Origin of the sequence: Chitinophaga sp. (assembly GCF_035538455.1) — a bacterium.
Taxonomy (GTDB): domain Bacteria; phylum Bacteroidota; class Bacteroidia; order Chitinophagales; family Chitinophagaceae; genus Chitinophaga.
Genome location: NZ_DATLKJ010000176.1, coordinates 1 through 56,178 on the forward strand (window position 1 = coordinate 1; position 56,178 = coordinate 56,178).

At 44.7% G+C, this 56,178-nt stretch carries 51 protein-coding genes; 21 read left to right on the forward strand and 30 right to left on the reverse strand.

From position 1 onward, the window contains the following. From VM802_RS20870 to VM802_RS20895, 6 genes are all read left to right on the forward strand, one after another. Positions 1–1,548: OstA-like protein (locus tag VM802_RS20870; protein WP_325534164.1), on the forward strand; the 1,548-nt coding region annotated here is incomplete at its 5' end. A 117-nt stretch (positions 1,549–1,665) separates the two neighbouring features. Further along, positions 1,666–2,880 carry a Na+/H+ antiporter NhaA gene (gene nhaA / locus VM802_RS20875; protein ID WP_325534166.1) on the forward strand — a complete coding sequence of 405 codons (1,215 nt, stop codon included), beginning with the start codon at positions 1,666–1,668 and terminating at the stop codon, positions 2,878–2,880. 145 nt (positions 2,881–3,025) lie between these two features. After that, positions 3,026–3,553, forward strand: a complete 528-nt coding sequence (locus VM802_RS20880; RefSeq protein ID WP_325534168.1) for a hypothetical protein — start codon at positions 3,026–3,028, stop codon at positions 3,551–3,553. A gap of 101 nt (positions 3,554–3,654) precedes the next feature. Continuing rightward, entirely contained in the window at positions 3,655–5,175 is a 1,521-nt protein-coding gene (locus VM802_RS20885) for an NAD(P)H-hydrate dehydratase (RefSeq protein ID WP_325534170.1), read from the forward strand. A gap of 169 nt (positions 5,176–5,344) precedes the next feature. Continuing rightward, on the forward strand, positions 5,345–7,564 hold the full coding sequence (locus VM802_RS20890; protein ID WP_325534172.1) for a sodium-translocating pyrophosphatase: 2,220 nt from the start codon (positions 5,345–5,347) through the stop codon (positions 7,562–7,564). Positions 7,565–7,873: 309 nt separating this feature from the next. Continuing rightward, positions 7,874–8,503: an NAD(P)-dependent oxidoreductase gene (locus VM802_RS20895; RefSeq protein ID WP_325534174.1), complete on the forward strand. Its 630-nt coding sequence runs from the start codon at positions 7,874–7,876 to the stop codon at positions 8,501–8,503. Here the strand turns inward: VM802_RS20895 and VM802_RS20900 are convergent. Beyond that, positions 8,487–9,503 (reverse strand): helix-turn-helix transcriptional regulator, encoded by a 1,017-nt coding sequence (locus VM802_RS20900; protein ID WP_325534177.1) that lies wholly within the window; start codon positions 9,501–9,503, stop codon positions 8,487–8,489. The genes VM802_RS20895 and VM802_RS20900 overlap by 17 nt on opposite strands. A gap of 109 nt (positions 9,504–9,612) precedes the next feature. Between VM802_RS20900 and VM802_RS20905 the strand changes: the two genes are divergently transcribed. From VM802_RS20905 to VM802_RS20935, 7 genes are all read left to right on the forward strand, one after another. Then, the gene (locus VM802_RS20905) at positions 9,613–9,825 is read left to right on the forward strand and encodes a hypothetical protein (protein WP_325534179.1); all 213 of its coding nucleotides are present in this window, start codon (positions 9,613–9,615) and stop codon (positions 9,823–9,825) included. A 243-nt stretch (positions 9,826–10,068) separates the two neighbouring features. Continuing rightward, a complete protein-coding gene (locus tag VM802_RS20910; RefSeq protein ID WP_325534181.1) occupies positions 10,069–12,447 on the forward strand; it encodes a TonB-dependent receptor in 2,379 nt (792 codons plus the stop codon). Positions 12,448–12,467: 20 nt separating this feature from the next. Then, positions 12,468–13,331 carry a DUF4249 domain-containing protein gene (locus VM802_RS20915; RefSeq protein WP_325534183.1) on the forward strand — a complete coding sequence of 288 codons (864 nt, stop codon included), beginning with the start codon at positions 12,468–12,470 and terminating at the stop codon, positions 13,329–13,331. 173 nt (positions 13,332–13,504) lie between these two features. After that, positions 13,505–14,392 carry a sterol desaturase family protein gene (locus VM802_RS20920; RefSeq protein WP_325534185.1) on the forward strand — a complete coding sequence of 296 codons (888 nt, stop codon included), beginning with the start codon at positions 13,505–13,507 and terminating at the stop codon, positions 14,390–14,392. An 87-nt stretch (positions 14,393–14,479) separates the two neighbouring features. After that, entirely contained in the window at positions 14,480–14,863 is a 384-nt protein-coding gene (locus VM802_RS20925; protein ID WP_325534187.1) for a BlaI/MecI/CopY family transcriptional regulator, read from the forward strand. A 17-nt stretch (positions 14,864–14,880) separates the two neighbouring features. Further along, a complete protein-coding gene (locus VM802_RS20930; RefSeq protein ID WP_325534189.1) occupies positions 14,881–16,935 on the forward strand; it encodes a M56 family metallopeptidase in 2,055 nt (684 codons plus the stop codon). A gap of 300 nt (positions 16,936–17,235) precedes the next feature. Further along, complete coding sequence (locus tag VM802_RS20935) at positions 17,236–18,357, forward strand: C1 family peptidase (protein ID WP_325534191.1); 1,122 nt, start codon at positions 17,236–17,238, stop codon at positions 18,355–18,357. A gap of 346 nt (positions 18,358–18,703) precedes the next feature. Here VM802_RS20935 and VM802_RS20940 read toward each other — a convergent pair whose 3' ends face one another. From VM802_RS20940 to VM802_RS21005, 14 genes are all read right to left on the reverse strand, one after another. Further along, on the reverse strand, positions 18,704–18,991 hold the full coding sequence (locus VM802_RS20940) for an acylphosphatase (RefSeq protein ID WP_325534193.1): 288 nt from the start codon (positions 18,989–18,991) through the stop codon (positions 18,704–18,706). A gap of 932 nt (positions 18,992–19,923) precedes the next feature. Next, a complete protein-coding gene (locus VM802_RS20945; RefSeq protein WP_325534195.1) occupies positions 19,924–20,517 on the reverse strand; it encodes a 2'-5' RNA ligase family protein in 594 nt (197 codons plus the stop codon). A 136-nt stretch (positions 20,518–20,653) separates the two neighbouring features. Further along, positions 20,654–21,415: a triose-phosphate isomerase gene (gene tpiA / locus VM802_RS20950; protein WP_325534197.1), complete on the reverse strand. Its 762-nt coding sequence runs from the start codon at positions 21,413–21,415 to the stop codon at positions 20,654–20,656. Positions 21,416–21,435: 20 nt separating this feature from the next. Further along, positions 21,436–22,602, reverse strand: a complete 1,167-nt coding sequence (locus tag VM802_RS20955) for a putative sugar nucleotidyl transferase (protein ID WP_325534198.1) — start codon at positions 22,600–22,602, stop codon at positions 21,436–21,438. 67 nt (positions 22,603–22,669) lie between these two features. Further along, positions 22,670–22,921 carry a type B 50S ribosomal protein L31 gene (locus VM802_RS20960; RefSeq protein ID WP_168805214.1) on the reverse strand — a complete coding sequence of 84 codons (252 nt, stop codon included), beginning with the start codon at positions 22,919–22,921 and terminating at the stop codon, positions 22,670–22,672. 75 nt (positions 22,922–22,996) lie between these two features. Then, entirely contained in the window at positions 22,997–23,488 is a 492-nt protein-coding gene (locus VM802_RS20965) for a YajQ family cyclic di-GMP-binding protein (RefSeq protein ID WP_325534204.1), read from the reverse strand. 90 nt (positions 23,489–23,578) lie between these two features. Further along, complete coding sequence (locus VM802_RS20970; RefSeq protein ID WP_325534206.1) at positions 23,579–24,313, reverse strand: head GIN domain-containing protein; 735 nt, start codon at positions 24,311–24,313, stop codon at positions 23,579–23,581. Positions 24,314–24,366: 53 nt separating this feature from the next. Beyond that, positions 24,367–25,452, reverse strand: coding sequence for a hypothetical protein (locus tag VM802_RS20975; protein ID WP_325534208.1), 1,086 nt, complete (start codon positions 25,450–25,452; stop codon positions 24,367–24,369). Next, a complete protein-coding gene (locus tag VM802_RS20980; protein WP_325534210.1) occupies positions 25,436–25,990 on the reverse strand; it encodes a hypothetical protein in 555 nt (184 codons plus the stop codon). The genes VM802_RS20975 and VM802_RS20980 overlap by 17 nt, the downstream gene beginning before the upstream one ends. Then, on the reverse strand, positions 25,990–26,556 hold the full coding sequence (locus VM802_RS20985) for an RNA polymerase sigma factor (RefSeq protein ID WP_325534212.1): 567 nt from the start codon (positions 26,554–26,556) through the stop codon (positions 25,990–25,992). The genes VM802_RS20980 and VM802_RS20985 overlap by 1 nt, the downstream gene beginning before the upstream one ends. 321 nt (positions 26,557–26,877) lie before the next feature. Next, the gene (locus VM802_RS20990; protein WP_325534214.1) at positions 26,878–29,355 is read right to left on the reverse strand and encodes a TonB-dependent receptor domain-containing protein; all 2,478 of its coding nucleotides are present in this window, start codon (positions 29,353–29,355) and stop codon (positions 26,878–26,880) included. Between the two features lie 336 nt (positions 29,356–29,691). Then, entirely contained in the window at positions 29,692–30,120 is a 429-nt protein-coding gene (locus VM802_RS20995; RefSeq protein ID WP_325534216.1) for a hemerythrin domain-containing protein, read from the reverse strand. Positions 30,121–30,126: 6 nt separating this feature from the next. Next, positions 30,127–31,428: a prolipoprotein diacylglyceryl transferase gene (locus VM802_RS21000; RefSeq protein WP_325534218.1), complete on the reverse strand. Its 1,302-nt coding sequence runs from the start codon at positions 31,426–31,428 to the stop codon at positions 30,127–30,129. 125 nt (positions 31,429–31,553) lie between these two features. After that, positions 31,554–31,967 carry a BrxA/BrxB family bacilliredoxin gene (locus VM802_RS21005; protein ID WP_325534220.1) on the reverse strand — a complete coding sequence of 138 codons (414 nt, stop codon included), beginning with the start codon at positions 31,965–31,967 and terminating at the stop codon, positions 31,554–31,556. Positions 31,968–32,215: 248 nt separating this feature from the next. On the opposite strand from VM802_RS21005, the gene VM802_RS21010 reads away from it, so the two are divergent. After that, positions 32,216–32,659 carry an Hsp20/alpha crystallin family protein gene (locus tag VM802_RS21010; RefSeq protein ID WP_325534222.1) on the forward strand — a complete coding sequence of 148 codons (444 nt, stop codon included), beginning with the start codon at positions 32,216–32,218 and terminating at the stop codon, positions 32,657–32,659. Positions 32,660–32,816: 157 nt separating this feature from the next. After that, positions 32,817–33,656: a hypothetical protein gene (locus VM802_RS21015; protein WP_325534224.1), complete on the forward strand. Its 840-nt coding sequence runs from the start codon at positions 32,817–32,819 to the stop codon at positions 33,654–33,656. A gap of 392 nt (positions 33,657–34,048) precedes the next feature. Here VM802_RS21015 and VM802_RS21020 read toward each other — a convergent pair whose 3' ends face one another. Together VM802_RS21020 and VM802_RS21025 are read right to left on the reverse strand one after the other, a co-directional pair. Next, a complete protein-coding gene (locus tag VM802_RS21020) occupies positions 34,049–35,449 on the reverse strand; it encodes a type III PLP-dependent enzyme domain-containing protein (protein WP_325534226.1) in 1,401 nt (466 codons plus the stop codon). 244 nt (positions 35,450–35,693) lie between these two features. Then, the gene (locus VM802_RS21025) at positions 35,694–36,320 is read right to left on the reverse strand and encodes a WbqC family protein (RefSeq protein ID WP_325534228.1); all 627 of its coding nucleotides are present in this window, start codon (positions 36,318–36,320) and stop codon (positions 35,694–35,696) included. A 417-nt stretch (positions 36,321–36,737) separates the two neighbouring features. On the opposite strand from VM802_RS21025, the gene VM802_RS21030 reads away from it, so the two are divergent. Beyond that, complete coding sequence (locus tag VM802_RS21030; protein ID WP_325534230.1) at positions 36,738–37,193, forward strand: LEA/WHy family protein; 456 nt, start codon at positions 36,738–36,740, stop codon at positions 37,191–37,193. Positions 37,194–37,265: 72 nt separating this feature from the next. Here VM802_RS21030 and VM802_RS21035 read toward each other — a convergent pair whose 3' ends face one another. Continuing rightward, on the reverse strand, positions 37,266–37,640 hold the full coding sequence (locus VM802_RS21035; RefSeq protein WP_325534232.1) for a heavy-metal-associated domain-containing protein: 375 nt from the start codon (positions 37,638–37,640) through the stop codon (positions 37,266–37,268). A gap of 51 nt (positions 37,641–37,691) precedes the next feature. Next, positions 37,692–38,327: an orotate phosphoribosyltransferase gene (gene pyrE, locus VM802_RS21040; RefSeq protein ID WP_325534233.1), complete on the reverse strand. Its 636-nt coding sequence runs from the start codon at positions 38,325–38,327 to the stop codon at positions 37,692–37,694. 84 nt (positions 38,328–38,411) lie between these two features. Between pyrE and VM802_RS21045 the strand changes: the two genes are divergently transcribed. Continuing rightward, positions 38,412–39,038, forward strand: coding sequence for an NUDIX hydrolase (locus VM802_RS21045; RefSeq protein WP_325534235.1), 627 nt, complete (start codon positions 38,412–38,414; stop codon positions 39,036–39,038). Here the strand turns inward: VM802_RS21045 and VM802_RS21050 are convergent. Genes VM802_RS21050 through VM802_RS21065 form a run of 4 tightly spaced genes read right to left on the reverse strand, consistent with a single transcriptional unit; the run spans position 39,028 to position 41,387 of the window. Then, entirely contained in the window at positions 39,028–39,459 is a 432-nt protein-coding gene (locus tag VM802_RS21050; protein ID WP_325534237.1) for a hotdog fold thioesterase, read from the reverse strand. The two genes, VM802_RS21045 and VM802_RS21050, sit on opposite strands and share 11 nt — an antisense overlap. 19 nt (positions 39,460–39,478) lie before the next feature. Beyond that, positions 39,479–39,952, reverse strand: a complete 474-nt coding sequence (gene coaD, locus VM802_RS21055) for a pantetheine-phosphate adenylyltransferase (protein ID WP_325534239.1) — start codon at positions 39,950–39,952, stop codon at positions 39,479–39,481. Between the two features lie 20 nt (positions 39,953–39,972). Beyond that, positions 39,973–40,527 carry an RsmD family RNA methyltransferase gene (locus VM802_RS21060; RefSeq protein WP_325534241.1) on the reverse strand — a complete coding sequence of 185 codons (555 nt, stop codon included), beginning with the start codon at positions 40,525–40,527 and terminating at the stop codon, positions 39,973–39,975. Continuing rightward, positions 40,518–41,387, reverse strand: a complete 870-nt coding sequence (locus tag VM802_RS21065; RefSeq protein ID WP_325534243.1) for a DUF3822 family protein — start codon at positions 41,385–41,387, stop codon at positions 40,518–40,520. Before VM802_RS21065 ends, VM802_RS21060 begins: the two co-directional genes overlap by 10 nt. 143 nt (positions 41,388–41,530) lie before the next feature. Between VM802_RS21065 and VM802_RS21070 the strand changes: the two genes are divergently transcribed. Further along, positions 41,531–42,862: an MATE family efflux transporter gene (locus VM802_RS21070; protein WP_325534245.1), complete on the forward strand. Its 1,332-nt coding sequence runs from the start codon at positions 41,531–41,533 to the stop codon at positions 42,860–42,862. A 50-nt stretch (positions 42,863–42,912) separates the two neighbouring features. On the opposite strand, the gene VM802_RS21075 is transcribed toward VM802_RS21070, so the two are convergent. The 5 genes from VM802_RS21075 to VM802_RS21095 all read right to left on the reverse strand — a co-directional run bounded on the left by VM802_RS21075 (position 42,913) and on the right by VM802_RS21095 (position 47,043). Next, positions 42,913–43,668: a tetratricopeptide repeat protein gene (locus VM802_RS21075; protein ID WP_325534247.1), complete on the reverse strand. Its 756-nt coding sequence runs from the start codon at positions 43,666–43,668 to the stop codon at positions 42,913–42,915. Positions 43,669–43,769: 101 nt separating this feature from the next. Further along, positions 43,770–44,120 (reverse strand): dihydroneopterin aldolase, encoded by a 351-nt coding sequence (locus tag VM802_RS21080; RefSeq protein ID WP_325534249.1) that lies wholly within the window; start codon positions 44,118–44,120, stop codon positions 43,770–43,772. Positions 44,121–44,220: 100 nt separating this feature from the next. Next, complete coding sequence (trxB, locus tag VM802_RS21085; protein ID WP_325534251.1) at positions 44,221–45,168, reverse strand: thioredoxin-disulfide reductase; 948 nt, start codon at positions 45,166–45,168, stop codon at positions 44,221–44,223. 14 nt (positions 45,169–45,182) lie between these two features. Next, a complete protein-coding gene (locus tag VM802_RS21090; protein WP_325534254.1) occupies positions 45,183–46,058 on the reverse strand; it encodes a DUF4249 domain-containing protein in 876 nt (291 codons plus the stop codon). Between the two features lie 127 nt (positions 46,059–46,185). Continuing rightward, on the reverse strand, positions 46,186–47,043 hold the full coding sequence (locus VM802_RS21095; RefSeq protein ID WP_012793808.1) for a sigma-70 family RNA polymerase sigma factor: 858 nt from the start codon (positions 47,041–47,043) through the stop codon (positions 46,186–46,188). Positions 47,044–47,372: 329 nt separating this feature from the next. Between VM802_RS21095 and VM802_RS21100 the strand changes: the two genes are divergently transcribed. The 3 genes from VM802_RS21100 to VM802_RS21110 all read left to right on the forward strand — a co-directional run bounded on the left by VM802_RS21100 (position 47,373) and on the right by VM802_RS21110 (position 51,666). Then, positions 47,373–48,389 (forward strand): threonine aldolase family protein, encoded by a 1,017-nt coding sequence (locus tag VM802_RS21100; protein ID WP_325534274.1) that lies wholly within the window; start codon positions 47,373–47,375, stop codon positions 48,387–48,389. 87 nt (positions 48,390–48,476) lie between these two features. Beyond that, positions 48,477–51,125 (forward strand): valine--tRNA ligase, encoded by a 2,649-nt coding sequence (locus VM802_RS21105; RefSeq protein WP_325534276.1) that lies wholly within the window; start codon positions 48,477–48,479, stop codon positions 51,123–51,125. Between the two features lie 58 nt (positions 51,126–51,183). Continuing rightward, positions 51,184–51,666 carry a hypothetical protein gene (locus VM802_RS21110; protein WP_325534278.1) on the forward strand — a complete coding sequence of 161 codons (483 nt, stop codon included), beginning with the start codon at positions 51,184–51,186 and terminating at the stop codon, positions 51,664–51,666. A 7-nt stretch (positions 51,667–51,673) separates the two neighbouring features. Here VM802_RS21110 and VM802_RS21115 read toward each other — a convergent pair whose 3' ends face one another. Together VM802_RS21115 and VM802_RS21120 are read right to left on the reverse strand one after the other, a co-directional pair. Next, positions 51,674–54,481 (reverse strand): TolB-like translocation protein, encoded by a 2,808-nt coding sequence (locus VM802_RS21115; RefSeq protein WP_325534280.1) that lies wholly within the window; start codon positions 54,479–54,481, stop codon positions 51,674–51,676. A 106-nt stretch (positions 54,482–54,587) separates the two neighbouring features. Continuing rightward, the gene (locus VM802_RS21120) at positions 54,588–56,015 is read right to left on the reverse strand and encodes an L-serine ammonia-lyase (protein WP_325534282.1); all 1,428 of its coding nucleotides are present in this window, start codon (positions 56,013–56,015) and stop codon (positions 54,588–54,590) included. Positions 56,016–56,178: the final 163 nt, after the last annotated feature.

A 56,178-nucleotide genomic window follows, 5' to 3' on the forward strand; every position in this document is an offset into this window, starting at 1 on the left:
AATACACGCCTGGCCATACTGAAAGAAAATGCCAGCCTTACTGATGGTAAAGTAACCATCTCCGGCCCTGAACTGCAATACGATATGAATGCCAAGATAGGCAGCTACATGCATGGCGGTAAGCTCGTAAACGGCAAGAGCGTGCTTACCAGTGAAGAAGGTTTCTATTATGCAGAAACAAAGGAAATGCACTTTCAGCGCAATGTAGTACTCGTTGATCCTGACTACACGCTCAGTACAGATGCATTACTGTATAATACCGAAACCAAGATAGCCAACATCATTGCGCCCACCACCATCAATGAAGGCAAGCGCATTATGTATGTTACCAGCGGTTATTACGATACCGGAAAAGGTTATGGCAACTTTGGTAACCGTCCTACCATAGAAGACAGCACCGGCACGCTGACTGCGGACAATATTGAAATGGACAAGATCACTGGCCTGGCTTATGCAAACGGCAATATGGTGTACAAAGACACTGTGCGTAAAATGTCATTGCTTGCCAACCACGGCACTGTGAACCAAAAGGAGAAAACCATTCTGGCTACACAGAAGCCGCTGCTGATAATGGAAAGAAATAAGGACACCTTCTATCTGGCCGCTGATACACTCTTTTCCGGTGTGATCAGGCCAGACGACAGTCTTTCTATCCCGTCAGTAACAGGATTGAAAAAAACGCCGGTCAAAGAGCCACTCAAAGCTATTAAAACCATACGGCCTACCTATAATATACCTACGACCATCTCGCCGGCCAATAAAGGCGACTCACTTGCACGCAAGCAAAAAGATAGTTTACCCGGTACCGTTATGATGTTCATGGCCGACAGCGCCCTGGCTAAAACGCGGAGCAAGCTGGATACAGCGCGCGTGCCAACGGTGAAAGTAGCCCAGCCTCCGCAGATCGCCCCGCGCGATTCCCTGCCCGGCATCAAACATCATGCTGACAGTATCGCACTGAACACGCCAAAAGACACGGCAGACCAACGTTATATTCTTGCCTACCGTCACGTGAGAATGTTCTCTGATTCATTGCAGGGTGTGGCGGATAGCGTATTCTATTCCACCAAAGATTCAATATTCCGTTTCTTCCGCGACCCGGTAATGTGGTCCAGCAATACCACGCAGCTCAGCGCTGATACCATGCTGATGTATACCAGGAACCAGGCGGCCGACAGAATACTCATGATCAAAAATGCACTGATCATCAATGAAGCCGGCCCAGGTATGTATAACCAGGTAAAAGGAAACTTTATCACCGGCTATGTGGTAGGCGAAACGCTTGAATGGATGCATGTGGAAGGTAATGCCGAAACCATCAATTATATCAAGGACGCGGGCGGCGCATTTATGAGTGTGAACAAGGCCATGTGCGCCATTATCAATATCTTCTTCAAAGACGGAGATGTCAATAAAGTAGTACTGGTGAAAGACCCTGAAGGAACGGTGTATCCTTTCACCCAACGCCCTGTGGATCAGCTTAAGCTGGAAAATTTCCACTGGGACATTAACCGTAAACCCAAGTCGAAATACGCGTTAATGCAATAAGAGATTTATTCACCTTTTAAGTATCTGGTCCTGCAGATATTTTGCTTTACTGAAGAATTATCTTTCTTCCGGAACAAAATAAATGCAGGACTGGTTATTTATTTTAAATTATCTGCCGTGATAAAAGAATCAATTCGTAACATCCGGGAATCACTGCTGTCACCTATCTACCGGTTTATGAAAGACAGCCGTGCTGTCGGGATCGTGCTGCTGGCGTGTACGGTGGCCTCGATGATACTGGCTAATTCAGCATATCAGACAGAATATGTCAACTTCTGGAATACCTTATTCGACCCCGTCGGCGGACATCACTATCAATACCGCTCCCTGTTGCTGCCTAACTCCTATCTGTTATGGATAAACGATGGCGCTATGGTGTTGTTCTTTTTTATGGTGGGTATGGAGATTAAAAGAGAACTGACCGTTGGGGAGCTTTCTTCTTTCAGCAGATCCATATTACCCGCCCTGGCCGCTATTGGCGGGATGATATTTCCGGCGCTTATCTTTACCGCCTTCAATGGCGGCACACCAAACGCAGGAGGATGGGGTATTCCAATGGCTACCGATATTGCATTTTCTTTAGGCATACTATCATTGCTGGGTAAACGAGTGCCGGTAAGTCTTAAGATCTTCCTGATGGCGCTGGCTATTATTGATGACCTGGGTGCGATCCTCACTATCGCTATTTTTTATACCCCGCACCTGGAGATAAAATACCTGCTGGTGGGCGGTGCAGTATTCCTGATTCCATTACTACTCAATATGCTGAAGGTAAAGCGGCTACTCTTCTATTATATTCCCGGCGTAGTGCTATGGTATTGTCTTTTCAACTCAGGCGTACATGCAACCATAGCGGGGGTACTGCTGGCGTTCTGCATTCCGATGGAAAAAATATCTGACATTATTCATGACCTGCACGATCCTGTAAACTTTATCATTATGCCTGTATTTGCACTTGCCAATACGGCCATACAGCTACCCGGCGATATATTGCATGCGCTCAATAATACTATTAGTTATGGTGTCATTGCAGGGTTGGTGCTGGGCAAACCACTGGGTATTTTCCTTTTCTGCTTTGCCGCAGTAAAACTGAAACTCGCGAAACTGCCCGCCCGCACAGGTTGGCCGCAATTGCTGGGTATGGGCTTGATTGCAGGAATCGGGTTTACGATGTCTATTTTTATTTCTTCTCTAGCATATAATGAAAGAGAAAATCAGATTATCGCAATTATCTCTGTTATAGCAGCGTCGCTGCTGGCGGGTATTGCAGGGTTTATTTTCTTACGGCTGCTGAAACCATTGCCTGCATCGGTTAAAAAAGTATCGCATTAGTTTGTTGGCATTGTTATTGCGCACGGCATTATCGTTGTAAAACCTATCGTTATTTTAAAATTAAAGTCGTCGTATACTTTAAAGGCCAACATCAACGTTTTAGGACGCATACTAATTAAGCATCATACAAATAAGCAAAACAGCTATGAAAAAAGCCGTGTTATTATTCAGTCTGCTTGCCATACTGGCGATCCAGGCAAACGCGCAGAAAAAGAAAAGCTATCGCAGTTATGGTACCGACAACTACAACACCGCTCTCGGTGCCCGCGTGAATCCGTGGGTAGTTGGCTTTACCATAAAACATTTTATTCAGGGACCACATGCTATTGAAGGATTAGTAACTACTAACCATTCTCACAAGACCAACGTTACGTTCACTGCACTGTACGAATACCATTGGAATATTGGTGTACAGGGACTTAACATGTATGCGGGCGGTGGTGCGCATGTAGGCATCTACGATCGCCGTGATTATGACTGGGACCGTTATATAGACAAAGGAAAAGGTTCTTATGTATCTCCTGGTCTTGACGGCATTATCGGTGTTGAATACACTTTCAAAAAGATACCTCTGAACATCAGTGCTGATCTGAAGCCTTATGTACAGTTTGTTGGGCCAACCAACTACCTGGGTGAAGAAATCGGCGGATTATCTGCCCGATTTGCCTTCTAAAACAGCGGAAACGCTAACCCTGTAAACGGATCATGAGGCAAGCATGATCCGTTTTTTTATGTTCCTCATTTTGAAGTATTTTTATTATTCAACTACGGGATATGAAAATCTTCACTGCTGCACAGATCCGGGAGGCAGACGCGTTTACTATCCAGCATGAACCTATCAGCAGCACTGACCTTATGGAAAGAGCAGCCTGCAGATGTGCAGCGTGGATAGGAGAACATTATACGCCTGATCATTCATTTTATATTTTCTGTGGAAAAGGAAACAATGGCGGAGACGGACTCGTGATTACCCGGAAGCTCCTGGAAGACGGATACATTGCCACTGCCTGCCTCCTGCAATACGGTAGTAAAGCCAGCGAAGATTATCTGCATAACCTGCGCCTGTTGCAGGAAAAATTTCCTGGTAATATGCTGGAAATAGCCGCGCTGGCAGATTTCCCTGAAATACACACCCCCGCTGTAATTGTAGACGCTATCTTCGGCACAGGTCTGAACAAACCTATTGACGGCTGGCTGGCCGGTATTATTCATAAGATCAACGAACAACGCAACAGACTTACTATATTGGCTGTAGACATGCCTTCCGGGCTGATGGCCGACAACAGCTCCCGCGGTATGCCTGTGATACAGGCTCATCATACGCTAAGCTTTGAGTTTTACAAACTGGCATTCATGCTTCCTGAGAATGCCGCCAATGTCGGGCAGGCACATATTCTGCATATTGGGCTGCACCATGACTATATAACGCAGACGCCTGCACGCTACCATATTACAGACAGGGAGATGATGCGCACCATCTATCAACCCCGCGATCCTTTTGGCCATAAAGGTACTTACGGACATGCCCTGCTGGTTGCAGGCAGCTACGGTAAATTAGGCGCAGCCGTATTGAGTGCGCAGGCTTGTCTGCGGGCAGGTGCAGGCCTGCTCTCTTGTTACGTGCCTACGTGTGGGTATGATATTATGCAGATGAGCGAACCATGCGCCATGTGCATTACTGATCAGCAGGCAGACCATAGCACCCATTTCCATGAACAGGCTGACGCCCGCTACAAAACAATCGGTATAGGTCCGGGGCTGGGCACCGCTTCTGCCACCGCCCGCTCTCTCGAAAAACTGCTTGATGCCTACAAACGCCCGATGGTGATTGATGCGGATGCACTGAACCTGATGTCCGTATATCCGTTCCTGTTATATAAAATACCGGCAGGTTCTATCCTTACGCCACATCCCAAAGAGTTTGAGCGACTGTTCGGTCCCACTGAAAACGATGTGCAACGGCTTGAATTACTTTCGAAGCAGGCCGTTGCGCTACAGATCTATATATTGCTAAAGGGAAGGTATTCAGCCATTGCCTGTCCTGACGGCGCCGTGTACTTTAACCCCACGGGTAATCCCGGCATGGCCACAGGCGGCAGCGGCGATGTACTTGCAGGCATCCTCACCGGCCTGCTGGCACAGGATTATTCACCCAAAGCGGCAGCCATACTGGGTGCGTGGCTGCACGGTTATGCCGGCGACCTTGCAGCCGCTCAACTATCGCAGGAAGCCATGACAGCAGCCGATATTATACATTTTTTAGGGAAAGCTTTCCAGGAAGGAATTTACCGCTGACTTATTTTTCCGGAAACCCCCTACTGTAGCGGGGGTCTATAATTATGTACCTTATTGCACCTACAATTAATGATTTATGTTTTATATTTATTTGAAACAGTTTCGGAAAACTCTTATTTTTTAATGATTAAATCACTTTTGTCAACCTTGCAAATTTAAATACGCTTCTATGAGTATCGTCTATCTCGTTCCATGTTTTGGATTATTGGCTTTGTTATTTACCGCCGTCCGTAGTGCCTGGGTTACCCGCCAGGATGCAGGCAGCGACAAGATGAAAAATATAGCACAACACATTGCTGAAGGGGCTATGGCATTTCTGAAAGCAGAGTACAAAGTACTGATCTACTTTGTAATCATTGCAGCCCTGTTGTTGGGTTATATGGGAGCGACCAACGAAAACTCTCACTGGTCAATAGCCCTGGCATTTGTTATAGGAGCAGTATTTTCAGCTACGGCTGGATTCATTGGGATGAAAATAGCCACTAAAGCTAATGTGCGCACGGCGCAGGCAGCACGCAGCAGCCTGGCGCAAGCCCTGAAGGTATCTTTCACCGGAGGCTCTGTGATGGGCATGGGTGTGGCAGGCCTGGCAGTATTGGGTCTTGGCTCATTGTTTATCATCCTGAAAGCATATTTCGGTGCGGAGAGCATTGAGACGGCTGAAATGACAAGAACTATTGAAGTACTCACCGGCTTCTCACTGGGCGCGGAGAGCATTGCGCTGTTCGCCCGCGTAGGTGGTGGTATCTATACCAAAGCAGCTGACGTAGGCGCCGACCTGGTGGGTAAAGTAGAAGCAGGCATTCCTGAAGACGATCCCCGCAACCCCGCGACTATTGCGGATAACGTGGGCGACAACGTAGGTGACGTAGCTGGTATGGGCGCCGACCTGTTCGGTTCCTATGTAGCCACTGTACTGGCCACTATGGTACTGGGCTCTGAAACCCACTCTGATGATGCATTTGGCGGCCTTGCTCCGATTCTGTTGCCGATGATGATCGCCGGTATGGGTATTATATTCTCTATCATAGGTACTTTCTTTGTAAAGATCAGCGACAATGCCGGACTCAATACCAACGTGGTGCAGAAGGCCCTGAATATGGGTAACTGGGGCTCCATTGTTCTCACTGCCATTGCATCCTGGTTCCTCGTTAACTGGATGCTCCCCACCAGTGACATGCATCTGCGTGGCCATGCCTTCACACGCGACCAGGTTTTTGGCGCTATCGTAGTAGGCCTTGTAGTAGGAACACTCATGAGTATCATTACTGAATATTATACGGCTATGGGTAAACGCCCGGTGCGTTCTATCATCCGCCAGTCGGCTACAGGTGCTGCTACCAATATCATCGGTGGCCTCTCCGTAGGGATGGAATCCACTGCCCTGCCTATTCTCGTGCTGGCAGCCGGTATCTATGGCTCTTACGAAATGGCAGGCTTATACGGTGTGGCTATTGCCGCCGCCGGTATGATGGCCACCACTGCTATGCAACTGGCGATAGATGCCTTTGGTCCTATTGCTGATAATGCCGGCGGTATCGCCGAAATGAGCGAACTGCCCAAAGACGTACGTGAAAAAACAGACATACTCGACGCCGTAGGTAACACCACTGCCGCTACCGGTAAGGGATTTGCCATTGCCTCTGCAGCCCTCACTGCGCTGGCTTTGTTTGCAGCATTTGTGGGTGTGGCAGGTATCAAGGGCATCGACATCTACAAAGCAGATGTACTGGCTGGTTTGTTTGTGGGTGGTATGATCCCATTCATATTCTCATCACTGGCCATTGCAGCTGTTGGCCGTGCCGCTATGTCGATGGTGGAGGAAGTACGCCGGCAGTTCAGGGAAATCCCAGGCATTATGGAAGGTACCGGTACTCCTGAATACGATAAATGCGTGGCTATCTCCACAAAGGCATCCATCCGTGAAATGCTGGCGCCTGGAGCCATCGCTCTTATATCACCGCTACTGATAGGCTTCCTCCGCGGCCCTGAAGTACTGGGAGGCTTTCTCGCTGGGGCAACCGTGAGCGGCGTACTGATGGGTATTTTCCAGAACAATGCCGGTGGCGCCTGGGACAACGCTAAAAAATCCTTCGAAAAAGGTGTTGAGATCAATGGCGAAACCTATTACAAAAAATCTGAGCCACATAAAGCATCTGTAACCGGCGATACCGTTGGTGATCCGTTCAAAGACACTTCAGGTCCGTCCATGAATATCCTGATCAAACTGATGTCTATCGTATCACTGGTTATCGCTCCTACCCTCGCTAAAAAATTCCATACCCGGGAAAACAACAACCAGCACACAGTTGCTGTAGCAAAGCAAACCACACGGCATAACAATACTTTCGATTTTTCTGTTGCTGCAGATAAATCGAAAGTGAAATAAAGACCAGCACTCTTGTATTGTGATACTGACAAGTGAAGATTGACGTAGAGATTAGTGCTAATATTTTTAAGGCGATCCGTTTCCAGCGGATCGCTTTTTTTATGTCATCAGGAAACTCAAAAAAAATAAATTCAGGATCGTCAAAAAAAAACCAGAGAATCAAAGTTTTCCTTTACCTTCGTACTGTAATTATTTTAGTTACAGATTAACCAATCTGTATTTTTTATCACCATAACTGTAATAAAAGTAATTACATATAAAGGAAACGCCTTATCAGGCTGTATTTAATTCACTATAAAAAACCATCAAATGAAAGTAGCAATTATCGGAGCATCCGGATTTATTGGTTCAGCTATCCTGAACGAAGCATTGAACAGGGGCCATGAAGTAACTGCCATTGTTCGTCATCCGGAAAAAATCACTATAAAAAACGAGCGCCTGACGATAAAACAAGGCAATGTAGCAAACGAAGCGGAGGTGGTCGCATCGGTAGCTGGTAACGAAGCTGTTATCAGCGCCTACAGCGCACATGATACTAATACTTATGTGCAGGCCATTACAGCAATAATTAATGGTATCAAGCAGGCCGGTATCAAAAGGTTGATAGCCGTAAGTGGTGCCGGCAGCCTGGAAGTTGCTCCTGGTCTTCAACTCCTGGACACGCCTGATTTTCCGGCACAATGGAAAGAAGGCGCAACCGCCACCCGCAATGCTTTCAATATAATCAAACAGGACACCGACCTGGAATGGACTGTAGTCAGTCCGGCAGCGATGATAGAACCCGGTGAGCGCACAGGTACTTTCCGGCTGGGCAAAGATCAACTACTTACTAACGATAAAGGTGAAAGCCGTATTTCCACAGCAGATTATGCAATTGCGTTGCTGGATGAGCTGGAAAGGCCCCGGCATATCAGGCAGCGTTTCACGGTTGCTTACTAAATCCTCTCAGGCTGGCAGGGTTAACGCCGAATTTTTTCCTGAAAGCGTTGCTGAAATGCTGAGGTGAAGAATAGCCGGTTTCATCTGCAATCTCCGCCAGTGGCTTACTGCTGTCTAGAATCAGTTCCTTCGCCAGGTTCAGGCGATGATCATTGAAGTAGGTGAAAACAGTGGTATCGAAGAGCGACTTGAAGCCTGATTTCAGTTTAAACTCATTCAGGCCAGTCATACGGGAAAGCTGTACCAGGCTGGGTGGTTGTTGCAGATTCTGCAACAGCAGTTCACGTGCATGGTGCAGTTTTTCAATATCGCTGGTATTGATTTTATAGTATATAGGACTGTCTTTCACCAGGCCGCTTTCAAATTGTTCGCATTGCAGGGCAAGCAATTCAATCGCTTTAGATTGCAGGAACAGCTTCTTCAGTCCGCCCTGAAACTGACAACGCCGTATGTCTGCAAGTACAGTCTCCATACGCGGCGTGATCAAAGGGTTGATCTTGTCGGAAAGGATGGCAGCTTTATTACCGGCGACATTATTAGCCAACTTGTCCAGCGTACGGCCGTTGTTATTGGCGAGGTCAAGGAAACGCTCATTGGTAAAGGTGAGTCCGTAAAAACGTATTCCGCTTTGTTTCTTTACCAAGGCTGTTTCAGTGGTCACCGGGGAATATAACAGGTTGTGTTCGTGAGAGTTAAAGTGGCAGCTGTGATAATTATTGGCATTGGTGGCTACATTCCCGTTTTCCATAAACAGCATTATGACACGCGGGTTGATTTCGTCCACACTGATACTTATATTCTCATATACCTCTGCTTCAAAGGAGGCGATATGAAATCCGTCAAAGCTGTATTCCTGTACACAGTAACTTCCAAAAGCAAATTCCTTCTGCATCCGCTCTTCCACTATTACCCTGGAGTCGATATGTTCCTCCACAGCAAAGGGGATTGCCGTATCCCTGAGAAGAACATTCTGTGCATCATTTCTGACTACTACAGTCATAAAATAATCCTTTTAGTATAAGTTATTATCCGTTTGGTGTAACTGTTATATTGACGACCTGTAGCAATTTTGTACAAATATATTCCGCAATTCTTAAATAATATAAACCATGATTGGAATATTCCGGACAAACATTAACACCGTTAAAGATAAAACAGCCGTAATCAATGCCATAGCCACCAGCTTTACCATAAATGACTGCAGTGTTGATATTGAAGATTGCGACAAAGTGCTAAGGGTAATCAGTCCGCAGGAGCTGACCGAAAATTCCATTATAGAATTTGTAACACGGTTGGGCTTCCGTTGTGACATTCTTGATTAAAACCACCACTCTAAACGAAAAAATGCAGGGAATATTGATCAAAAACTGAAAATCCCCGTCAGTCAATATTCCCTTTTTCTTTCCTCCTTCCCGTTCTTATTATATATTTACCTCCCGGAATGTTACTAATCCATAAATTATGTGCACCGGGTAGGGGTAACTGTTCCCTTTCACGTCATATATGCATGCTGCACAATTCAAGCATTAGATTCCTAATTCTATAAAATCTCGATTTACCTATTTATGAAAACAACGGTAATCATGTGGATGTCGCTGCTAGTGACAATACTGGCAGTGCGTTCCGCCATGGCACAACAACGCTTTACTGTAAGCGGGTATGTGAAAGACAAACAAAACGGCGAAAGTCTGGTCGGCATTTCGATCGGCAAACCCGGTACCAGCACCGGAACCGTTACAAACCAATATGGTTTCTACTCCCTCACTCTCCCTGCGGGTGCGCATGAACTACAGTTTTCTTTTATTGGGTATGCCCCTTATAAAGTTACAGTAGACCTTACCAGCAACAAGACCCTGGACGTCAGGATGGAAGGTAACAGCAGCCAGCTTAATGAAATTACCATCAACGGACAAAAACAGGAAAAGCCTATCAACACACTCAATACCAGTATTAACAAACTGGATATAGCGCAGATGAAAAAGATGCCCACTTTCATGGGAGAGGTGGATGTACTGCGTTCCATACAGACGCTGCCTGGTGTAACTACTGTAGGTGAAGGCTCTTCAGGCTTCAATGTCCGCGGTGGTAACAGCGATGAAAACCTGATTATTCTCGACGAAGCACCGGTGTATAACTCCACCCATATGCTCGGGTTTTTCTCTGTATTCAACCCTGATGCGGTGAAAGGCCTCGATCTGATAAAGGGTGGTTTTCCTTCAGAATATGGAGGGCGCATTTCTTCCGTGCTGGACATCCGCATGAAAGATGGTAACGACCAGGCCTTCAATGTAAACGGCGGTATCGGTAACATCTTCAGCCGTCTCTCTGTAGAAGGTCCGCTGGTAAAGGATAAATCCTCTTTCATTGTGGCTGCTAGAAGATCTTATATAGACATTCTCATGAAGCCCTTTATGAAAGGTGATATGAAAGATACTAAGCTGAATTTCTATGATGTTACCGCCAAAGCCCACTACAAGTTCAACAAAAACAACTCACTCTTTGTGAGCGGATACTTTGGACGCGATGTATTCGGTTTTGGTAAAGATGTGAATATGAACTGGGGCAACACCACGGCAACCATCCGCTGGAACCATGTATTCAGCAACCGTCTGTTCCTCAACCTCACCACCTACTACACTAAATATGACTATAGTCTGGATTTCAGCAATGAGTCCAAGAAAGAAGCGAATGAAGCTAAACAGGGCTATAAGTGGACATCCAACATTATCAACTACGGTCTGAAACCTTCCTTCTCTTATTACATTAACAGCACCAACAGCCTGTACTTTGGCGTGCAGGGAGTATACTATACCTTCAAACCAGGTAAAGGTGTGGGTACGGAAGCTGGTGTTGACCGTGTAAAAGAACTTACTGATAAGCATGCACTTGAATCGGCCGTATATATAGATCATGAATACAAACCCGGCAAGAAATTCGGCATCCGCTATGGTGGCCGTCTTTCTGCCTATCAATACCTTGGCAAAGGTACCGCCTATTACTTCAACGATACCACACCCGGTATACGTAAAACGCTGACCGGCTCAAAAGAATATGGCAATAATGAACTGATCAAAGGCTACTACTACTTTGAGCCAAGGATCAGCGCCCGTTATGCCTTCTCTGATCAGCACGCTGTGAAACTCGCCTACGCCAGAACTACACAGTTCATGCACCAGCTCTCCAACACAGCTTCCCCTACTCCATTAGACATCTGGACACCCAGCACCAACAATATCCAGCCGATGGTAGCGGATCAATATACAGCGGGATACTTCTATAATTCGCCTAACGATAAATATGAGTTCTCTGCAGAAGTATTTTATAAGAAGACAGATCATCAGCTCGATTATATTGACAATGCCGACCTCCAGCTGAATCAGTATATAGAAGCGGACCTGCTTCCATCTGAAGGACGCGCTTATGGGCTGGAACTGTATGCCAAGAAAGATGTGGGTAAAACCACAGGATGGATCAGCTATACGCTTTCCCGCACTGAAAGGAAAACACCGGGTATCAGCCTGAGCGAATGGCACCTGAACCGCTATGATCGTACGCATAACCTCAACCTGGTGGTAACACATACATTCACCAAACGGACTTCCCTGTCTGCTAACTGGGTGTATGCAACCGGCGCGCCAGCTACCTTTGCCGATAACAGACTCGAATTCCAGGGCTGGGATGTACCTTACAACAGTACCGAAAAACGCAACAACTACCGCCTTCCTGCATTCCACCGCCTTGATCTTTCTCTCACCCTCAAGGGTAAGCAAACCAAGCGCTGGAAAGGAGAATGGGTATTCTCACTGTACAACGTATATGGCCGCAGGAATGCCTATACAATTTATTTCAAACAGAATGATGATGATCCTACCAAACGTGAATCGGTTCGCCTGTCTATCATAGGTTCCATCATCCCTGGTATTACGTACAACTTCAAATTCTAACTGCCCAAACGACGCACACAATGAAGAGACTATCACTATATATAGCAGCAGTGGCCCTTACAGCATTAACGGCCTGCGAAGACAAAGTAGATCTTAATATAAAAGAAGGAAAATCTTACCCGGTAATGGATGCATGGATCACAACAGATCCCGGCCAACAGCATATTAAGTTCACGATGTCGGTTCCATATACAGACAACAACCCGGCGCCTATTATCAATGACGCAACCATCACGTTGTTTGACCTCACTGCCGGAAAGACGTATCCGTTTGCATTTAAAGACAAGATGTATACCTATGATGCAGGTACAGCGTCTATCGGCGTAGTGGGCCATGCATATAAATTACATGTGGAATATAAAGGGGAGATATTTGAAGCATATGACACTATCAGGAGAGTGGCAACAATTGACTCCATCACTTCTAAATTCAAGAAAAAAGAAGATGCCAGAAGTGGTAAGGAAGGCTACTATGCTACATTCCATGCAAGGGACCCACTCGGCGGGCCGGATTATAACTGGATACGCTCCTACCGTAATGATACCCTGACCAGACTAAAGGACATGCTTACCATTGATGGTTCTTTAGCCGAAGGCGTGTCAGACGGCCAGCAATTCATTCTTCCGGTAGAGGAAGGTATAACCCGTGAAGACAAACCTTTCCAGCAGAATGAAAAAGTAATTGTACGATTGTTTTCTGCCACATACCGCAGTTATGATTTCCTGTTGCAACTGAACAACCAATTGGAAAGCGGCGGTCTTTTCGCAAAAGTGCTGGAAAATGTAAAGAGTAATATGGACAACACTACCCCTAACGGGAAAATAAAAATGTTAGGATGGTTCGGCGCTTCAGCTGTAAGTAGGGCCGAATATACGTTCAAATAGCATGGAAATCCACGCCAGACGATTTTGAAAATACATAGGCCAGGATTAAATGTGGACGGCCGGTCAGGGATAAATTCCTGACCGGCCGCCGCTTTTTACATCAATGTGAAAAGTGGGATGCAGCGGTATTTCTTTACCTGAAAATCCGTAACTTCAAATGAAAGTTATATTGCATGCCTCCCGACCTGATTGTATATGCCATTCCCGGATTTGTGCTGCTGATACTGCTGGAAATTATCTTCACCACAATAGATCAGAAGCACCTGTATGAGCCTAAAGACGCCATCAGCAGCATTGCGATGGGGCTGGGTAATGTCTTTATTGGCCTGTTCACAAAAGCGGTCGTCCTGGGCATTTATTTCTTTATTTACCAGTTCCGCTTTTTCACGCTGGACTTTACCTGGTGGGCATGGCTGCTGTGTCTCTTTGCAGACGACTTCAGCTATTACTGGTTCCACCGCAGCAGTCATAGTGTTCGCTATTTCTGGGCCTCGCATGTGATACACCATTCCTCTCAGACCTATAATCTGGCCACTGCATTACGACAAACATGGACGGGTAACCTTACCGGCACATTCCTGTTCTGGCTGTGGATGCCCCTGGTCGGTTTTCATCCGCTGATGGTAATGAGTATGCAAGCCATCAGCCTTATTTATCAGTTCTGGATCCACACGGAAGTAATAAACAAACTCCCTGCACCATTAGAATATATATTCAATACACCATCACATCACCGGGTACATCACGGCTCCGATATTGATTACCTTGACCGCAACCACGGCGGGATACTAATTATCTGGGACCGGATGTTCGGAACCTTTTATCCGGAAGCCCAGCGTCCTGTTTATGGACTTACCAAAAATATTCATACCTACAACCCCCTGCGCATTGCAACACATGAGTGGCTGGACATATTGCGCGACCTCCGTAATGCCCGCTCAGTAAGAGATGCCTGGCATTACCTCTTCTCGCCTCCCGGCTGGAGCGCAGACGGCAGCCGCAAAACCACCAGACAACTGAGAAAAGAAATGGAAAAAACTGCCGCTCATCCCCTGAAATAATACAGACATCAACTTTTTTTTTGTCATTACGAAAACTGTCGTACATTCGTTTACGAAGAGATTCGTACAACAATAAATTATACAGTCGTGAAGAACATCAAGCCTACAGAAAGTGAATTGGAGATACTCAGCATCCTATGGGAAAGAGGCGCATGCACCGTACGGGACGTGCATGATGCATTATCTGCCACCAAGGAAGCCGGTTATACCACCACCCTGAAGCTCATGCAGATAATGCATGAAAAAGGCTTGCTGCAGCGTGATGCCAGCAGTAAAACGCACATATACACGGCGGCTGTATCGCAGGAAAAAACACAGGAACAGTTATTGAATAAAATGATAGATACCGTATTTGGCGGATCTGCTTCCAGGCTGGTGTTACAGGCATTGGGCAATCACCGCTCTTCTAACGAAGAGTTGGACAAGATCCGGGAATACCTGGCAGAAATGGAAAAAAACCAAAAGCGATAACGGGTAAACTACAGACCATGAATTTATTACCTATTACCGGCGATCTGGCTCGCGCCCTTGGTTGGGCCATTCTTCATGCAATATGGCAGGCATTTTTCGTATATGCGTGTCTGAGAGTAGTACTGAAGCTGTGGCCGCAAGCCAGCGCGAGGATCAAATACAATCTGTCCATGTTTTCCCTGGCGGGTATATTTACCTGGTTCCTGATCACCTTATATCAACAGTTGCAATCCGTACTGGAAGTACGGCAAATGACATTACAGGTTGTCATGGATCATGCTATTGCCGTTCAGCCCGCCGCCATATATCCCAGTGAAACACAAATGGTCAGGCTATTTCCAAACCTGGAGATGTGCTTCCCCATATTGGTCACACTTTACATCATTGGCATTGTTGTAATGACTATCAAACTGATATCAGACCTCCTCCAACTACAGCATATACGCACGCACCAGGTACAATCAATGGGCGAAGCCTGGGAAAAGCATCTGGAGCGCCTTGCAGCCCGTTTAAAAATACCGCGTAGGGTACAACTGCTGGTATCCGGCTATGTACAGGTGCCGGTAATGCTGGGTTTTCTCAAACCAGTGATATTGTTACCTGTTGCAATGGTGAACAATCTTTCCGAGGAGCAACTGGAAGCGATCCTGCTGCATGAACTGGCCCATATCAGACGTAACGATTACCTGCTGAATATCCTGCAATCTATTGTTGAAACAATACTCTTCTTTAATCCTTTTGTGTGGATGATTTCCCGTATCATCCGGCAGGAAAGGGAACACTGTTGCGACGACCTTGTTATTGCAAGTACCGTACAACCCCTGCATTATGCCCAGGCGCTGGTTGCGTTGGAAGAATACCGGTTAACCGCCAACCCGCTTACCATGGCCGCTGCAGATAATAGACAACATCTGTTTCACCGTATTAAACGCATCATGGAAATGAAAACAAAACATCTTAATTATAGTCAGAAATTCTTAGCTGTTCTCATCATCACTACCGGCCTCATTTCCATTGCATGGCTGAATCCTGTAAAAGGCAAAGAACAGAAAAAAGAAATTGTTGTGGAGAAAACCTCCCTGCATCATAAAGGCACTGCAGATTCCAGCCTGCCCGTAAAGGCGGCTCCCGTAGCCGTGCCTGCACCCGAACCACTCCCTGCTCCTTCCGCCGATGTAGCTCCCGCCGCTGATCCGGAAACAGCCCTCGCGCCGCTGTCGGCCCTGGCAGCAACGCCTGACACGCTTGATCCTTTGGATACTAAAACCGATGTACAGGTGAAGACAAATGTAAAGACCAATGTAAATACACGCGTGAAGAGAAATATTATACTGGATACAGACGAATCGCTCTCTCCTGCTGCACGTGAAGAAATACGCAAACAGGTAAAAGAAGCGCAGAAAAGTGTTGAGGTAGCAATGCGCCGTCTGAAGGAAGTAGACATGAAACGGATACAGGCAGAAGCCAAAGCCGCCACTGAAAAAATTGACTGGAAGGCCATTTCAGAAGCCACCCAAAAAGCGCAGGCGGAAGCTGCCGCCGCACTCAAAAACATCAACTGGGACAAAATCAACCTGGATGTTCAGAACGCCCTCGATAAAGTTGACTGGAAAGGAATGAATGAAAAAGTAACCAAAGAGCTGGCGGAAAGCAGGGTGGTCATGGAAAGGAATATGAAAATTGCCCACGAACAAATGCAGTTAGCTCATGACAGAGCCATGGCAGTAAATGATGAGGCAAGGCAGGCGGAAAGATCTGTTGATGCATCCAAACGTGTCGCAGAACGCGCTAAACGTGAAGCTGAACATGCACAGCTCTTTGCTGAAGACGCCAGAAGACGCTCAGAAACCATTACCAAGAAGTACCGTGACCTCATTTCCCAAATGAACAACGACAAACTGCTGGATGCCAGCAAAGATTATACTGTGGAGAAAAACAGTTCCGGTCTTTATATCAATGGCGTAAAACAACCAGAAAACGTCTTACAGAAATACCAAGGCTATCTTCAGAGCAATAAAATCACCATCAGGAAAAATGGCACTTCCGGGTTTAACGTTAATTCCGAAGACTAACAATGATTCTCTGATACTGATGAGCGAGAACAGGGACTCATTTAGTTGATATGAGGATAAATGAATTATTATTGTTTGGTTTTACCTGATATAAAAAAGAAGAGGTTAAGAACATGATCTTAACCTCTTCTTTTTACATTAGGCCCTGTATTAACATCTCTTAACCTCTCATAAATCAATAAATCCCGGTTAATATCCGCTCATCAGAATCATCATAAAAATCAATCGAATCTCGCCGCAGTGATGTTTTATTTCTGCTAGTTCCGTTATCTTTATTCTTGTCAAACTTTGAAATAAGATATGAAAGGACTATTTATCGCCTTCTCGCTTTTTGCTGCTGTTGCAGCCAATGCCCAGGAAAGGCTGCTGATTCCCGAAAAAAACAATGCTGCTACACCTGTTAAGAACCAGGGTGCTACAGGCTCTTGCTGGTCGTTTTCCACTACCTCATTGATTGAATCTGAAAGCATCCGCAAGGGAGTTACGAATGTAGATCTTTCGGAGATGTTCACTGTTCGCAATATTTACCTGGAGAAAGCAAAAAACTATGTGCGCCGCCAAGGAGATACCCGCTTCGACGAGGGAGGACTGGCTCATGACGTGATCCACTCTGTAGATCTGTATGGCATTGTCCCTGAAAGTGTATACAGCGGTCTGAAAGGAAACGCCAAAACCCATGATCACTCACAGATGGTACCCCTTATGAAAAAATACCTGGATAGCATCATTAAATCGCCTGCTCCAATACCAGACAACTGGATAGATCATATCACGGCTATTCTGGATGAGCATATGGGGAAACCACCAGCCAGTTTTGAATACAACGGAAAAACCTATACTCCACAAACCTTTGCTAAGGAAGTACTGAAATTCAATGCCAACGATTATGTCGGCCTTACTTCATTTACACATCATCCTTTCTATCAGTCATTTATTGTTGAGGTTCCGGATAACTTCTCCAATGGCGCCTATTACAATATTCCCCTGAATGACCTGATCAGTGCTACCGAGAGCGCTGTAAGAAAAGGCTGCACAGTAGCATGGGATGCAGATGTAAGCAACAGAGGATTTGCTTTCGGCAAAGGCTATGCGCTCTATCCTCCTGCAAATACCAGTATTTCCGAGGGTAGCATCAATCCTGATATGCAGGAAGGTGCCTATACACAGGAATCTCGCCAAAAGCTCTACGAAGAGCTGGTTACACAGGATGATCACCTGATGCATATTACCGGTATCGAAAAAAGCAAACAAGGCAAAACATTCTTTGTAGTAAAAAATTCGTGGGGATTAAAAGTTGGTCCTTTTGAAGGCTATGTAAATGTTTCTGAGGCCTATTTCGCCATCAATACCATTACATTAATGCTTCCTAAATCTGCTCTGGATAAGGAACTACTAAAGAAAATAAATGCTCAGACAAAATAAGTAATCATCAGAAGCTGCCGGCAAAAGGCATTGCAGCCATAAAATAAAAGAAGCGCAAAGAACAGTATACGGCTGAAATAATAAACAATCATTCGTATATGTTCTTTGCGCTTTTTACTGATATACATTGCTTATATAAATGTACACCACATCCAGGGGCATAGGATGAACACCTGTTATCTAACCAGGCATATTTCAAAGGATAGTTTTTATGATTTCTGTGAACAGTATCTATATTGATCACCGTTCCTGCCAGCCCATAGGATAACCCATCATTAATTCAATTTACGCTAGCTCATGCATGATATATGGTTCTGATCAATCATCCACCAGACATTTGCCGCACTTATCCATGAAGTATCGTGAAGCCATTAATATGTTGTACTTCTCCGGTAATGATGTCAACTTCTTTTACTTCAGATAATGCAGGCCCTTTCCTGCACCAGTTAAGGAAATCATCCAGCACCTGCGCTTCGGCTTCTGCCACAATCCATACATTTTTATCAGGAAGATTCTTGATATACCCTTGTATCCCCAGCAGGTCAGCAATGTGTTTGGCATTGGCCCGGAATCCAACACCCTGTACACGGCCTTTTACCACGATCTCTTTATGTATAATTGGTTGAGTTGTCATAAAACAACTGATTAATATATAGTTAAACTAATTTAGTACGAAAGTATTGAGGTATGAGGTTATTATACTCATATGATGTTATGATAATCAACGGCGTTAAGTATCATTCTAAGTGAGCTTCATCATTATTGATTTCTATTATAACAGGATTAATTAATAACGTTACGATATATTAAAGAGTATCTGAAACAGGATTTACCGGAAGTGATTTATTATTGTACTCCACTATATGCATCTGGCTGTCGTAGACAGAGCCACCACATCGCTATATCATGCAGTTATGCAGTAGTGCTGCGTTACGCATTTAATACGACGTGATAATGTAATAAACAACAATATCTCACTTATACTTCGCTTTGACGATAACGTCAGGTCACATTTACCAGCCATATAACAAACTGGTCTTATGAGCTACGAATTTAGCTATTAATATGTAATTGCATCCAAACTGATACGTTGAATACAAACCGGGAAGTAGGAGAATGTACGCGGCTGGTGTTGGGGATAACAAACCTTCCCTTTCCCGATACATCCTGTTTCAGACAATTATTTTCTAAAGCCATACAATTCGTCGGAACTGTCCTGGCTGGGGATTTAATTATTCGTCTTTTAACAACTATCGCATTTAATAATTACCATTAGCCATGCTACCAATGATAACATCAACAATTTTATCACGATACTATAATTATCAATCATCTACCTTACTGCGTCAATGTTATAATGCTCAATTTAGGCTCATCTACGTTTGCCTCTCCAGGCAATATACAAGTAATCTATATGTCCTTCTCTGCAATAATAAGATGCTATAGTAACTGCCCCGTTGAAGATCAACGATGCTTATCTTTTTACCCGGCATCTCATTGCGAATATTCAATGCAAATAGCGATAAAGATTTGCGAGACAATAGCTTATCAGGCTGCTCCAATCAATCAAGCTGCGTAATTGAACAATGATCCTGTCAAATGCTCAATATCTCCAAACACAAAGTCTCTCACTCTTTCATATTTTCCGCCTGTGGTTGGCCTTTTCATCAAAGTAAAGCAATGACAATTGAAGCTACGGACAAACAACTGCTGAGCTAACGTCGGTAAAACCTTATCTGCTGCCTCCTGCTGAATATTCCTCGTGAGCATAATATGCGGCCGGAAAGCCTGTGGCTTCAGATCAAATGCCAGCATAATGCTCTTGTGCAATTCCACAATAGGCTTCGGGTTGGCAACATTAATACCAATACTCTGTCTTCCATCCGCATGCTTAAATGACTCCAGGCGTGATGTATATATTGCAAAGCCTGACTGCTTCCGCGCCACATCTTCCAGCATAGTAATGAAATCCTCTTCATACCGCTCCGGAAATGCAGAACGGAATAAAGCTATATGCAAAGGCCCGGCCGTAACCCGCTCATCACTCAACGTACCAGCTATATATTGCCGGATACGGGTAATATCTTTTGCGACCAACACATCCGGATTCACTACCAGCAGATAATCAAATTCTTCAGAAATTTCATAATTCGTATTCATAACCTGATATTTTAAATCTTCCTGTTAGAATGACAACACGAATATACAACCTTTTTTCAGAAATACTAATTTTTTTAGCATTTAATACTAAAAAAATGTGCAGCTTTAGTAACTGCACATTTTCTCAAATGACTTATTAAGCGAGTTTACGTACGATCTCCACAAAATCAGCCGCCACCAGCGAGGCGCCGCCAATCAGTCCGCCATCCACATCCGGGCTGGCAAACAACTCTGCTGCATTACCTGGTTTCGCACTGCCACCGTATAAAACAGTCAAGTGCAATGCCGCTTCACGACCATACTTTTCCGCAATCCTGGAACGGATAAAGGCGTGCATATCCTGTGCCTGCGCAGCACTTGCAGTAAGTCCTGTACCTATCGCCCAAATTGGCTCATAAGCAATCACTACATTCTTTAACTGCTCTGCTGTAAGATGATAAAGGCTTTCTTCCAGCTGTTTGGCCACATAAGCATTCTGGGTTTCCGCCTGCCTGATCTCCAGTGGCTCGCCGCAACAGAAAATCGGCTTGATGCCGTTGGCCAGCGCCTGATCAACTTTCTTCGCCAACATTGCATTGCTCTCTGCAAAATATTCCCTTCTTTCAGAATGCCCCAGGATAACATAATCTACTCCTACTGACTGCAGCATTTCCGCTGATACTTCACCAGTATAGGCGCCGGATTTTTCACTATAACAGTTCTGTGCAGCAACAAAAAACCCAGGATAGTTTTTCAACAGGGATTTGGCTTTTGCGAGATAGGGGAAAGGAGTAGCAATGACTACTTCTTGTCCTTCTTCCAGCTTCAGACCAGCCTGTAGAATGTCGTTGATCAGTTGCTCTCCCTGCGTCAGCGTCAGGTTCATTTTCCAGTTACCTGCAACAATTTTCTTTCTCATAAATACTGTGATATTAAGTTTTAAGGTCGTTTTGTAAATGCATATACAGCCTCCAATATTCTGCTGTCGGCCATATCTAGCTGCTTGTTCTTCATTTTCATCCAGGCAGCGGCATCCCGCAGCGCTTCCGGCAACCGATAGGTAGCGTCTCCCCCCCAGCTGAAAGAAGGTACAAACACCGGTGGAAAATGTGCACCGAAAATGTTACAGGACACCCCAATCACTGTTCCGGTATTTAACATGGTATTGATACCACAGCGACTGTAATCCCCCATCAGTACCCCATTTTTAAATCCGGCTATTGCAGCCTCTCCACGGGCTTCCAGCCACACTTTCACATTGCCTCCATTATTCTTTACATTAGAGCAGGAGGTATTCGCCCCCAGGTTACACCATTCTCCTATCACAGCATCTCCCAGGTAACCATCATGCCCCTTATTGGAATAACCGAACATCACGCTGTTCTTGATCTCACCACCGCCTGTGCAAAAAGGCCCCAACGTAGTGGCACCATATATCTTTGCCCCCATTTTCAGCACAGCCCCTTCACATAATGCAAGCGGCCCACGAATAAGACACCCTTCCATTACAATTGCATTCTTCCCTATATAAACAGGTCCGGATGCGGCATTAAGCAGACTACATTCCACAGTAGCGCCGGGCTCAATGAAAACCTGGTCTCTGTTAACCACCTGATTAGTAGCCGGTATTGGTGCAGATTCACGTCCCTGGGTAAGTAATGCAAAGTCATCCCTGATGGCTTTGTCATTTAGCTGGAAAATATCCCAAGGCATCTGGATACAGGCAATTGCTTTTGTGTAATTCTTCCTGTCTCCCGTCGCCAGCAGATGTACTTCACGGCCTTGCAACGACTTTGCAATCAGTTGATTGTCTTTATATAACTCCTGGTCAGGTTGCATTGCTTTCACAGCGGCCACAATGTTTGCATCAGGCAGGATATGTCCGCTCAACAGGATATTCATCGTGTTCTCTTCGCCATTACGAAGCGGAAATTTCTCTTGCAGATGCTGCACTGTAAAATGACTTACCGCAGCCCCCAGCCAATGTTCCCACTTCTCCTGGATGGTAAGTATACCAACCCTGCAGGCTGCAATAGGTCTTGTATGTGTAAAAGGGTATAAGAGTTCACGGGCGGGCGTGTCGAAAAGAATGTAATTACGCTCCATAGGGGCTAAAAATAAAAAATCCCATCGATAAGCCGATGGGATTCTCAAAAAAATATTTACAAGAAGACTATGCTTTCTTTGCGTAACGTTTGTTGAATTTGTCGATACGACCCGCGGTATCCACCAATACATTCTTACCAGTATAGAACGGATGAGATGTATTGGAAATTTCCAACTTGATCAACGGATACTCATTGCCATCTTCCCATTTAACTGTTTCTTTGGAAGGAGCAGTGGAACGGCTCAAAAAGCTATGCCCGTTTGACATATCCTTAAATACCACAAACCTATAATTTTCTGGATGGATTCCCTGTTTCATATCAAAAGTTATTGTAAATACAGGGTGCAAAGGTAACTATTTTTCTTTTACACCCCAAAGTTTATTTAAAAAAAATTAAGCCTTCATATTAATATATTGCAGGGGGATACCCAGATTCGCCTCTCTGCACTTATGTATAACATCCTGTAAATCATCTATTTTCTTACCTGTTACCCGCACAATATCATCCATAATGGCGGCCTGCACCTTTAAGCCGGAGTCTTTTATCAACTTTATGATCTTCTTCGCGTCTTCCTGCTTAATACCATTCCGGATAGGTATTTCTTTCTTATATACCTTACCACTCTGATAGGCTTCCTTGCTCTGGTCATAAATGGATGCTTCCAGTCCCTGGCGCATGGTACGGCTGATCAATACATCCAGTACCTGACTCAGCTTCATATCACTCTCCACCTCTATCTTCAGTAACATATCCTTCTTATTCAGATCAATTTCCACGTGCGACCCTTTAAAATCGTACCTATTGGTGATCTCTTTCTTTACCGTGTTAATGGCGTTATCCAACGTCTGTAAATCAACTTTGCTAACAATGTCAAAGGATGGCATAACTTAATTATTTTTGTATCGGACAGCAAAGATAAAAAAAAGCAGGTAGTGAACTACCTGCCGTAATATATAAATCTAAATCTAAAAAAATTACATCCTGCTCACTTTGCCCATACCAGAGATGGACTGGGTAACAACCGGCTCACCTTTGTACTTCACTTTCCCCATACCAGACACACTTACATTCAGTTTCTTTTCAGCAAAAACGCGGGCCTTCCCGGTTCCAGAGATACCAATCTCTACATCATCAGAACGGAGATCTGTAGCTGCGATGTCAGCAGCACCAGATATACCGTATTCTGCACTGCGGCTGGTTCCTTTCAGTTCGATATTGCTGGCTCCTGACAAATCAACGGCTACTTTACCGGTGTTCAGTTCCAGATTAGCATTGGTGGCGCCGCTGAACTCAAGTTCCAGCTTATCTGACCTGAGTGTACCCGTACTGGTGAAGCCGCTTGCCCCACTGGCGGAAAGGCGCTTCACCTTTTCCAGTGTAACATAAACGGTTATAGGTTTGGTAGGATTGATGGAAATCCCTTTACGGCTCTTTATTTCCAACTCATCACCACGGACTTCAGTCAAAATATACGGCAGCAGATTCTCTTCCGCCTCTATTTTAATACTGTGGGTGCTACCCTGCTGAACTACCACTTTATAAACGCCGGAAGTGCTTATTTCTGTAAATGGAGAAGCATTCCGGTTCTCCGATTTTATTACACCGTTACCCTTGATCTGCTGGTCAAATGCAGTACGGAAAGACGATAACACAGCTACCAGCAACATAAAAGGCAATACATAGGCAGCCAACTTTACAATTTTTTTCATGTGGATTTTTTTAGATAGTTTATATATGAAGGTTTTAGAATGGACTTCTGTATTTAGTAAGTACCCAGCTTCACATCACAGTTGCTCCCCTTTACACGGAAAACGGCGGACTGCTCATTGCCACCTCCCGCCTGGGCCGTATAGGAAAGGGCTCCGCCTACTGATTTGTTAGAGACAACATTCTTCAATTCCAGGTCTCCCGTATGCAAGTCTCCATGAAACAACCGCACTTCAATACGCATAGGCAGCCGTGAAGGCACATTCGCTTTAAGATCTGCATAGCTCAGCTGAAGATCCGCTCCTTTAAAACCGGAACCGATCTTCCGGATATTGACATCACCATAGGTTGCTTTCAGATCTATGCTTTGTTGCAACTCGCCGGTAACGAGGTCAGTGTAGGCAAGCGCTCCTGTAATGGAACCAAGACGGTCCACTTTATAATCATCGTAACTGGCGGACATTTCCACAGTTCCCACATTACCAATAGTATAATTACCATAGCTGGAATGCGTTACAAGGCTTCCAAGCTGATCTGCACGCAGGTTCGAATAACTGCTTTTCATCACCACCTTTCCGGCTTTACCTATTTTACCCTTATCACAGTAGCTCACTGTCAGCTGCAGATCTTCCGCCTCGCGGATATCATAAGTACTATAGCTGAGTACCATTTCAGCAGGGAATGAAAACCTGTCTGCGATTACGTCTCCAAACTGGTTGAGCACGCTCACCTTGGAAAGGCTCTGTGGTAGGTAAACATCATAGTCAATGTTCACATACTCCTTGGAGTCTCTTTTTCCTCCCCACGAAAACCAGGATCCACCTGAACCGGAGGGATTATAAGCAGATTTCAGACTCACTGTATTCCCACTCTGGTCTTCCTGTATCTTTACTGACTCCGCAGTTTCCTGTGCTTCCCTGTCACTTTTACCGAAACCGGTGATAACAATGGTTGCCTTGATCGTATTCTTATTCCAGGTATGAAAAACGATCTTCCCATATTTGTTGGCAACATTAAAAACAGCACCAGCACTAACAGTATATTCTTTGTTGATCGTCTTCTTATAGTCTATACCGGTGTTCCGCGCCTGTACGAGCAATGGAAACAGAAAACATAACAGGAGATTAAATTTCAGCTTCATATCGTTTTTTTAATTGAGCGGGGGCTACCTGTTTTTCACGTAGTTCCTCCAGTATTTTGTCAAGTAAGTCAAGTTTCAACTGATAATAGCGTATCATGGCAGCGCGGATCCTCTCGTTGCCGGGATTGTTTTTCAGTTCTTTTTCAAGTGCATTGTAAGTATCGTTGCGAAGTTCCAGCTCCTGACGGGCGGTACTGTCCAGCCCAAGCGTGGACGCGGGATATGCATTGATTTGCTCCAGTTTTTCGTTTATACGTGACGTATAGTATGCAGTTGCTTCGTGCACTTCCGGGGCCAGTACGGCCAGGTCCTGCTGACGTTGATGATTTTTGGCGAAATAGAAAAAAGCAGCAGCGTTAATTATCAATACAGCTATAACGGCGGCTTTAAACCAGTTACGGCCCAACATCTGCACTACCCTGCCTTTCCGGCTGTTCCCCAACTCCTTTTCCAGCGCTTCCCAAACCTTGGGTGAAGGACCGGGACCTTCAAACTCCTCCCGGTGCTGCCGGATAAAACTTTCAAAATTGTCTGGCATTAACGGATTAAATTTTGCTGTTTTACAATCTGTCTTACTTTCTCCTTTGCACGCATATACTGTGTTTTAACAGTAGATTCAGAAATACCTAGCATATCTGCTATTTCGCGGTGTGAATAATCTTCGAAGAGATAAAGGTTCAACACCGTCCGGTATCCGTGTGGAAGGCTACCTATGGCCGATTTTACTGCGGCCACGGTCCAGGTGAAATCGGCTTCATCCACGCTTCTCTCTTCCGCGACTTCCACCACCTCTACATCTTCAAAATACACTTTTTTCTTCCGCAATGTGTTCAGACAGTGGTTTATCACCACCCGTTTGATCCAGGCGGTCAGGCTACTGTCGTTTTCCAGTTTGCCGATATTCTTGTGTACCTGTATGAAGGCTTCTTGCAAAGTGTCTTCTGCATCGTTAACATTACCGGTCATACGCAGGCAGATATTATACATCGCTGCTGAATAAGCATTATACAGCTCGCGGAAGGCGCGAACATCTCCTTTTTTGCAACGATCGACTACGTTCTCTGCTAATGGCGTCTGGTTCAAGTTATTGGCTGATGCTTTCATTATAAAGACAATGATTATAAAAAAGGTTGCACGAATGCCTGACTTTTGATCCGAAATCTGACAATCTGAGTGGGACGGGCAAGGATATGTAGATTGTAAATAATTATAATTCAATTAATTACAATAAAATATCCGTTATATGTTTTCTCGAAAAAATTTTTAATAAAATTAGATGAATACCCATGATCCCATTCTTAAATTCCACCAATCGCTCTTTTTTTGTGACGAAAAGAATCCCTCCTGCTTTTAATCAAAAAACGCGGCCTGACGAGAGGCCGCGTTACTCCATCCTTATATATACCTAAAAAACCATTAAGGATGTTAGTTGCCCCCCTGTTTCACGCGGTTCTGCTCTGCTTCAAGGCCCGTCTGACGATTACGCGCCGCCTTCACATTGCTGTTACCAAAGCGGTAGGTAAAGTTGAGGCGTACTTGCTGGGCATCCCAACGGCTACTTACGGAGGTATATTTACCCGCATTGTCGAAGGAGCCGCGGAAATATTGTGTTTTCAACACATCTGTCATACTCAGCTTCAGGGTACCTTTTCCTTTCAGAACTTTCTGTTGCAAACCCAGATCCAGCGCACACATGGACTTCATACGAAATAAACCCTCATCGGCCACCTGCGGCGATACATAGAAGAAAGTGGCTTCTGCTGTCAGGTTTTTGTTAATGATAAATGTCTGCTGGGTGCGGCCGAAGAAACCGAAGGCATACAGTTTTACATGGTTATTATCAACAACCGTTTCAAATATGTTATAAGCGCCGGATAATGTTGTGAAACTATTCCACCATTTCGTGATCGGGAAAGGCACGGATACGTTCATGTTGAAATTATCTGCCTTAGCTACATTCTGGTACTTGTACTTCAACACTGTGGAGTCACCTGTTGCCATGTCTACATCGGATGACAATATCCTGGTCATCATATCTTTCGTATGTGCATATCCGATAGAGGTGATCAGAAAATCTTTGAACGTATGTGTTACTTCAAAGTTATTAGAGTATTGTGGTCTCAAACTGGGATTACCTGACACCTTTGTATACCTGTCGAGATAAAACTCAAATGGATTCAGATCTTCATAACTAGGACGCTGTATACGTCTGCTATAGGTGATACCCAACGTGTTGTCCTTATTCAGTGTATAAGTAACCGCCGCGCTTGGGAACAGGTTAAAATAGCTGGAGTCGTTATTGACAACCACATCCTGATTCCCTTTCCTTGACTCAGAGCGGCCAGTGATATGCGTCTGTTCACCACGTAAGCCCAGCTGTACAGTCCACTTTTTGTATTGCTTATTGAAGTTGATATATGCGGCGTTAATATTCTCCTTATATATGAAGTGATTGGAACGATTATCATCCAGTATCCAATTACCTCCTTTGAGCGAATCAAAACGCGCGTCATTGTCTGTTTTAACAAAGCTCAGTTTCACACCTGCTTCCAGCTTGGCTTGCTTTTTCAGCGGATGCGTATAGTCAACCTTTATAGTTTTGATTTCGATAACTGCTGGCTGATTATTACGCGATGTATCACGGTTTAGCGTTGCCTTTCCATCGCCGCCTGTAGTAAATGCATAGATATTGTTACCCTGCCTGTCCGAATTCTTCGCATAGTCCAGATCCACGTTCAGCTCCTTTCCGGTAGAATCCAATACACCACGATAATTCAGGTTATAAGCGCCACGCCTCCATATTCCTCCTTGATTCGTATTGGTACGCAGGATTGAGTCTATAATCTTGCCGTTCCCCATCAATGTAGTGGAAACACCGGGATCTTTGTAATCCCTGTAGGCAACATCTGCCATTACACCGATAGTGTGGCCCTTTGCAAGGAAATAATCCAACCCTATTTTACCTGCATGGTACTCAGACTGGTTATGCATTTCGCTTACCTGATCATACACCCGATAGCTGTTCTTGTCTGTCAGAGAGCGGAAAAGACCCAGATTCTGCTCTTGCTCACGGTGATTGTAGTTATAAGAACCGTATATATTAAATTTCTCGTTACGGTGATTCAGGTTCAGCCCTGCATTGTAACGGGGCTTTTTACCATGAGAGGCTCCCAGAGTCAGATTACCATTGGTGCCATAGTTTTTGTTTTTCTTCAGTTTCAGGTTAATGATCCCCGCATTGCCGGCTGCATCATATTTGGCGGAAGGATTGGCTATCAGTTCAATCTGCTCCAGGTTAGTACTGGGCATACTTCTGAGCAGCTCGGCAATATCCTGGGACGACATATTGGTTTGCTTGCCATCAATCAATATGATCACACCGCTCTTACCTTTCATGGAAATATTACCATCCTTATCTACATTAATAGTAGGAGACTTTTCCAGTACCTCCATAGCATTACCACCAGATGCACTGATGCTATTTTCCACATTTACCACCATTTTATCAGCTCTTTGCTCAATAAAAGGCTTGCGGGCAGTTACATCAACAGCTTTAAGACTTTTGGAGGAGGCCTCCATGGAAATAGGCGGTAGTTGTACAGCGGCAGTTACCACGTCAAAGGCCTTACCATAGGTCTTGTTCATTCCTACAGCTGCAGCGGCTATGAGGTACTTACCCTGCTTTACATTCTCAAATTCATACTTACCGCCGATATCGGCAATAGCGCCTTTTACCAGGGAAGAGTCTTTTGCTTTCAACAAAGTAATAGTAGCAAACTCTACAGGTTTCGACCCGGTTTGTACAACCTGTCCAGACACTCTTGGACCATTCTGAGCCTGGGAGTTAAAGGAAGCGCTTAACACAGTGACTGTCAATGTAAACGCTTTAAAAATCGCTTTCATATAAGGGCGGATTTAGATTTAGTTTTTTAGGTACTAGCTATGTTTTAGATCCTTACTTAATCAACTACAGTATATAATACACTACAGTATCTTAAATAATACATTGTAAAGATAGGTATCTTGCATTACATAGTACATAACTTTACACAAACGGTCTATTGGTAGGGACGATTGGTAAAATCTGACGGTAACGAAATAAAGACGACTCAGGGAAATTAATGTTGCATGGAGGTTTGAAGGATATTAGACAGCGGTGTTAATGCAGGATAGACGGTAAAAAACAGCTTTTAGCATTATCTATGCTAAAAGCTGTCAGTCATTTATATAACAACCAGTTTATTTTTCGAATTGGAGGCTGTTGAGGAATTCAGGGAACAATTGCTGCAGCAGTTCAAAAAACTGGCGCTCTTCTTTCCGGATGTGCTCTTCAAGGCTCGTAGCCAGGCGATCCATATCCTCATCCAGCTGGCGACTATCTGCCAGGGTACTATACATCCCGGAGATAATGCGGTGCTCCTGTTGCAACTCCTTAATCAGTGCATCCACAGCAGGATCTTTACCCATACATTTTTCAAAAAGATATTCTTCCTTCTGAATATGCGGTACCATTAATTCCTGGAACACTTTCACCACATATTCAAACTTCGCTTGTGTTTCTAACGGAAACCCCTCGTAAGGGGCCGCATTCTTTTTCAGATACCGGCAGACAAACAGAAGACGTTTATGCTCATGTGACAATGGTATCAGTGACGGATGACGCTGCATATCAAATTATCTGGGAAGAGTAACTGCTGCCGCATTTTTCTTGCGGCAATACCAGATAAATACGATACCGCCAATCACCATCAGGGAAGAAATGATCTCTGCCTGCGTAGGATGAAAACCGAAAATATCGTACTTGGTATTCACTCTTATCTTCTCAATAAAAAATCTCTCTATGCCGTTCAATACCAGGTAAACACCAAACAATACACCTGGAATCTTCACTTTTCTACGAATTGCCCATAATACTCCGAAAAGAAGCAGGCAGGCAATAATCTCATATAGCGGCGTAGGATATACGCCAACTGGCAGCACGCGGCAATATTGTCCATCGCAACCAGGCAAAGACACCCCTTCCCGGATTACATTATGCGGATATCCGGAAGCAAAGAACCAGTCAGGCAGAAAACCCAGTGCAGCAGGCTTACTGAAAGCAGCGTGGGGAATATGACTAGTATCGCTATACTGCTGCTGAAAATAAGCAATATTCTGTTGCACAGCTTTATTGAATTCAGCTGGTGCCACATTTACAACGCGACCAGTAGTATCTGTGATGTAAGCACTGTTGTAGATACCCCAGTCACCATCGCCGGCAAACTGACACCCCATCCTACCTATGCCGTAAGCCAGCATCAGAGCGGGAGCCGCACTATCAATCAGTTGTTTTATACTGATCTGTTTCTTGCGTGCATAATTCAGGATCACCACAGTGGCTACAATCAGGCCACCATAAAAAGTCAGTCCGCTGAAAGATACCAGTGAACCCAAAGGATCCTGCATGAAATCATTCCAGTTCTCAAGATTATGGAAGATCTTAGCACCGATAAGACCTGCAATAGCAGCCATGACAACGATGTCAGGAACACGCTGGTGCGGCCATACCGAAACCACTTCCTTCCCCGGTGTGGTGGCCTTCTTTTTTTTGTTGCTATTATATTTAATATATACAAAGCCGGCTGCAACCAGCAGTCCAGCCCAAAAACTCCCCTGTCCTGACAACATATACCCCTGAAGGTCCTGGGAAGCAGCGGTCCAGTTGAGCATCAGACCAATGATCTTCCATCCCAGTAAAAAACCTATTACGCCATTTCCTATGAGCTCGCCTCTGGTGGCAGGCCCGCCAACAGTTATAGTCTCCTGAACTGGCAGCATCAGCCCCATCTTTTCCCGGCGTTTCAATTCACGGGTAAGCACATACGCAGCGGCAAGAAATGCCACCGCCACAAAAAAGCCGAATGTCTGGAAAATCTTTAGTACAGGAATTTCTAACCCTAACAGATCTCTGAGTGCGTAATATAAATTAGGATACATAGCCAAAAAAATTGGTGATCTGAGTTTTCCTATGAACAAAGCCGAATTTAATCAAAAGGAAAATCAAACCACCAAAGTACGATACAAATTCGAATGTATGAATCCGAATAGTGAAATTTTATTATTTAACAATATTGTTCAAATGCATCTGCGAGGTTAGCAGCAATCATTTGAGCCGGGCGACCTTCGATCATATGACGCTCGATGAAATGAACCAGCTGGCCATCCTTAAACAGGGCAATAGCCGGAGAAGAAGGAGGATAAGGCAGCAAGTGTTCACGAATCTGGTTAACTGCTTCTACATCAAAACCTGCGAAGCTGGTTGTGAGTCTATCTGGTTTCTTTTCGCTGTGCGCTACTGCCATCAGTACGCCCGGACGGGCAGAACCTGCAGAGCAGCCGCAAACAGAGTTAATCATTACAAGGGTAGTTCCTTCTTTCTTCAGCGTTTCATTCACACTGGTAGCTGTCAGCAGCTCGTCGAAACCATTATCAGTCAACTCTGCCTTCATGGGCATTACTAATTCCGCTGGGTACATATAATTATAATTTTTTCTGTTTGGATGGATTATTTATTGACAAAGTTAAATATATAGAACCGAAAATTAAAAAAATACATCTCAAAAAAGACTTTTTGACACAACACAAACAATTAAACAGACATTATGTCATAATCTGTAACGTTTTTACTAACAAAATAGCAGTTTTTGTGGCATGGTATCCCATTTGATCTACAGCCGATACAGAAACAAAAAATAGATTTCACACTAAAAAATTTATAGAAGCTATGACACATGTTAAATTATTCAACCACAACCCTCTTAGCAGAAACATCGGTGATATCCTGAACGGCGGATGGACCAAATTTGTAAATGATGATTTCCTGACCGGCGATTTCTTTGCAACTCATCCTCCTGTAAATATTACCGAAACCAAGGATGCCTTCCTGGTAGACGTAGTAGCTCCCGGCTTCTCCAAAGAAGATATTAAAATCAACACTGACGATAAATCCTTAACTATCAGTGCTGAACGTAAAGCTGAAACCAAAAACGAAGCCGACAAACAGGTTCGCCGGGAATTCAGCTTCAGGTCTTTCAAACGCTCTTTCAGCATCGGTGATGCTGTAGATACCACGAAGATCAACGCAAAATATGACAATGGTATCCTGAAGGTTACGCTTCCTAAGAAAGAAAACAAACAGGATTCCCCGAAAGAAATAGTAGTGGAATAAGGGAAACATGTCAATTTTCTCACGAAAACTGGCAATGACATGGGGGTTAAAGGAGGTACATTCGTGTATCTCCTTTTTAAATTGTGTATAATTCACACAAACGTTTAATCTCCATCGCACTATAATGCAATAATTTGCTTATAATAAGCAAGCATTGATGGCAAAGCAATTTGGCAGGGAAGCCTGGTCATTCACCAAAAACATCTATCACGGTACAGAGCAGACTGTGATAGGGAAAGTACTGTTACGTACCGATGATACCTATGAACAAGCAAAGATCCGGCTCATCTACGATTATATCTTCTTCTATATTATCCTGCTCATGGCAATTATGCTGCTGGCTCTAATCAGCCAGAATGAAGTGAATATGATCCTTGTTCCCTTTCTGACAGCCACTTTGCTGATGTGCCTATTCCTCCTTAAAAAAAGAGTTCCGGCTGCAGCCGTAGGGCTGCTCACCTCTTTCAGTACTGTGATCATGCCCGCCCTTTCCTCCTTTTTTAACAACCAGGACCTATCCCCCAAATATGCTATTATATGGGCTATGAGTATCTTACTGTGCTTTATCACGGTTAATTTACGCGTCGCACTCATTCTCTGCACGCTGCTTTGTGTTTATCTCTCATCAGTAGCATACATCAAACTGAATCATATTGAAACCTACATCACTCCGGGCTATTCAGACGCCTTTCAGTACGTTTCCAACCCAATCATCGTTGGCTTGTATATCCTGTTCCTGCTGCGTGCACTGGGACAATATTACCGCAACATCATATCCATGGAACAACAGCGCACCCAGGAGAAGCAGAAACAGCACCTATCGCTGATCAACCAGAATCTGACCAAACAGTTCCTCCTGGTGAAAGGATTCTCCCGCTCCGGTAAATCAGCTTTTATAAATGGTGAACTGGAATTACTTGAAGCATGTTTTACGGAAATAGAAAAGCAATGTGGCACGGCCATCAATTATCTCAATGAAGAGGCACAAGAACCCTAACACCACCTACACGTCTGTGTGAGATATGAGAATTTTTTTTCTTGATAATCCCGGAATCAGGGTAATATTATTATATTACTATTCTCAACACCAGATCCGGTTAGTTAATAAAATGTTAATACATTGATGATAAATTGATCTCCATTCAGGAAATTCTGTTAAACTGAGGTTAAAAAAAATTACAACTTTTTGGTCTTACCCTTCATACCAGGGCACCCTATCTTTGTGCTATCCTATTGTCCTTATGCTATTGAATATCATCTAACCTATGCCAGCTAAGGCTTTCAATAAATGGGAGCCTTTCTTTTCCGACCAACCATCTTCGCAACGATAGAAAAAATAAGCCCCCCGAAAAATCGGGGGGCTTTCAGTAGGATTACTAACCCATTATTTTAATAACCCAATATCTTTAACATACTCTGAGCCGTCTGTTCTTTGGCATATAACCAATCTTTCAGCTGACCATTTTTGTCGTATCCCACAATCACATGTTTGGGTGAAGGAATCAGGCAATGCTTGATACCCCCGTACCCGCTCAACTGATCCTGGTAAGCGCCGGTATGAAAGAAGCCAATATACAAAGGCTCTGCAGCCGACTGTTGCTTAGGCAGGAATACAGCATTAATATGTTCCTCAGATGTATAAAAATCGTAACCGTCACAGGTAAGTCCACCAAGATGCACTTCCTGATATTCCTGATCCCATTTGTTGATGGGCAACATCAGGAATTTTTCACCGATACCCCAGGTATCAGGCAGTGTAGTAATGAAAGAGCTGTCAATCATATACCAGGACTCCCTGTCGTTCTGCATTTTTTCACCCACTACGCTGTAAATCACAGCACCACTTTCACCTACTGTAAAGGACCCAAACTCGGTGTAGATGTCGGGAACAGGAACTTTGTTCTTCTTGCACATACTCTTGATGTTTGCCACGATCTCATTTACCATGTAATTGTAATCGTAGTCAAATCCAAGTGAGTGTTTGATAGGGAAACCACCACCGATATTGATACTGTCCAGTTCAGGACAGATCTTCTTCAGCTGGCAGTACAGGTTAAGTACCCTGTTAAACTGGCTCCAGTAATAAATATCATCCTTAATCCCTTTGTTCATGAAAAAGTGCAGCATTTTCAGCTCAAACTTTTCATTGCCTTTGATCTTGTCCACGTAATACTCAAGGATATCACGGGGAGGTATACCCAGACGGGAAGTATAGAAATCAAAGCTGGGCTCTTCTTCAGCAGCTACGCGGATACCAAGCTTTACTTTTTCTTTGGATCTGATGTTCCGTTTGTAATCTTCCAGTTCTTCCTTGTTGTCCAGAACCGGAACCACATTTTTAAAGCCGCCGTTGATCAGTCTTGCAATAGCCCTGGTGTATGCTTTTGTTTTGAAGCCATTACAGATCACGTAAGTTTCCTTACTGATCTTCTTCTTCTCATACAGCTTATTAACAATGTCAATATCGTATGCGAAAGAGGTTTCTATATGCACCCCGTGTTTAAGGGTTTCCTCCATAATGAAGGAAAAATGCGAACTTTTGGTGCAGTAGCAATAATAATAATTCCCATCGTACCTGTTCTTCTTTATGGCCTCCTGGAACATCTTCTTAGCCTTATTGATCTGCATCCCAATCTTCGGGAGGTAGGTCAATTTAAACGGCGTGCCATACTTGTCTATCAGCGCCTTAATATCTAACCCATTAAACTCCAGGTAGTTGTCTTTAACTTCAAAGCCCTCCTGGGGAAACTCAAACGTCTGTTTAACGAGGTCTGTGTAGGTGTTGTTCATTTAAAATCAGCAAATGAATAATAAGTAATAAAAAATAAACTACAGGAAAAATGCTCCTTTTCTCCGTCGCTGGAAACTCCTGGTTTACACACCTACGTCAGTTGGGACCCAGCAAAATTGGTTGCAAATCTAAATATTTTGTTGATTGCTGCAGTAATTTTTTTCGTGAACGGGCATTGCAATCAGTACAAATATATAAATAATTACATGTCAATTTATTGAATAAAATTATTTAATGTTTTAATCAAGCATTTTTTATCACTTCCAACGCCTGTTTTCCCTCACAGAAAAGCAGGTCCAGAATACTTAATCCAGGCAGAAAACCGGTGCGGTCCTGAAACACCTGGGTGTATTGGATACGATTGTCCTGCTCAACATTGGGATGCATTGTATCCCGTGCGTCAGTAACCCCAGCTACTTCCTTCTGATAGCTTTCTGTAAACCTCGTAGGTATATTAATGTTGAGTTTGCTGTTTATCCAATCAAAACATGCCATGTTCCAATCCAGTAAAAAATTGAATGGCCTCTCAAAAAGTATTTCAAGGTCTGCTTCATAATATTCAAACCAAGGAGAACGTCGGTAAGCAGACACGAGCGTTTTCCAGTGCAGTGCCTGCCATTTTTCCTCGTTACTGATCCTGACGTCCTTTGTCACTGTACGCTGATTCTTTCCTTTTGACAGAGGTACACTCAAAATCATTCTTCCGTTTGGCCCTGCGAGATAACAACGGTTCCTGAAACTAAGCTTTTGATAGTGTTCATATTTCTCGATCTGTAATATATTGTGATTAATTAAAGTCTTATAGAAATTAATCGATGGAAAATATTGTGATTCAATTAATAGTATTCTCGAATTTGCACCCTCTGTCATAATGTCAAAATTTAAATCAATTGATGGAAATATGTAAAAGTCTACCTGTTAAACTACTTATGATTATTCACTTAATAATTAACTTTAAGCATCTGGTAAACAATTCATAGACAAACTAAAAATATGCTAATGAATTTAGCAAATAGAAGTTTCAAGCAAAATTTTAGGTAAGTGCAAAAATACTAAAGATATTAGTGCTTTTAACAGGCTTTTTTAACAAGCACAAGAGGAGTAGCAAGGATAAAGATTCTTTCTAAAGGATTTATTTTTTTATATGTATTAAATGGACTATACCATAAACTCCGTGTTGATCCTCTCTCCTATTTCTCCCCGTTAAATGTTTCCTAATTCACCCCACTGCTTTTTGAGAAATAAAACCTTTACTGTAGGTTTGAAAAATATAATCGCCATTTTTCAATGAAATCGTTTCGTTTTGCATTAATCATTTTTGCCATTTGGGGGCTTGCCAGCGCCTGCGAAAAAATGAAGGACCTGGAGTTCGTGAGAGTAGTTGGCGTAACTATGGAAGAGTTAGGTATGTCCAAAAGTATCGTACGACTAAACCTTGCTTACTATAATCCGAACAATTTCCGCCTGCAATTAAAGGATGCCAAATTCGATTTATTTTTTGACGATACCCCCGTGGGCCATTCTATCCAGGACACCTTGATAGCTATACCAGCAAAGGATACTTTTTATTTCCCAGTGAAGCTGGAAGTGAATATGGGCAACGTGCTGAAAAATGCCTGGAGCGCTTTCTCCAGTAAAGAGGTCACTATCAAAGCAACCGGGAATTGTAAGGTGGGTAAAGGGGGAATTTTCCTGCCATTCCCTATCAAGTGCGAAACCCGTCAGCCTTTGAACTTTTTCTGATTTTAGTTTATACATCAAAAGAAAGGGAGAAGGTATTACCTTCTCCCTTTCTTTTGATAATTATCTTCGGACTTATTGTTTCTTTTTATCCATTCCTCCACCATCTTCAGGCTTTTTGCAGCAAGTGGGTAGCTTTGCGTAAGACTCCGGATTAGCGCTTACATTGTCTGCATCATAACCAGTGTTGGCAATTCCCGTTTTAATATTCTCAATATTCGTACGGTCCTCCCAGTATTTCACAGTAGTTACATGCTTTTTAAAATCCACTGTTACTTTCTCTACGCCTTCTTCCTGCGACATATATCTTTCTATACGTTTCTTACAGGATTCGCACTGTACGGTAGGAGTGCTGATTTTAGCTGTCAGGAGTGTTTTCTTTTTCTGCTGTGCCATGGCCACACCTGTAACTGCCAGTAACAACAATGTCAGTAATTTCAAGATTCGCATAGTGTAGAATTTAACGACCGAATATACAAAAAAATCTATATTCAATTGTGCTTACCTTCCCCATTGATCAGGTGCTGTTCTCCATGCCTGCAACGTCGTGATTTCTTCAGCAGACACCAGTCCCTTTTCTTCAGCAAGAGCAATCATCGCATTATAATTGCTCAGGGAATGGAAAGGCACCCCCGCCGCTTCAAAGGCCTTTACCGCTACATCGAAACCATAGTTGAAGATAGATACCATACCTATCACCTCGCCACCAGCAGCACGGATTGCCTGCACCGCCTCCAGACTGCTCTTACCCGTAGAGATCAGGTCTTCTACAACCACAACCGGTTGTCCTGGCTGCAACACGCCTTCTATCTGGTTACCCATACCATGCTCCTTCGGTTTGGACCTCACATAGATAAAGGGCAGTTTTAGTTGATCAGCTACCAATGCTCCGTGAGGAATACCCGCTGTGGCAACACCCGCAATCACAGCAACATCCTGAAAAGTTTCAAACACCAGGTTACACAGCTCTGACTTGATATAGTCACGCACATATGGATATGACAGGATCTTCCTGTTATCACAATAAATCGGCGACTTCCAGCCTGACGCCCATGTAAATGGCTGTGCCGGGCTTAATTTCACCGCCTGCACCTGCAGTAACTTTTCTGCAACTTGTTTTTCGCTTACTGTACTCATACAAGCGCCAAAATTACTATGATTTATTCTGATATAATAAATTGTTTACGCAAAAAATAATCATCCATCATTACATTTGCAGGCATGCAAAAGAATATAACCATTTATCTGAACGAACGTCCGCTAATCATCAGCGAAAATATAGAGACAGTATCATCAAACATAACAGGAGTAAAGGTTTACGAGTACCCCGATGCTGAGAAAATAGAGAAGGTACTGTTAAAAATGGAAGATGGCAAACGCGAAGCAGCAGTATTCCTCACTTCAGATGTGAAGCAACTATTCAAAAAAGTAGCGTTGCATTTTAACGTGTTGGTAGCCGCCGGCGGGCTTATCAGCAATCCCGAAGGCGAGATTCTCATGATGTTCCGCAGAGGAAAATGGGATCTCCCCAAAGGCAAACAGGATCCCGGCGAAGACCTGGAAACCTGTGCCGTTCGCGAGGTTACGGAAGAAACTGGCCTGTATACGATCAACCTCGCACACAAAATAACCGAGACCTTCCATTACTACCCCATGAAAAACAAAAAGGTATTGAAGCATACGCATTGGTACCGCATGCAGTTCACCGGCACAGAGCTTACAATTCCGCAGATAGAAGAAGATATTCAGGATATACAGTGGATCAAGCCGGTCAATGTCGAAAAATACCTGAAATACTCCTATGAAAATATCAGAGAAGTATTCAGGGCAGACAATATCATCTCTTAGCCAATACTGCTACAGTAAGGCGACTTATACATACCAGCCTGTGCTGGTCGTCTGTTATACGGATGTCCCACACATGGCTGGTAGAACCAATATGGACCGGCTTTGCCGTGGCATGTACATATCCCTCTTTCACACCCCTGACATGGTTCGCATTAATTTCCATTCCTACACAGATCTGTTTTTCCTGATCAATGATCAGCGCGGAGGCCATGCTGCCAATCGTTTCTGCCAATGCAACAGAGGCGCCGCCATGTAATAACCCATAAGGCTGTATAGTTCTGTGATCAACCGGCATCATCATTTTTAAATAATCAGGGCCTATCTCCGTAAATTCCATTCCAAGGTAAGCCGCCATGGTAGGGCGCCCTATTTCATTTAACTGATCGAGTGATACATCCAGTGAATGCCAGATTGCTTTCATAGTTACAGCTTTTAAGGGTTTATGATTTTTTTCTGATCCCGTTCAGCACCTCTTTCGGCAGGAATGGCGTTACATCACCACCGTGCCGGTGTATATCCCGTACCAGCGTAGAAGCAACACTTGAATATTGCGGCGTTGTGGTAAGAAAAATAGTTTCAATATCCGGCGCAATGGTGCGGTTCACATCAGCAATCGCTTTTTCATATTCGAAATCACTGACATAACGGATACCTCGTAATATGAACTTTGCGCCTATCCTCCTGCAACAGTCAATGGTGAGCCCGGAATAGGCCTCCACTTCTACCCGGGAGTCGTCTTTATAGATTTCCCTGATCCAGGCTATCCGTTCTTCCAGCTGGAACATCGGCGTTTTACTGCTGTTGATTCCGATACCTACCACCAGTTTGTCAAACAGATCCAGTCCGCGGTTGATAACATCAGTATGCCCCAGCGTAATGGGATCAAAAGTTCCCGGAAATAAACATATCCTCATGATTGCTTCAAGATTTATGATCAGCGCTTCAGTTCTTCCCGGTTAATAAAGATGGAAAATGTAGTTCCACCATAACTACGTTCTGAACGGAAATAAGACTGATTGGTGAAATTATGCTGACTGGTATGCTCAATAACAAGCCAACCTTCGGTTTCCAGGAGCTGGTGTTGAAAAATAATTCCCGGTAGCTGATGCAGCGTATCCATCGCATATGGAGGGTCAGCAAATATAAAATTGAACTTGTCTGTGCATTGCTGCAGAAATTTGAAGGCATCCGTCCTGATAATCTTCAGGTCATGAATATCCAGCGTCGCAGCTGTTTTGGTGATAAAAGCGGCCATGGCAGGGTCTTTCTCCACGATGGTCAGGTCCGTTGCGCCCCGCGATGCCAGCTCATAGGTAATGCTGCCAGTACCGCCAAACAAGTCTAACGCTTTTAATGACGGAATGTCCAGATTGTTTTCGATGATGTTGAACAGCCCTCCTTTTGCAATATCTGTAGTGGGCCTGGTATTAGGCATCTTTGCAGGCGGCTGTATCTTTCTGCCTCCACTCGTTCCTCCGATTATACGCATAAAGCTAACGCATACAAATTATGAAAATAGTAGCCGGGTATCTCCTGCATCTTTGTAATATAGTTGAAGCCGGGTAGTCTCTGCACCCATTCCAGATGCGGGATAAATTTAAAAAGTTCCTGGTAAACCAGTGAATCCTTGGCAATTGCGCCACCCAGCTTCACTTTCACCCGACGTTCATCCAGGTTCAGTTGCCGGAGCGTATTCACCAGCATGTATACAATATCCAGTCCGCCCTGATATTCATGCTGCTGTTGGATCAGCAGTTTTCCGGCGGCATAAATGGTAAGGGTAAAATGATGCACCTGCAGCTCCAGGAAAGTGATACCATCCGGGGCATTGAAATCAAGGTCCAGCGGATATGATCTCAACAACGCAGATCCTGCATGTATGGCTGTATCTGTGGAGAACTCCTTACGCAGGAAACCCAGCAGGTCTTTGTCTACACTATAAACATTTACCATCGGCAATGACGGCAGCATGTCTGCCAGTACTGCCTCTTGTACCTTTTCGGGCTGTGATAAATGCAGGTAGTCCTTTTTAAGAGAAGGCATATAATACTCCTGCGGCACAAGAATGCTGCCACCAGTATCAAACGCCAATAAAACAGATTTAAATGCAGTCAGCAGCAGCTTATCCACATCAAACACCTCCTCTATCATTTCCAGATCGGCTGTAGCCAGCTTCTGTGGCTGGAAATGATAAGATTTCAAAGCAAGGAATTTACGTGCCGCCGGGTCGTACACCGCATAGCTGAAAACACCACTGCCCACCAGCACCAGGAGATGACAGGCTGTAAGGTCTGTTTCCAGTAAAGTTTCATCATCTACTGTAAACGCGGGATGGATATTATAAGCCACGGGCATGTTTTACATTTCAAATGAGCTACAATAATAATCTTTTTAGTTAATTGATACAGCTGTTTTATTGTTTTATATTGTATAGCAAGGATGCTGGACGGATAACGCTATATTTGTTTTTTGATGACCATCAGACTAGCTATATGCAACTGGAAGCAACGAACCGGCAGATATACAAAATCGCCTCACCTATATGCCTCGCACTAATTATTCCTCAGTTTAACCACATGACAAATACCGCTTTCCTGGGGCGACTGGGAGAGCTCGAGCTGGCCGCCAACGGCATTGCCGGTATCTATTACCTGGTAATGTACATGATAGCCTATGGATTAAACAATGGCATGCAGGTACTGATTGCCCGGCGCGCCGGACAACAACATTACGAAGGAATAGGCAAATTGTTTTCCAACGGACTGGAAGCAGGACTTGTATTTTCCGTTATTGCCATCCTTGTTACCCTGCTGGCAGCTCCTTATTTCTTTTCGAAAAGTCTTCATAATCCCGATATATATACAGCAGCCATCTCGTTTATCCGTATCCGTATCTGGGGTTTTCCTTTCCTGATGATGCTGAGCATGGTAGACGCCTTTTATATTGGCAGCGGCCACTCAAAGGTGCTGGCTGTAATATCCATATGCCAGGAGTTTGTCAATATCTTCTTCGACTATTCCTTAATCTTTGGTAAGCTTGGCTTTGAGCCTATGGGACTGAATGGCGCCGCCTGGGCATCTATCATTGCGGAAGCCACAGGCTGCATGGTGGCCTTCAGTATCCTTTTCCTGAGAAAATTCCATCAGCAATACAGCCTGTTCCGCTTCTGGCGGCCCGGATGGGAAGTAATGCGGAATATCCTCAATGTATCTGCACCATTGATTGTACAGTTCCTGTTCAGCATAGGCAGCTGGTTTGTGTTTTTTATTTTCATTGAACATCTCGGAGAACGCCCTTTAGCGGTATCCAATATGTTGCGCAGTATTTTCGGATTCTTCGGAATATTCACCTGGTCGCTTGCCGCTACATGCAATACCATGGTGAGCAACGTCATTGGTCAGGGAAGATCAGACCTGGTGTATACAGTAATAAAGAAGATTGCCCTTATCAGCCTTGGTTGCGCTACGTTCGTATGTATTATGGTTAACCTCTTCCCTTATACGTTATTACATATCTATACCAATGATGCCGGTCTTATTGCCACAGCTATCCCATCTATCCGGGTTATTACCCTAAGCACGCTGCTTATGGCCGTTTCAGCCGTCGCACTCAATGGCGTAACGGGAACCGGTAATACGCGAATGAACCTGCTGATAGAAATCTCTGCGGTAGTAGGTTACCTGATTTACTGCGATATAGTGGTGGAAAAAATGCGCAGTCCACTGTACATCGCCTGGGGCGCGGATTTCATTTACTGGATTGTAATATTCACCATGAGTGTATGGTATCTGCGAAGCGGAAGATGGAAGGGGAAAGAAATATAACGAAAAGCGAAAAGCTAACCGTCTTCAACTGTTAGCTTTTCGCGGTACTGTTATTGAAGATCATCGAGTAATTTTTTGCAGTCTGCCTTAATACTGGCGTCATCCTGTGCAGTGTTCCGGAGAGCGAGCGCTTTTTTCAGCACATCGATGGCTTTGTCCTGTTGGCCGTTGCCTTTATAAGCTCTTGCGAGCTCGTAATAATTCAGCACAAAACCAGGATCAAGCTGCCTGCACTTTTCATAGTTTGCGATCGCATTCTCCAATGATCCGGCGGGGAGACCACCGAAGAGCATCTTGGCGGCGCCTCGTTCAAACACATTAAGGTTAGCCACTTCATAGTTCCATTTGCCAAGCACATGGTATGCCTGCGCCAGATTTGGATTCAGCTTAATGGCACGTTCTGCATAAGCCTTCACATCCTTGGAAGCCGCTACTTTATCTTTTGCTCCGGAGATAAGCGCCATACGTCCCATAGCCACAGCCATAGCGAGATTAGCATCTGCGCTGTTCGGGTTTACCTTCAGCGCCAGCTGCGCATATTCCTTTGCCTGTTTGAAGTAAGTGGTTTTACTGTCCTTGCTTTTCTGACGGTTACCTACCCGTGAAGAAAGCTGACTGGCCTGCGTGAGCGCTTCCAGTTCATTGGGTTGTACTTTAAGTATCTCTTTGTCTTTTTCAAGTGCCTGCTCTTCTTTCATCTGTTTCTCCAGTTGTTTTGCTTCCTCTACCATTTCGCTTACACTCTGGGCTTTTACTGTGAGGGCAGTGAGCGCAACAAAAGAAACTGTCATTATCCATTTTAACATAGGACAGGTTTTAGATTGAGAAATGTTGATGATCGTATTGATATAAATCTACGAAAATTACAGATTTAAACAGCAGATGCACTGCAAAAGTTCGGCCAGCTTTAGTAATCCTTTTCCAACGACACCAGCGAGTTCCGTATCTCTGCCCCCATAGGAGGATTCATTTTACGCAGTGTAACAATACATTTTTTGATGGAAGGATATTTCTCTTTCAATGAGTCAGACAGGGAATAAACAACTTCTTCAAGTAATGGTTTTGGTTGAGCCATTATGCTACAGGCTATTTCGTAGATACCCTGATAATTTACTGTATCCGACAATTCATCGATGGGTACGGTACCGGGTATACGAACACTGATATCGAGGAGAAAGTCATTCCCGAGAATGGCTTCTTCGGGATAATAACCGTGAAAGGCACGGAAAGCCACTTGTTCCAACGCAATAGTAAGCATGAGTATTTTGTTATTTAGGTATTTAGGTATTTTTTTATTGGATTTACGAATAATTCCAAAATTCGTAAATCCAATAAAAAAATACCTAAATAACAAAATATTAATGGTGTTCTTTGGCAGATAAATATCTTTCTGCATCCAGCGCAGCCATACAGCCACTACCTGCAGCTGTTACTGCCTGACGGTATATTTTATCCTGTACATCACCGCAGGCAAATACGCCTTCAATGCTGGTGCGGCTGGTGCCGGGTACAGTTACGATGTAATCCTGTTCGTCCAGTTCCAGGTAGTCCTTGAAAATAGCGGAATTCGGTTGGTGACCGATGGCTACAAAGAACGCACTCACAGGAACATCCTTGGTTTCGTTGGTTTTGTTGTTACGTATTCTTACAGCTTCTACTTTTTTGTCACCCAGCACTTCATCTGTTTCAGAATTCCAGTACACGATGATATTGGAAGTTTTCAGTACACGGTCCTGCATCACTTTGGATGCACGCATTTCACCGCGGCGTACCAGCATATGCACTGTACTGCACATTTTGGAGAGATACAGCGCTTCTTCAGCAGCAGTATCACCAGCACCAACGATGGCTACCTCTTTACCACGGAAGAAGAAGCCGTCACATACAGCACAGGCGGAAACCCCGCTGCCATTGAGACGCTGTTCGGAAGGAAGACCCAGCCATTTAGCAGATGCGCCGGTAGCGATGATCACTGCGTCAGCAGTAATCTCCTTCTCTTCGTCGATAATTACTCTATAAGGCTGCTTACTGAAGTCTACGGCAGTGGCCAGACCGTAGCGAATATCAGCGCCCATGCGGGCTGCCTGTTTTTCGAAATCCACCATCATCTCAGGACCCTGAATACCTTCAGGATAACCTGGGTAGTTTTCTACTTCTGTAGTGATCGTAAGTTGTCCCCCAGGTTGAATACCCTGGTATAATACTGGTTTAAGGTTGGCTCTTGAGGCATATATGGCAGCGGTGTAACCGGCAGGGCCGGAACCGATGATCAGTAAATGCACATGTTCTTGTTGCTTGTTTTCCATTTGTTCTTTTATAATTATTTCCTAATGACAATTCTTTTATAGGTTACTGCATATCCCCCCCAGTAGCCCAAAGCGCCGGGCACATTACCCAGTATTCTTGTAGGAGATGAAAACGGATTGCTGTTGCTGTTGAAGGCAAAGTCCATTGTACGCCAGAAATCGTACGTGGCCTTATCAATATTACAAAACTTCAGCGTTATGGTGTCACCTCTGTCGAAATATCCCATTGTTTCAATGTCAATGGATTTATTCTTATCTACACCGGCTTCCAGAGGAATTTCAAATGTTGTGCCGTTCACGACCTGGTCATCGTATACAGAGTTGAGTCCGGGCAGAAACCGTTCGTTGTTACGTTTTGTAAAGTACCGGATATAATTGCCCTGCTCCGGCGGATCGGTGATTTTCACAAGGATACGCGCTTTGTTGGTATCTCCGTTTACCCTTACCCGTTGCCATTTTACGCTGTCAAGTACCATGCCTGCCAGCGGAATGGTTGTCACTGACTCATATGACTTATTGTCAGTGCTGATACGTAATACGTACCTGCCGCCGCGCTTTCCTTTGAAAGTGGTCGCCAGTGTGGTATCCGGCATGTATACAGGCGCTCTCACTCCATTAACATCTACAAAGGTTTCCTTCAGGTTCATCGTGTTATTACCATCGGATACTGTTACGAGCGCATTGTGCACCAGCGAACCTAATAGTTGTTGCGGATCAATTTTGGAAAAGTAATTCAGGCTGCGGGTAAGCAATACCTGTGGATAGCGGTCGTTTTCAAACCTGCCTTCCACGACTAATTGTGGCTCCTGGTCGCGCACGTGAATATCAATCTTCTTTTCACATGCGGACAAAGCCAGTGCTACAATGAGTATGGTGAACAGATTGCGCATAGTCTGCAAAAATAAGGGGAGTTCATTAAATAAGAACACCGGCCGTGTATTAACAAGGCCGGTGTTCTTATAGAATAAAGAGGATTTATAGACTTATCACCGGATATGCTGCCGGCGCTCTACTCAATTATCCCAGGTAGGATTTCAATGCGCCGCTATAGCGGGCTTTTTGCAGCCTTTTGATAGCGCGTTCTTTGATTTGCCTGATCCTTTCCTTGGTCAGATCGTATTTCTGTCCGATTTGTTCGATTGTCGCTCCATTTTCACCATCCAGACCAAAATAAGCATTCACTATCTCTGCTTCGCGGGGGCTCAGGGACTTCAGTACCCGGCGGATCTCTTCGCGAAGTGAATCTCTCATAACATCATCATCGGTGATATCGCCCCCTTCCAGGAGGTCGCCCATAGCCACGTCTTCAGCTTCATGTACAGGAGCATCCAGCGACATGTGGCGGGTATTGCTCTGGAAGATATTGTTGATCTCCGATTCAGACATTTCCAGGATTTCTGCGAGTTCCTCGGTAGACGGTTCACGCTCGTTTTCCTGCTCAAATGCCATGTAAGCTTTGTTAGCTTTATTATAGGTGCCAATTTTATTTTGCGGGAGACGAACAAGACGACCTTGCTCCGCCAACGCCTGCAGGATGGATTGGCGAATCCACCATACTGCATAAGAGATAAATTTGAAACCTTTTGTTTCATCGAAACGTTGTGCTGCCTTGATCAAGCCAAGATTACCTTCATTAATGAGGTCACTGAGGCTAAGCCCCTGGTGCTGATACTGCTTTGCAACTGAAACAACGAAACGGAGGTTTCCTGTAGTCAATCTTTCAAGAGCCTTCTGATCGCCCATTTTAATGCGCTGCGCCAAAACGGTCTCCTCCTCAGGTGTTAACAAAGGGATCTTCGAGATTTCCTGCAGGTACTTTTCTACCGCCTGCGAATCACGATTGGTGATCTGGGTGGCAATTTTAAGTTGCCTCATATGAAAAATTGTATTGGTTTATAAATAAAATAACAGCAAAGAATAAATTTTGTTTGAAATTTGAAAATTATATAACTTACAAAATTTCCTGTGCGTTATTCGTTTGTTTTAATTTAGCCTGCAAAGATCGTGCTAACCGATCATTCTACCAAATCCATTTCTACCCATCTCTGCTATACAACAAAATACAGTTTTATAACGAATTTTTATAGCCCTTTAGTCCCTGTAATGGCTTGCTTTAAACAAATTTTAACAATTGATAAATAATCATTATTAAATTAGCAACTTAACTAATTTATCCGTTCAGCCATTGCAAATTTTTCAATAACATGATCGACTACCGCAGCGACACTTTTACACGTCCCAGCCCTGGCATGTTACAGGCCATGTTACAAGCCGAAACCGGGGATGATGTATTTGGAGAAGATCCAAGCGTCAACAAACTGGAAGCCATGATGGCAGATTACTTTGGCAAACCGGCAGCCCTCTACTGCCCTTCCGGCACTATGAGCAACCAGATCGCCATCAAAGTACATACGTTGCCGGGGGATGAAGTGGTTTGCAGTAACCTGGCCCACGTATATATATATGAAGGCGGCGGCATTGCCTTCAATGCAGGCGCCCAGGTACATCCTATCGAAGGTGACAGAGGCATGATTACTGCCGGCCAGGTGAAAGCCGCCATCAATCCCGATGATGTACACAAAGCACGCACCAGCCTCGTTTGCCTCGAAAACACCTCTAACCGCGGTGGCGGATGCTGCTACGACTGGGACGAAATGGTCACGATCGGCGCCCTGTGCCAGGAGCACAACCTCGCCTTCCATCTCGACGGCGCCCGCCTCTTTAACGCACTGGTAGCCACCGGCCAGGACCCAAAAGCATACGGACAACTGTTTGATAGCATTTCTGTTTGCCTTAACAAAGGCATGGGCTGTCCTATGGGCTCAGTACTGCTTGGCAATAAAGAGTTTATCCGCACCGCAAGAAGAATACGCAAGAAATTCGGCGGCGGCCTGAGACAGGCCGGCTATATGGCTGCCACAGGTATATACGCCATGGAAAACAATATCCAGCGACTGGAAGAAGATCATACCCACGCCAAACAGATCGCACTGGCCCTCCTGGAAAAAACTTTCGTGGGGCACATGCTCCCGGTGGAAACCAATATCCTCATCTTCGAAATAAGAGGTGAATGGACCCCACAATTGTTCACCGAATACATGAAACAGCAAAACATAGCAGTAATACCGATTTCCTCCACACAGGTAAGGATGGTGGTACACCTCGACATCACCCCTGAAATGGTGGAAACTACATGTAACGTAATTGCAGAGATGATCTAAATAAGCTTTCGGGATTAAGGATTTAGCCTTCCAAAGCTGTATCCTTAATCCTAAAACCTTATTTTTGCTCCTCATATTATGAATAGCATGGAACTTTCGAAAAATTATCTGCCTGCAACGGTTGAAGAAAAATGGTATCAACATTGGATGGATAAAGGCTATTTCAGATCTACACCTGATAGCCGTAAACCCTTTACTGTCGTCATTCCTCCACCCAATGTCACCGGTGTGCTGCACCTGGGACATACGCTCAATGAAACCGTCCAGGACATACTGGTGCGCCGCGCACGTATGAGCGGGTTTAATGCCTGCTGGGTTCCGGGTTCCGACCACGCCTCTATTGCTACCGAAGCAAAAGTGGTAGATATGCTGAAACGTGAGAAAGGTATTGAGAAATCACAACTCACCCGTGAAGAGTTTCTGAAACACGCTTTTGAATGGAAAGAAAAATACGGCGGGATTATCTATCAGCAAATCAAAAAGCTAGGATGCTCCTGCGATTGGGATCGGGTGACCTTCACCATGGATGATCATTACTATGCCGCTGTTATCAAGGTATTTGTGGAGCTTTATAACAAAGGCCTCATCTACCGCGGCGCACGTATGATCAACTGGGATCCCAAAGCTAAAACAGCGCTTAGTGATGAAGAAGTAGAATACAAAGACCTCCAGGGTATATTGTATCATGTAAAATATGCCATCACCGACGCAGAAGGTAAAGCTACCGGCGAATATATCACCATCGCTACACAACGCCCTGAAACCATCATGGGCGATACTGCCATCTGCGTAAATCCGGAAGATGAAAGATATGCGCACATGAAAGGTCACTTTGCCACCGTACCATTGGTAAACCGCCGTGTCCCCATCATTTTCGATACCTATGTAGATAAGGAATTCGGAACCGGCGCACTGAAAGTAACGCCTGCCCACGATATCAATGACTATAATCTCGGTCTGAAACACAACCTTGAAATCATTGACACCCTGAACGACAACGGTACGCTGAGCGAGGCCGCTGTCGTGTTTGTAGGTGAAGACCGCTTCGTGGCCCGTAAAAAAGTAGTTGCCGCCCTCGCGGAAGCAGGACTGCTCGTAAAAGAACAAGAATATACTACACGCCTGGGTTACAGCCAGCGAAACCCTGATACCGTAATAGAACCACGCATCTCCACCCAGTGGTTTGTGAAGATGGCCGAACTGGCCAAACCCGCCCTGGATGCAGTAGTTTCAGGTGATGTGAAGATCCATCCCGGCGACCGCTTCCTGGCTACATACCGTTACTGGATGGAGAATGTAAAAGACTGGTGTATCTCCCGCCAGCTCTGGTGGGGCCAGCAGATTCCTGCCTGGTACGCGCCAGACGGCACTTTCGAAGTAGCTGCCACCGCTGCTGAAGCTGTCGGGCAATTCGCGAAAAAAGGAGTCACCATCACTGCAGCAACACTCAGGCAGGACGAGGATTGCCTCGATACCTGGTTCTCTTCCTGGCTCTGGCCAATGGAAGTGTTCAACGGTGTCTCCAATCCGAACAACACAGATATAAATTATTATTATCCTACCTCCGTATTGGTTACGGGTCAGGATATTATATTCTTCTGGGTGGCACGTATGATCATGGCCGGCCTGGAATTTAATGGTGTCAAGCCTTTCAGCGACGTATACTTCACCGGTATGGTGCGTGATAAACAAGGCCGCAAAATGAGCAAGCAGCTGGGGAACTCACCCGACCTGCTGGAACTCATCCACAGCTTTGGTGCTGACGCCGTTCGATTCGGTATTATGATCTCTTCCCCCGCTGGCAACGACCTCCTATACGATGATGCCAGCTGTGAACAAGGCCGCAACTTCTGCAACAAAATCTGGAATGCGCTGAAGCTGGTTAAAATGTGGGAACAACGTCAGGGGAATGATGCGGAAAATGTTGCTGAAAGCGATTTTGCAGTGAAATGGTTTGAAAGCAGACTGCGCGAAGTACAGGCCGAAGTGGCTGCGCTCCATAAAGACTTCCGCCTCAGCGAAGGCCTGAAAGCTATATACAGCCTTATCTGGGACGATTTCTGCAGCTGGTATCTTGAATGGGTAAAACCTGGTTACGAACAACCAATCGCAGCTGCTGTCTACAACAAAACCGTATACTTCTTTGAGCAACTGATGCAATTGCTGCATCCATATATGCCATTCATCACAGAAGAAATATATCAACTGCTGAATACCCGCGACACCGCAGATTCTTTGATGATCAAACAATTTGAAACGCCCGGCGCACCAGTTCATGCCACCCTGCTGGAAGGTGCACTGGCCAAGGAAGTGATCAGCAGCATCCGCGATGCACGCAACAAAAATCAGATCAAACCAAAAGATCCGATTGTGCTGCACATAGAAACCAAACACGAAAATGCTTTCAAACAAATCGAAAGCATGCTCGCCAAACAGGTAAACGCCAAAGCCATACATTATGTGCAGGAAGCGGTTCCCGGCTGTATTACACTCGTTATCCAGAAAGATAAATTCTACCTGGGCACGGAAACAGAACTGGATACTGCTGCACAGAAGGAAAGCCTGCTCAAGGACCTCACTTACCAGCAAGGCTTCCTGGCATCAGTAGAAAAGAAACTGACCAACGAACGTTTTGTTCAGAACGCCAAACCTGAAGTAGTGGAAGCAGAGCGCAAAAAGAAAGCTGATGCGGAAGCGAAAATTAAAGTGATAGAGGAAAGTTTAAAATCCTTATAATTTTTCCAATCGCCCGGTCGTTACTATACCGGGCGATTTTTTATCCCCTCTGATCAGCATGATTAAAAAACTGTTACTATATTTCTTCTTCTTCGGAACCACTGCCATACCGGCAATCGGCCAGTCAGTCAGAAAAAATCCTTCTCCGGTAAAACCTGCAGCGATACCTTCCAAACCTAAAAAATTAAAAAGCAGCTGGGGACTGTTTCTCAGCGATACGCTTCCTAAAAGTGAAGTGATCAGACTGCTGGATTCTTCATTACAGGTGCGGGATGAAAAAAATAACAAGTACAAGGTAGTTTCGTTTGCTTTCACCTATGAGAAACACGAGCCTTACCTTAATGATACAACTGGTCAACCAGGCGTCTATAAAGACTTCACCGGCGATAACTTCAAATCCTCTTCCCTGCCCGCATTATGGAGCAACCGTCTGAAACAGACGCTGGATAAAGGGGATGTGCTTTATTTTGATGAAATCATCATCCGCTATCCGCCAGATAAGCTCTACATGGCGCCTTCACTACGCATTAATATCAAATAATATCATATCAATAGCTGAACAACTGTTGTAGCGGAACAATAAACTCTATCCTGTTGTCACTATTTCCACCCGGATCTCTATCAAATAAGTGGCTGTAACGCACGCCAAAACTAAATGGAATGGTATTCCCGATTTTTGTATCCAGGTATAATTCAGTGCCGGCGGAAGTATAACGTGTGTCAACCGCCTGTGGATTAGCATAATGTCCCATACTGTAGTCATAGAACAGGTTGGCTCTTACACGGTTGAAATAAAGAAGCTGTGCAAAACCCCAGTCAGGATAGAAAAGCGGGAAATGATAGTTGGCGCCCAACTTATAGATACGGGTATAGAAGGGCTTGCTATACCCTCTCGCATACACGAAATTATCAGTGTAGCTATAGTTGAACTCCTGATCCCGCTGCTGAAACGCTGCTTGTAACACAAGGCTATGATTGGGCCACAAACCCGGAAGGTACTGATCCAGCCTGGTATATATCTGATTAGCCACAGTACTTGTAACAGATGTGTTATACTGCACTGCCAGGTATTGACCGAAATGCGTATAGATGTTTTGCCGCGCTTTAATCCGCTGGTTACTGAAGATAAATGTATTGCTGAGGTACTGCAGATCGTTTATCTTGAACTTAAAATTGCCATTCGGATAACGGTGCAGAAAATTGTAGTTACTTCCCAATGATATGCTGCGGCTGTAAAGACCGGAGGAAAGATTCAATGGAATAGTGAATCCCAGTCTCCATTTCAGCTCATTCCAGTATACCCATGAACCATTGCTGGCACGGGCATTACGGTTAGCCACATAATTAAGTCCGGTTGAGAGGTAAGGGAACCAGCCCCCGAATGTAAAGGACGCGCCTATATCAGAGCTGGATTCGTTGTTATTGTATGTATAGCCGATACTGGTGGTGGTGGTATTAAGAACGTTTTCGCCAATGAGCGATATACTGTAATCCGGATCATTGAAGGAAGGCACCCAGCTGTGGAAATTAAAAGGATGGCTGAACAGCGGGTATTTCCTGGCCGGCAGCGAATCGTGCGGTACCGTGTTCAGTATATTACCCCCTTCCTCAAACTGAGGCTGTAGCCATTTACTGTGCTGAGCCTGCGTAATGTCTACCTGCTTCCATTTACCCGGTTCCAGCTGCGCGTGATACAGCTTGTATCCCTTTGTGGTGAATTCGTTGAAAAGAAGGTTGCCGTACTGTCCATCTGCCGCCATATGCAGGGCGCTGTTTCCCCGGTCGGTGACTTCATACACTTTTTTGTCTGTCAACGTTAACGCATATACGTTATTTACGTCCCTGTAGCCTGAAACAAAATAGATGGTATCCTTGCTGACAGACGGTATACCCAGCACGGTGAAGCTGAAAGGTGTCAACTCTTCTGTTTCACCGGTGACAAGTGATTGTCTGATGAGGGCCATTTCGCCTTTCTTATTGCGTACAGCACTCACAATCGTTTTATCATCTGCCGAAAAACGCGGATACGTATAATACCAGTTGTGCGGATTAGGAAGAACTTTTTCTACTGAGGATGTTTGTGTGTTGATTAACTGCAGACTGTATTGCTGATCGGGAGAAATAGCCGCAGCAATCACATAATTTCCGTCGTTACTAATATCGGGAGAATAGAATTTACCACGGGGAGAGATCGATTTCGTATAACCGGCAGCATCATCGTGCACGCGGATCACGGAAAAATCTTTCCAGCCCCAGCGTACGTCAAAGCGGGCAGCTGCCCATACGATACGCCCGTTGCGATAGCTGAAAAAATCGTCGTACACAATACCAGGTCTTACCAACAACTCTTCCCGGTCTCCCTGAACCCTGAAGATACCAGGCACTTTATTATATGAATCCTTCAACACTATCCATTCATTATTACCGGCGGCATAAACATACTTATAGTTGGTAACTGTGCGGGCATCAGGACTAAAACACTGTGCAGGCGTCGTATCCGGCCTGACGGCGTAGTTATTCCAGAGTGGTTGATACGCCTGTAGCATGGCCTGGTAAAAGCTGGTGATATTCTTTCCGGTCTTTTTCTTCAGGCCGTGAGACATCGGGTAGAAAACGCCCCGGTAACGGACTGCATCAGTAGTCACATCCTTCCAGAAGGATTTGCCATAGTGATCGCGGCCGTAAGTTGCCATCAGGTAACCCAGCGGGTAATGATCAGGGATAAAGTCCTTGTAAGACCCGTTACGGATTTTCATATAGTCGTAACGTTTATGCTCCAGCGAGAGTGCTCGAAAACCGTCAAAGAAAGCAGGGAGTCTGCCCCTGCCCTGCGGGCTCAGAGCAGTTTCCATTACTACGGCATCACCTTCCCAAAACCAGTTGGGTACAGCAATATTGGTAACAGCCGCCTGTCCGAGCTGTCCACCAAGGTAAGAGAACACTTTAGACACGCCCTGCCGGAAGTTCATATTCTGCAACACATGCCGGTATTCATGCAACGAAAGTTGTTCTATCCAGTTGAGTGATCCCAGATCCTGTGAGGAAGGGGATGGCGCCAGGTAAAATTCGGAGCGGAAAGGCCCCAGCTTTACATATCCGTTAGACTGCATTGTCTGATTCTGCAATACGATGTCTATCTTCCTTTGAAGCGGGCCAATGGAATTCCTTGTATTCCTGTTCAGGTAAGTCACAATGTTGGCTACACGCTCACCTGCACTGGCCATACCTTTGGGGAATATGACGCGCACGGTATCTGTGTTGATCTGTTGCCATTTCAGGGAAGGGGGATTGCCGCCAAACTGCTGTGCAGACAGGGTTACGGGCAGCAACAGGGTAAACCATAAAAGATACCGCATACAAATTATCAGATTAATGATCTAAGCGTATAAAAACGAAAATATGTTTCTTTCCGTATATTTTTCGTTTTAATACCCGCTTAGATCAATAATTCCCATTTTTATGCTAGCATTCCGGCAGGCTGATAGGAATATTCACTGCCAGACCACCATCTGAGGTTTCTTTGTATTTGGAATTCATATCGAGCGCAGTGTCCCACATGGTTTTCACCACTGCATCCAGTGATACTTTTGCCAGTTCGGGGTTGCTCTGTAAAGCCAGCTGGGAAGCAGTGATCGCTTTGATGGCGCCCATGGTATTACGCTCAATACAAGGGATTTGTACCAGTCCTCCGATAGGATCACAGGTAAGGCCCAGGTGATGTTCCATGGCTATTTCTGCCGCCATCAGCACCTGGCGCTGTGAACCACCGAGGCATTCTGTAAGAGCAGCAGCTGCCATGGCAGACGACACGCCTATTTCCGCCTGACAACCACCCATTGCAGCAGAGATGGTAGAACGTTTCTTAAAGATGCTGCCTATTTCAGAAGCAGTAAGCAGGAACTGCAAAATCTTATCATCGTGGAAACCGTCGCAGAAAGCGATGAAATACTGCAATACGGCAGGTATTACGCCGGCAGCGCCATTCGTAGGCGCCGTTACCACACGGCCAAAAGATGCATTCTCTTCATTTACAGCCAGTGCAAAACAGCTTACCCAATCAAGTGTATAGGTAAAGTGTTCTCCACCAGCGCGGATAGCATCAATCCAGGATGCATAATCCGTATAGGCGCGGCCTTTCAGTAATTTCTTGTTGAGTGCTGCAGCGCGGCGGGCAACCTTCAATCCACCCGGAAGCTCACCTGTGGCATGGCATCCGCGGTATATGCATTCCTGCATAACACGCCAGATGTTCAATACGCCATTACGTGTTTCTGCTTCAGAACGCCATGCCAGCTCATTTTCCATAACCACCTCGGAAATACTGTAGCCCGTTTTGATACACCATTGTAACAACTGGCGGGCTGTGTCAATCGGGAACGGAAGATCCACCTGCTGCCCACCGCCATTGATATCACCTTCCTGTACCACAAAACCGCCACCAATAGAATAATAGGTAACTGCACGCTTGTCGCCGTCAGCAAAGGTTACAAGGAATACCAATGCGTTGGGATGGAATGGCAAAGATTCTTCAAACAAAAAGTCAATGTCTTCCACCGGATCAAAATCTATTTCATACCTGCCCGCCAGCGTCATTCTGCGGGTACGGCGCATAGTATCTATCTTGGAATTGATCTGATTCACATCAAAAGTAACGGGATCATCACCGCAGAGCCCAAGCTGGACAGCGATATCTGTACCATGCCCATGGCCGGTCTTGGCCAGTGAGCCATACAATAATACCTGCACGTTGGTAACAGAAGAGAGTTTGTCTTCGGCTTCCAGCCCCTGCAGAAAGCGCAGGGCTGCGCGCCATGGTCCTAAAGTATGAGAGCTGGATGGACCAACGCCTATCTTAAAAATATCGAATACAGAAATACATTCGTGTGCCACTGCTTGTCCTGGTTTAGTATGTAAAATTAAAGCAAAAAAGCTTCTCGCAAAGGCTCAGAGGGAGCAAAGAAGCAAAAGATCTTTTTAAGTTAGCTTCTTTGCTCCCTCTGAGCCTTTGCGAGAAATTCTTCTGCTTTATTTCCTCACTACTTTTTTCAATGTT

Excerpts from the sequence above, each read along its gene's own strand:
- VM802_RS20880 (WP_325534168.1), top strand. The coding sequence starts at position 3,026 with ATGAAAAAAGCCGTGTTATTATTCAGTCTGCTTGCCATACTGGCGATC.
- VM802_RS20885 (WP_325534170.1), top strand. The coding sequence starts at position 3,655 with ATGAAAATCTTCACTGCTGCACAGATCCGGGAGGCAGACGCGTTTACT.
- VM802_RS20890 (WP_325534172.1), top strand. The coding sequence starts at position 5,345 with ATGAGTATCGTCTATCTCGTTCCATGTTTTGGATTATTGGCTTTGTTA.
- VM802_RS20895 (WP_325534174.1), top strand. The coding sequence starts at position 7,874 with ATGAAAGTAGCAATTATCGGAGCATCCGGATTTATTGGTTCAGCTATC.
- VM802_RS20900 (WP_325534177.1), bottom strand. The coding sequence starts at position 9,503 with ATGACTGTAGTAGTCAGAAATGATGCACAGAATGTTCTTCTCAGGGAT.
- VM802_RS20905 (WP_325534179.1), top strand. The coding sequence starts at position 9,613 with ATGATTGGAATATTCCGGACAAACATTAACACCGTTAAAGATAAAACA.
- VM802_RS20910 (WP_325534181.1), top strand. The coding sequence starts at position 10,069 with ATGAAAACAACGGTAATCATGTGGATGTCGCTGCTAGTGACAATACTG.
- VM802_RS20915 (WP_325534183.1), top strand. The coding sequence starts at position 12,468 with ATGAAGAGACTATCACTATATATAGCAGCAGTGGCCCTTACAGCATTA.
- VM802_RS20920 (WP_325534185.1), top strand. The coding sequence starts at position 13,505 with ATGCCTCCCGACCTGATTGTATATGCCATTCCCGGATTTGTGCTGCTG.
- VM802_RS20930 (WP_325534189.1), top strand. The coding sequence starts at position 14,881 with ATGAATTTATTACCTATTACCGGCGATCTGGCTCGCGCCCTTGGTTGG.
- VM802_RS20935 (WP_325534191.1), top strand. The coding sequence starts at position 17,236 with ATGAAAGGACTATTTATCGCCTTCTCGCTTTTTGCTGCTGTTGCAGCC.
- VM802_RS20940 (WP_325534193.1), bottom strand. The coding sequence starts at position 18,991 with ATGACAACTCAACCAATTATACATAAAGAGATCGTGGTAAAAGGCCGT.
- VM802_RS20945 (WP_325534195.1), bottom strand. The coding sequence starts at position 20,517 with ATGAATACGAATTATGAAATTTCTGAAGAATTTGATTATCTGCTGGTA.
- tpiA (WP_325534197.1), bottom strand. The coding sequence starts at position 21,415 with ATGAGAAAGAAAATTGTTGCAGGTAACTGGAAAATGAACCTGACGCTG.
- VM802_RS20955 (WP_325534198.1), bottom strand. The coding sequence starts at position 22,602 with ATGGAGCGTAATTACATTCTTTTCGACACGCCCGCCCGTGAACTCTTA.
- VM802_RS20960 (WP_168805214.1), bottom strand. The coding sequence starts at position 22,921 with ATGAAACAGGGAATCCATCCAGAAAATTATAGGTTTGTGGTATTTAAG.
- VM802_RS20965 (WP_325534204.1), bottom strand. The coding sequence starts at position 23,488 with ATGCCATCCTTTGACATTGTTAGCAAAGTTGATTTACAGACGTTGGAT.
- VM802_RS20970 (WP_325534206.1), bottom strand. The coding sequence starts at position 24,313 with ATGAAAAAAATTGTAAAGTTGGCTGCCTATGTATTGCCTTTTATGTTG.
- VM802_RS20975 (WP_325534208.1), bottom strand. The coding sequence starts at position 25,452 with ATGAAGCTGAAATTTAATCTCCTGTTATGTTTTCTGTTTCCATTGCTC.
- VM802_RS20980 (WP_325534210.1), bottom strand. The coding sequence starts at position 25,990 with ATGCCAGACAATTTTGAAAGTTTTATCCGGCAGCACCGGGAGGAGTTT.
- VM802_RS20985 (WP_325534212.1), bottom strand. The coding sequence starts at position 26,556 with ATGAAAGCATCAGCCAATAACTTGAACCAGACGCCATTAGCAGAGAAC.
- VM802_RS20990 (WP_325534214.1), bottom strand. The coding sequence starts at position 29,355 with ATGAAAGCGATTTTTAAAGCGTTTACATTGACAGTCACTGTGTTAAGC.
- VM802_RS20995 (WP_325534216.1), bottom strand. The coding sequence starts at position 30,120 with ATGCAGCGTCATCCGTCACTGATACCATTGTCACATGAGCATAAACGT.
- VM802_RS21000 (WP_325534218.1), bottom strand. The coding sequence starts at position 31,428 with ATGTATCCTAATTTATATTACGCACTCAGAGATCTGTTAGGGTTAGAA.
- VM802_RS21005 (WP_325534220.1), bottom strand. The coding sequence starts at position 31,967 with ATGTACCCAGCGGAATTAGTAATGCCCATGAAGGCAGAGTTGACTGAT.
- VM802_RS21010 (WP_325534222.1), top strand. The coding sequence starts at position 32,216 with ATGACACATGTTAAATTATTCAACCACAACCCTCTTAGCAGAAACATC.
- VM802_RS21015 (WP_325534224.1), top strand. The coding sequence starts at position 32,817 with ATGGCAAAGCAATTTGGCAGGGAAGCCTGGTCATTCACCAAAAACATC.
- VM802_RS21020 (WP_325534226.1), bottom strand. The coding sequence starts at position 35,449 with ATGAACAACACCTACACAGACCTCGTTAAACAGACGTTTGAGTTTCCC.
- VM802_RS21025 (WP_325534228.1), bottom strand. The coding sequence starts at position 36,320 with ATGACAGAGGGTGCAAATTCGAGAATACTATTAATTGAATCACAATAT.
- VM802_RS21030 (WP_325534230.1), top strand. The coding sequence starts at position 36,738 with ATGAAATCGTTTCGTTTTGCATTAATCATTTTTGCCATTTGGGGGCTT.
- VM802_RS21035 (WP_325534232.1), bottom strand. The coding sequence starts at position 37,640 with ATGCGAATCTTGAAATTACTGACATTGTTGTTACTGGCAGTTACAGGT.
- pyrE (WP_325534233.1), bottom strand. The coding sequence starts at position 38,327 with ATGAGTACAGTAAGCGAAAAACAAGTTGCAGAAAAGTTACTGCAGGTG.
- VM802_RS21045 (WP_325534235.1), top strand. The coding sequence starts at position 38,412 with ATGCAAAAGAATATAACCATTTATCTGAACGAACGTCCGCTAATCATC.
- VM802_RS21050 (WP_325534237.1), bottom strand. The coding sequence starts at position 39,459 with ATGAAAGCAATCTGGCATTCACTGGATGTATCACTCGATCAGTTAAAT.
- coaD (WP_325534239.1), bottom strand. The coding sequence starts at position 39,952 with ATGAGGATATGTTTATTTCCGGGAACTTTTGATCCCATTACGCTGGGG.
- VM802_RS21060 (WP_325534241.1), bottom strand. The coding sequence starts at position 40,527 with ATGCGTATAATCGGAGGAACGAGTGGAGGCAGAAAGATACAGCCGCCT.
- VM802_RS21070 (WP_325534245.1), top strand. The coding sequence starts at position 41,531 with ATGCAACTGGAAGCAACGAACCGGCAGATATACAAAATCGCCTCACCT.
- VM802_RS21075 (WP_325534247.1), bottom strand. The coding sequence starts at position 43,668 with ATGTTAAAATGGATAATGACAGTTTCTTTTGTTGCGCTCACTGCCCTC.
- VM802_RS21080 (WP_325534249.1), bottom strand. The coding sequence starts at position 44,120 with ATGCTTACTATTGCGTTGGAACAAGTGGCTTTCCGTGCCTTTCACGGT.
- trxB (WP_325534251.1), bottom strand. The coding sequence starts at position 45,168 with ATGGAAAACAAGCAACAAGAACATGTGCATTTACTGATCATCGGTTCC.
- VM802_RS21090 (WP_325534254.1), bottom strand. The coding sequence starts at position 46,058 with ATGCGCAATCTGTTCACCATACTCATTGTAGCACTGGCTTTGTCCGCA.
- VM802_RS21095 (WP_012793808.1), bottom strand. The coding sequence starts at position 47,043 with ATGAGGCAACTTAAAATTGCCACCCAGATCACCAATCGTGATTCGCAG.
- VM802_RS21100 (WP_325534274.1), top strand. The coding sequence starts at position 47,373 with ATGATCGACTACCGCAGCGACACTTTTACACGTCCCAGCCCTGGCATG.
- VM802_RS21105 (WP_325534276.1), top strand. The coding sequence starts at position 48,477 with ATGGAACTTTCGAAAAATTATCTGCCTGCAACGGTTGAAGAAAAATGG.
- VM802_RS21110 (WP_325534278.1), top strand. The coding sequence starts at position 51,184 with ATGATTAAAAAACTGTTACTATATTTCTTCTTCTTCGGAACCACTGCC.
- VM802_RS21115 (WP_325534280.1), bottom strand. The coding sequence starts at position 54,481 with ATGCGGTATCTTTTATGGTTTACCCTGTTGCTGCCCGTAACCCTGTCT.